53 protein-coding genes (1 of these 53 running past the window's edge) are annotated in these 57,671 nt (G+C 47.6%); 26 read left to right on the plus strand and 27 right to left on the minus strand.

The window, feature by feature from the left end:
• The first annotated feature begins 280 nt into the window (after positions 1–280).
• Together VJ249_10520 and VJ249_10525 are read left to right on the plus strand one after the other, a co-directional pair.
• Positions 281–616: a hypothetical protein gene (locus VJ249_10520; GenBank protein ID HKZ94992.1), complete on the plus strand. Its 336-nt coding sequence runs from the start codon at positions 281–283 to the stop codon at positions 614–616.
• 16 nt (positions 617–632) lie between these two features.
• A complete protein-coding gene (locus VJ249_10525; protein ID HKZ94993.1) occupies positions 633–1,160 on the plus strand; it encodes a hypothetical protein in 528 nt (175 codons plus the stop codon).
• Positions 1,161–1,546: 386 nt separating this feature from the next.
• Here the strand turns inward: VJ249_10525 and VJ249_10530 are convergent, their stop codons facing one another.
• The 6 genes from VJ249_10530 to VJ249_10555 form a co-directional block, all read right to left on the minus strand.
• The gene (locus VJ249_10530; GenBank protein ID HKZ94994.1) at positions 1,547–2,182 is read right to left on the minus strand and encodes a hypothetical protein; all 636 of its coding nucleotides are present in this window, start codon (positions 2,180–2,182) and stop codon (positions 1,547–1,549) included.
• Positions 2,183–3,060: 878 nt separating this feature from the next.
• On the minus strand, positions 3,061–3,564 hold the full coding sequence (locus tag VJ249_10535; protein HKZ94995.1) for a hypothetical protein: 504 nt from the start codon (positions 3,562–3,564) through the stop codon (positions 3,061–3,063).
• Positions 3,565–3,757: 193 nt separating this feature from the next.
• Positions 3,758–4,003 carry a GYD domain-containing protein gene (locus tag VJ249_10540; protein ID HKZ94996.1) on the minus strand — a complete coding sequence of 82 codons (246 nt, stop codon included), beginning with the start codon at positions 4,001–4,003 and terminating at the stop codon, positions 3,758–3,760.
• Positions 4,004–4,049: 46 nt separating this feature from the next.
• The gene (locus tag VJ249_10545; protein HKZ94997.1) at positions 4,050–4,949 is read right to left on the minus strand and encodes a DNA glycosylase; all 900 of its coding nucleotides are present in this window, start codon (positions 4,947–4,949) and stop codon (positions 4,050–4,052) included.
• Positions 4,950–4,963: 14 nt separating this feature from the next.
• Entirely contained in the window at positions 4,964–5,614 is a 651-nt protein-coding gene (locus VJ249_10550; protein HKZ94998.1) for an MBL fold metallo-hydrolase, read from the minus strand.
• 26 nt (positions 5,615–5,640) lie between these two features.
• Entirely contained in the window at positions 5,641–6,387 is a 747-nt protein-coding gene (locus tag VJ249_10555; protein ID HKZ94999.1) for an HAD family hydrolase, read from the minus strand.
• 47 nt (positions 6,388–6,434) lie between these two features.
• Here VJ249_10555 and VJ249_10560 point away from each other — a divergent pair, with 47 nt between their 5' ends.
• Positions 6,435–6,668, plus strand: coding sequence for a hypothetical protein (locus VJ249_10560; protein HKZ95000.1), 234 nt, complete (start codon positions 6,435–6,437; stop codon positions 6,666–6,668).
• A 98-nt stretch (positions 6,669–6,766) separates the two neighbouring features.
• Positions 6,767–8,491, plus strand: coding sequence for a C25 family cysteine peptidase (locus VJ249_10565; GenBank protein ID HKZ95001.1), 1,725 nt, complete (start codon positions 6,767–6,769; stop codon positions 8,489–8,491).
• 73 nt (positions 8,492–8,564) lie between these two features.
• On the opposite strand, the gene VJ249_10570 is transcribed toward VJ249_10565, so the two are convergent.
• On the minus strand, positions 8,565–9,893 hold the full coding sequence (locus VJ249_10570; protein ID HKZ95002.1) for a hypothetical protein: 1,329 nt from the start codon (positions 9,891–9,893) through the stop codon (positions 8,565–8,567).
• A gap of 465 nt (positions 9,894–10,358) precedes the next feature.
• Here VJ249_10570 and VJ249_10575 point away from each other — a divergent pair, with 465 nt between their 5' ends.
• Complete coding sequence (locus VJ249_10575; GenBank protein ID HKZ95003.1) at positions 10,359–11,129, plus strand: hypothetical protein; 771 nt, start codon at positions 10,359–10,361, stop codon at positions 11,127–11,129.
• Between the two features lie 476 nt (positions 11,130–11,605).
• Here VJ249_10575 and VJ249_10580 read toward each other — a convergent pair whose 3' ends face one another.
• From VJ249_10580 to VJ249_10605, 6 genes are all read right to left on the minus strand, one after another.
• A complete protein-coding gene (locus tag VJ249_10580; GenBank protein HKZ95004.1) occupies positions 11,606–14,026 on the minus strand; it encodes an Ig-like domain repeat protein in 2,421 nt (806 codons plus the stop codon).
• Between the two features lie 119 nt (positions 14,027–14,145).
• Entirely contained in the window at positions 14,146–16,779 is a 2,634-nt protein-coding gene (locus VJ249_10585; GenBank protein HKZ95005.1) for a PKD domain-containing protein, read from the minus strand.
• 131 nt (positions 16,780–16,910) lie between these two features.
• Positions 16,911–18,299, minus strand: coding sequence for a cohesin domain-containing protein (locus VJ249_10590; GenBank protein ID HKZ95006.1), 1,389 nt, complete (start codon positions 18,297–18,299; stop codon positions 16,911–16,913).
• A gap of 157 nt (positions 18,300–18,456) precedes the next feature.
• Positions 18,457–19,749, minus strand: coding sequence for an exo-alpha-sialidase (locus VJ249_10595; GenBank protein HKZ95007.1), 1,293 nt, complete (start codon positions 19,747–19,749; stop codon positions 18,457–18,459).
• An 87-nt stretch (positions 19,750–19,836) separates the two neighbouring features.
• Entirely contained in the window at positions 19,837–21,324 is a 1,488-nt protein-coding gene (locus tag VJ249_10600; GenBank protein ID HKZ95008.1) for a cohesin domain-containing protein, read from the minus strand.
• Positions 21,325–21,339: 15 nt separating this feature from the next.
• Positions 21,340–23,589 carry an ABC transporter substrate-binding protein gene (locus VJ249_10605; protein ID HKZ95009.1) on the minus strand — a complete coding sequence of 750 codons (2,250 nt, stop codon included), beginning with the start codon at positions 23,587–23,589 and terminating at the stop codon, positions 21,340–21,342.
• Between the two features lie 211 nt (positions 23,590–23,800).
• Between VJ249_10605 and VJ249_10610 the strand changes: the two genes are divergently transcribed.
• Together VJ249_10610 and VJ249_10615 are read left to right on the plus strand one after the other, a co-directional pair.
• Positions 23,801–24,847 (plus strand): ABC transporter permease, encoded by a 1,047-nt coding sequence (locus tag VJ249_10610; protein HKZ95010.1) that lies wholly within the window; start codon positions 23,801–23,803, stop codon positions 24,845–24,847.
• Positions 24,848–24,851: 4 nt separating this feature from the next.
• A complete protein-coding gene (locus VJ249_10615) occupies positions 24,852–26,450 on the plus strand; it encodes an ABC transporter permease (GenBank protein ID HKZ95011.1) in 1,599 nt (532 codons plus the stop codon).
• On the opposite strand, the gene VJ249_10620 is transcribed toward VJ249_10615, so the two are convergent.
• Positions 26,447–26,827: a hypothetical protein gene (locus VJ249_10620; GenBank protein ID HKZ95012.1), complete on the minus strand. Its 381-nt coding sequence runs from the start codon at positions 26,825–26,827 to the stop codon at positions 26,447–26,449. The two genes, VJ249_10615 and VJ249_10620, sit on opposite strands and share 4 nt — an antisense overlap.
• 81 nt (positions 26,828–26,908) lie before the next feature.
• Here VJ249_10620 and VJ249_10625 point away from each other — a divergent pair, with 81 nt between their 5' ends.
• The 5 genes from VJ249_10625 (at position 26,909) to VJ249_10645 (ending at position 30,796) form a co-directional block, all read left to right on the plus strand.
• A complete protein-coding gene (locus VJ249_10625; GenBank protein ID HKZ95013.1) occupies positions 26,909–27,475 on the plus strand; it encodes a hypothetical protein in 567 nt (188 codons plus the stop codon).
• Between the two features lie 157 nt (positions 27,476–27,632).
• Positions 27,633–28,598: an ABC transporter ATP-binding protein gene (locus tag VJ249_10630; GenBank protein ID HKZ95014.1), complete on the plus strand. Its 966-nt coding sequence runs from the start codon at positions 27,633–27,635 to the stop codon at positions 28,596–28,598.
• Positions 28,599–28,611: 13 nt separating this feature from the next.
• Positions 28,612–29,640 (plus strand): ABC transporter ATP-binding protein, encoded by a 1,029-nt coding sequence (locus VJ249_10635; GenBank protein HKZ95015.1) that lies wholly within the window; start codon positions 28,612–28,614, stop codon positions 29,638–29,640.
• Positions 29,641–29,771: 131 nt separating this feature from the next.
• Positions 29,772–30,305: a hypothetical protein gene (locus tag VJ249_10640; GenBank protein HKZ95016.1), complete on the plus strand. Its 534-nt coding sequence runs from the start codon at positions 29,772–29,774 to the stop codon at positions 30,303–30,305.
• A gap of 65 nt (positions 30,306–30,370) precedes the next feature.
• Positions 30,371–30,796, plus strand: a complete 426-nt coding sequence (locus VJ249_10645) for a hypothetical protein (GenBank protein ID HKZ95017.1) — start codon at positions 30,371–30,373, stop codon at positions 30,794–30,796.
• 279 nt (positions 30,797–31,075) lie between these two features.
• Here VJ249_10645 and VJ249_10650 read toward each other — a convergent pair whose 3' ends face one another.
• The 3 genes from VJ249_10650 to VJ249_10660 all read right to left on the minus strand — a co-directional run bounded on the left by VJ249_10650 (position 31,076) and on the right by VJ249_10660 (position 34,498).
• Entirely contained in the window at positions 31,076–31,768 is a 693-nt protein-coding gene (locus tag VJ249_10650) for a hypothetical protein (GenBank protein HKZ95018.1), read from the minus strand.
• 134 nt (positions 31,769–31,902) lie between these two features.
• Positions 31,903–33,687, minus strand: coding sequence for a S8 family serine peptidase (locus VJ249_10655; GenBank protein HKZ95019.1), 1,785 nt, complete (start codon positions 33,685–33,687; stop codon positions 31,903–31,905).
• A 22-nt stretch (positions 33,688–33,709) separates the two neighbouring features.
• Positions 33,710–34,498 carry a hypothetical protein gene (locus tag VJ249_10660; GenBank protein HKZ95020.1) on the minus strand — a complete coding sequence of 263 codons (789 nt, stop codon included), beginning with the start codon at positions 34,496–34,498 and terminating at the stop codon, positions 33,710–33,712.
• 238 nt (positions 34,499–34,736) lie between these two features.
• On the opposite strand from VJ249_10660, the gene VJ249_10665 reads away from it, so the two are divergent.
• From VJ249_10665 to VJ249_10685, 5 genes are all read left to right on the plus strand, one after another.
• Entirely contained in the window at positions 34,737–34,877 is a 141-nt protein-coding gene (locus tag VJ249_10665) for a hypothetical protein (GenBank protein ID HKZ95021.1), read from the plus strand.
• 5 nt (positions 34,878–34,882) lie between these two features.
• Positions 34,883–35,122, plus strand: a complete 240-nt coding sequence (locus VJ249_10670; GenBank protein ID HKZ95022.1) for a hypothetical protein — start codon at positions 34,883–34,885, stop codon at positions 35,120–35,122.
• A gap of 560 nt (positions 35,123–35,682) precedes the next feature.
• On the plus strand, positions 35,683–37,053 hold the full coding sequence (locus VJ249_10675; protein HKZ95023.1) for a S8 family serine peptidase: 1,371 nt from the start codon (positions 35,683–35,685) through the stop codon (positions 37,051–37,053).
• Positions 37,054–37,221: 168 nt separating this feature from the next.
• Positions 37,222–39,078, plus strand: coding sequence for a carboxypeptidase regulatory-like domain-containing protein (locus tag VJ249_10680; GenBank protein ID HKZ95024.1), 1,857 nt, complete (start codon positions 37,222–37,224; stop codon positions 39,076–39,078).
• Between the two features lie 66 nt (positions 39,079–39,144).
• On the plus strand, positions 39,145–40,785 hold the full coding sequence (locus tag VJ249_10685; protein ID HKZ95025.1) for a DUF885 domain-containing protein: 1,641 nt from the start codon (positions 39,145–39,147) through the stop codon (positions 40,783–40,785).
• Position 40,786: 1 nt separating this feature from the next.
• Here the strand turns inward: VJ249_10685 and VJ249_10690 are convergent, their stop codons facing one another.
• From VJ249_10690 to fhcD, 3 genes are read right to left on the minus strand one after another with little or no spacing between them, the layout of a single operon-like run.
• Entirely contained in the window at positions 40,787–41,680 is an 894-nt protein-coding gene (locus VJ249_10690; GenBank protein HKZ95026.1) for a fumarylacetoacetate hydrolase family protein, read from the minus strand.
• Positions 41,677–42,300: a UbiX family flavin prenyltransferase gene (locus VJ249_10695; GenBank protein HKZ95027.1), complete on the minus strand. Its 624-nt coding sequence runs from the start codon at positions 42,298–42,300 to the stop codon at positions 41,677–41,679. The genes VJ249_10690 and VJ249_10695 overlap by 4 nt, the downstream gene beginning before the upstream one ends.
• Positions 42,278–43,219, minus strand: a complete 942-nt coding sequence (gene fhcD / locus VJ249_10700; protein ID HKZ95028.1) for a formylmethanofuran--tetrahydromethanopterin N-formyltransferase — start codon at positions 43,217–43,219, stop codon at positions 42,278–42,280. The genes VJ249_10695 and fhcD overlap by 23 nt, the downstream gene beginning before the upstream one ends.
• A 201-nt stretch (positions 43,220–43,420) precedes the next feature.
• Between fhcD and VJ249_10705 the strand changes: the two genes are divergently transcribed.
• Positions 43,421–44,581, plus strand: a complete 1,161-nt coding sequence (locus VJ249_10705) for an HAD-IA family hydrolase (protein ID HKZ95029.1) — start codon at positions 43,421–43,423, stop codon at positions 44,579–44,581.
• Between the two features lie 58 nt (positions 44,582–44,639).
• On the opposite strand, the gene VJ249_10710 is transcribed toward VJ249_10705, so the two are convergent.
• Positions 44,640–45,611, minus strand: coding sequence for a methylene-tetrahydromethanopterin dehydrogenase N-terminal domain-containing protein (locus VJ249_10710; protein ID HKZ95030.1), 972 nt, complete (start codon positions 45,609–45,611; stop codon positions 44,640–44,642).
• A 160-nt stretch (positions 45,612–45,771) separates the two neighbouring features.
• Here VJ249_10710 and VJ249_10715 point away from each other — a divergent pair, with 160 nt between their 5' ends.
• From VJ249_10715 to mch, 5 genes are read left to right on the plus strand one after another with little or no spacing between them, the layout of a single operon-like run.
• A complete protein-coding gene (locus tag VJ249_10715) occupies positions 45,772–46,173 on the plus strand; it encodes a molybdopterin dinucleotide binding domain-containing protein (GenBank protein HKZ95031.1) in 402 nt (133 codons plus the stop codon).
• A gap of 8 nt (positions 46,174–46,181) precedes the next feature.
• Positions 46,182–47,654, plus strand: a complete 1,473-nt coding sequence (locus tag VJ249_10720; protein HKZ95032.1) for a formylmethanofuran dehydrogenase subunit B — start codon at positions 46,182–46,184, stop codon at positions 47,652–47,654.
• Positions 47,647–49,344: a formylmethanofuran dehydrogenase subunit A gene (locus tag VJ249_10725; GenBank protein ID HKZ95033.1), complete on the plus strand. Its 1,698-nt coding sequence runs from the start codon at positions 47,647–47,649 to the stop codon at positions 49,342–49,344. Before VJ249_10720 ends, VJ249_10725 begins: the two co-directional genes overlap by 8 nt.
• Before the next feature lie 6 nt (positions 49,345–49,350).
• Complete coding sequence (locus VJ249_10730; GenBank protein HKZ95034.1) at positions 49,351–50,175, plus strand: formylmethanofuran dehydrogenase subunit C; 825 nt, start codon at positions 49,351–49,353, stop codon at positions 50,173–50,175.
• A gap of 23 nt (positions 50,176–50,198) precedes the next feature.
• Positions 50,199–51,173 (plus strand): methenyltetrahydromethanopterin cyclohydrolase, encoded by a 975-nt coding sequence (gene mch, locus VJ249_10735; protein HKZ95035.1) that lies wholly within the window; start codon positions 50,199–50,201, stop codon positions 51,171–51,173.
• Position 51,174: 1 nt separating this feature from the next.
• Here the strand turns inward: mch and VJ249_10740 are convergent, their stop codons facing one another.
• On the minus strand, positions 51,175–51,384 hold the full coding sequence (locus VJ249_10740; GenBank protein ID HKZ95036.1) for a hypothetical protein: 210 nt from the start codon (positions 51,382–51,384) through the stop codon (positions 51,175–51,177).
• Positions 51,385–51,401: 17 nt separating this feature from the next.
• On the opposite strand from VJ249_10740, the gene VJ249_10745 reads away from it, so the two are divergent.
• On the plus strand, positions 51,402–51,947 hold the full coding sequence (locus VJ249_10745; GenBank protein HKZ95037.1) for a nitroreductase family protein: 546 nt from the start codon (positions 51,402–51,404) through the stop codon (positions 51,945–51,947).
• A 143-nt stretch (positions 51,948–52,090) separates the two neighbouring features.
• On the opposite strand, the gene VJ249_10750 is transcribed toward VJ249_10745, so the two are convergent.
• Complete coding sequence (locus VJ249_10750; protein ID HKZ95038.1) at positions 52,091–52,657, minus strand: hypothetical protein; 567 nt, start codon at positions 52,655–52,657, stop codon at positions 52,091–52,093.
• A gap of 139 nt (positions 52,658–52,796) precedes the next feature.
• Between VJ249_10750 and mobB the strand changes: the two genes are divergently transcribed.
• Positions 52,797–53,534 (plus strand): molybdopterin-guanine dinucleotide biosynthesis protein B, encoded by a 738-nt coding sequence (gene mobB, locus VJ249_10755; protein HKZ95039.1) that lies wholly within the window; start codon positions 52,797–52,799, stop codon positions 53,532–53,534.
• Between the two features lie 291 nt (positions 53,535–53,825).
• On the opposite strand, the gene VJ249_10760 is transcribed toward mobB, so the two are convergent.
• The 4 genes from VJ249_10760 to VJ249_10775 are packed head-to-tail and all read right to left on the minus strand — an operon-like array spanning position 53,826 to position 57,346.
• Complete coding sequence (locus VJ249_10760; protein HKZ95040.1) at positions 53,826–55,010, minus strand: AAA family ATPase; 1,185 nt, start codon at positions 55,008–55,010, stop codon at positions 53,826–53,828.
• A 6-nt stretch (positions 55,011–55,016) separates the two neighbouring features.
• A complete protein-coding gene (locus VJ249_10765; protein ID HKZ95041.1) occupies positions 55,017–55,904 on the minus strand; it encodes a hypothetical protein in 888 nt (295 codons plus the stop codon).
• A gap of 32 nt (positions 55,905–55,936) precedes the next feature.
• Positions 55,937–56,647 (minus strand): CdvA-like protein, encoded by a 711-nt coding sequence (locus VJ249_10770; GenBank protein ID HKZ95042.1) that lies wholly within the window; start codon positions 56,645–56,647, stop codon positions 55,937–55,939.
• Positions 56,648–56,677: 30 nt separating this feature from the next.
• Positions 56,678–57,346 (minus strand): Snf7 family protein, encoded by a 669-nt coding sequence (locus VJ249_10775; GenBank protein HKZ95043.1) that lies wholly within the window; start codon positions 57,344–57,346, stop codon positions 56,678–56,680.
• Positions 57,347–57,578: 232 nt separating this feature from the next.
• Between VJ249_10775 and VJ249_10780 the strand changes: the two genes are divergently transcribed.
• On the plus strand, positions 57,579–57,671 hold the 5' end (the start) of the coding sequence (locus VJ249_10780) for a hypothetical protein (GenBank protein HKZ95044.1). Its footprint extends 126 nt past the window's final position; only the first 93 of its 219 coding nucleotides appear in the window; it begins with the start codon at positions 57,579–57,581; its stop codon lies off the right edge, out of view.

Below are 57,671 nucleotides of genomic sequence, written 5' to 3' on the forward strand. Positions count from 1 at the left end.
CCTGAGAACATTAACCAGACGGGCAATTCTCATATCTGATTAGCATCCTGAAAAGCGTGTCAAACAAATCTAAGCTGGCTTGCCAGCCAGCGACATAATGTCTGAACCACTTTCCATCTCTTGATAAAAAAAAAGATAGAATTTCTATCCCCAACCCAAACGACGATAGCGTGGCGTCAAATTCGACAGCGTTCTCTTGCTGAAGATGCATGCTCTTCAGAATGTGGAAATAGGCGCTTGAGGAGAAGACTTATCATTCACAATCTTCAAAACTGATATTTTGGGACAACCTGTGTTCAGAGGCAGAAAAACTCTTCTGTTCTGGTTTGGTTTGAGTGTTCTGGCTTTGGCTTCTACTGGTCTCTTCCTAATGCTTGGATTGATCTTCATCTATTATCCGACTCATTATCAGCAGATGCATTGGGACTACCTCACATATTTCCCTAGTTACTTTTGGCAGTATTACATTTGGCAAATCATCGGGGCTGCAGCTCTCGCAGCTGCTGGCTTTTTCATGATGAAGGCTGGAACAAAGAAAACTCATGCGCAAGGTTCAAGCGCTCACGCTAAGTATAACATATGGGAAAAGGAAAGACATGGAAACAAGCCTTCATAGTGTCCCCGACACACAGATGAGAGACAGAGATGGCAATAGACACTATCGCCTTTCTCTTTCTCATCGTGAGAAAGCTGTTGCTTTAGCAATGATGATTCTAGCGATAGTTGGAGTAGCATATATTATATCCAATATCTCGAATATTTCTAACATCTCTCCGAAAGAACAGAAAGTGACGCTTTCAGGACCATACAAGTTTGAATATAATCAATATACGTTGCTGCCATATGCCACAGTACGCTCGTTTAACGACTATTATTATATTCGAGCAGATTTGAACGTTCCATTACAGCAGACAATAATTGTTGAATTAGAGAAGAAAGAGGGAACATCGTGGAATCCAGTGACATCTAGTCAGGCTGATTCTACTGGAAAAAGTATTACCTTTTTGATATATCCATATATGATAACTTCATCGAATCCAAATACGGGTCAACGGTATGGTGGAACTTACACGTTTCGTGCTTTCGTTCCAAACCCTGAGGTAGGGTCAAGTGGAGCTTTTAGTAATGAACTATCTGTCAAAGTGGTTGTAGCACAATGAAAATCAAAGAGATTGGCATGCGTACCCAACCAAAGAGATGCGAATAGAGCGGACGGACTTACAGCCTATCCGTTTCTCTCCATCTTCATTACGACGACGCAACATGCCTTGACAAATGCCTAAGGCATTCCTTTAGACATGATTCCCAGAAATGAAAGCTGAAGCACACCAGAATTTCCCACCCTTGCGGCGCCAGCCGCAGATACCCAAAGCCCAAACCTGAAAGGCAATTAGCCACCTTGGTTTGGGGGGGGCATAGAAATTCTATCCCCAACCCAACCCTCCTCCCTCATATCAGAGCATCAGACAGAGACAGAGACTCAGAGAGCACACTATATAAAGGCAAATCAAAGCAGTGGTTCACACTCTACACACTGAGAAATGAGTTATCTAGACCATAGAGGAAACTTTCGTCTTTTCTTATGCAAATCCATTAGCCAGTCCTCATTCAGAGTAATCTCCCTCAGGCATGTTGGGCATGCGAAGACAGAACCTTTTGGCATAGAATTGTGAAGATTGAATTGGGCACCACATTTATTATGTGGACACTTGAAACCTCGCTTACCCCAACCTAACGGAAACTTTAACCCATGATTATAACCTTCGAGAACAATTTTGAGGAAACCTATGTATGGCTCATCAGTAGAACCGAAACCGTATAAGACGTAATTGTTTAGGTAAGGAACAGGGAAGTTTATGGGTTGCTCCTCGCACCAAACCCAAACATCTTTTTTTATGGCACAAGCGAGACCTACTTCATAGCTAATCCAATTCTGTGTATATTTCCATTCTTCCGACTTGCTTTCTTGCGATTTGACTAATTCCTTTCCAATAAGTAGGAACAACGCAGAAGATTTGTCTATCTCAGTCTTGATTGTTTTCCAAGCAGGTGGTTCTATTTTCTCAAATTCTGACCTAAATCTTCTTAGTCCAACAGAGGCGGCGGCATTATCGAATCTGTTGCAGAATTCCTTATCATCTTTGGTGTGAGAAAGGAAAATGCTGTATCTTTCAGGTATCACGACCACCTCTGAAGAGGTTCGTATGAATCCAGATAAATTTTGTCGTTCTGATGAGTAAGAACAAGCCTAGACTAGTTGACCTAAAATTGCCTTAATTTTATGTCCTAACTAGCGCGCGAAATGAAAACGACAACGCCCACATAGCTCATCAGTCCGCCCCGGAACACCAACATAGAAGTAGTAGTCAGCAAGCACGCGGCGTGGACTACTACTTCTAAACCTATCTTCAAAGAAGTTATCATTACCTGTTCTAAGCGGAAATTAATAACACGTGAACAAGAAACCATCCTTTGACAAACGCTTCGGTATTATTACGGTTTCTAAGCCAAAGTTAGCGACACATGAAAACAGAAACCCGCCTCCTCCATCCCTACAAGTCAACATTAAAGAAGTTGGTGTGGCAAACCCTTCAACGTCAACAACAACTTCACCTTTCTCTGCACAATGCACTTGTTGATGACACTAGAAGCGACTGGGCATCAACACCCACACAAACAGTCTGCGTTTGCATGTTCAACCTGCAACTGTCCAAGCAGTCCCAGCACAACCATGCTGGATGATGTCGTCACCGGGAACAGTCGTATGACGATGTCCACACAGCTTCAGCTTCACAAGGCGCTTCAACACGGTAGAAGAAGGTATAAGGGGCTTATCTCCTTCTTCTTTTGAAATTTCCCTTCCCGCAGAGCTCTGTCAACATACTCAATCGTCACGCTTACCAACATTAAACGTCACGCATACCAACATTGAAAGCCACGCTAAAACACCAGCCAACAGCGCCAGAAACACCATACAGAAACAGGAACAGCGCTCAAACAGCAAACTGAAAAGCCGCGCTTTCAACGCAAAAAAATTTTTCTGCACTCATACTAACGAGTCTAGCCTATCGCTAAGACGCCTTCAAACACTTTATCCTCAGAAACATTCAATTCGCGAGCAAGCCAAAACTTCAACAACTTCGAATCCCGCGGAAACTCACCATTATACGTAAGCACGCGACCATCCTTCAAAGCGTCAGCCTGAAAACTCTTCTCCGCCTCCTTAAACAAAAACGAAACAGTCTCAGCATCTTTGGCTAGAACCTTGAAGTCATCCCACTGCTTACAACGCACAATAACCGGCGGACCACGATGCCCATACCCACCCATCTCCTTCGGCGAAGACAACTCCTTAATCAAACTCGAAACCTCAGACTGCAACTGCCCCAAACGCTCCTCAACCCGCGTAATCTTACTAGGCACCTCACCGCCCTGACTAAACCTTGCAGTAACCTTGCCCAACTCACTTATGAGGCGATCCAAATCCTTCTCATGCTCACGCAAAACATTAATAATAAAGTCTACTGCTTCCAACGCCTCATTCTTACCCGGTCTCTTCGCCAAGTCCACACACCACAGATATCATCGACACAACGTGGCAATCAAGTACAATACATGCCCACAGCTTAAATAAACATAATGCATTTGCAAACAATATCCACACAGAAGCATCGACATACATACTCACAGTAACATTTGACCATGGATTAGGCTCTTCGCTGTTGTACGCAACAACAAAAAAAGAGGACTAGGGCAGTTAAAGTTCTTCGGCTGGCACCGCAATCAAAGTCTCAAGCGTGTACTGGGTAGCAAACCCTGTCTCCATAATGAACTTCATAGCCGACACTTCATTTGAAGCCTCAAACATCAACACGCCATCATAACGTCCGTACGTGAAATACACGCCCTTGATCACAATGCCCTTAACTGGCTTCAATCCCTTGAGATATTTGATGGCCTCGACGCCTTTACCCTTAGGCTGCATCAAAGTAATGAACAACATTCGAAAACACCAAACATAATGCTGCCAACCACAAACTTAAGCCTTCTCAACCCTGCAACGACAGACAACGCTTATAATGATAGAGATACTCCTGAGCATAACCCACAAACTCGCCAAAGTACTCTCTACCAAACGCATAAACAGCCTGATACTCCCCCCTCGAAAGACCCTCACGAGTCCTCATCTTCTCCACAAACGCAGACTCAAAATACTGCGAATAGTACTCAAGGACTATGCGCTTCATCCAAACATCAATAGGAAACGCTTCAAGCTTGTCAAGCGAAAAAAGCAGAACACAATCAGCCACTTTGCTGCCGACGCCAGGCAAACACATTAGCTTCTTCTTCGCGAACTCGTACGGCAGATCCCTTAGAGACTCGAGGTCAAACTTGCCTCTGTCAATGGCTCTAGCCGTCTCACGAACATACGAAGCCCTGTAACCAAGCCCGCAACGCCTTAGGTCAGGAAGACTGGCCTCCGCTAATGCACGGCACTCAGGAAAACCGTAGAACTCTACACCCTCAAATTGGATGGGCGTGCCAAAACGCTTTGAAAGACTGTAAACCATCTGTTTAATAGCTGGAATATTCTTGAACGTGGCGCAGATATAAGAGATAAGGCACTCCCAAGGCTCCTGCCGAAGCAGTCGAAGACCACGGAACCCTTTAACAGCCTGGCGCACAAATCCATCCTTACTAATCCGCAGGTAGATTTCGGGCAAATTGTCGTCTAAACGGAAATATCGCCTCACGAACCCACTGTCGATATCATCAGCCGATGCCGCAAACTCCAACGCATCGTTGTCGCTTTGCCGCACCTTCAGCACTTCTTGCCGAACAACGCCAACCCAACGATCTCCTTCCTGCTGCCACCTGAAAGTCTGCCCACACGATAAAGTGTGACTCAGGCTGAACGGAGTCTTAGTCAAATCCAGCTGAATGCGCATAATCAAGCTGCCCTCTATCTAAACACTGTCCAGTCAAAACTCTGCAGAAACGGGTTATTCTTCCGCTCTTCACCGATAGTTGAAACTGGGCCGTGACCTGGGTAGACCTTAAAATGGTCTGGCAGCGTCAAAATCTTGCTCTTCAGAGAATTCACCAACTCATCCAGTGAACCGCCTGGAAGATCATATCTGCCAATTGAACCCGCAAACAAGGTGTCACCCGAGAAAACCACATCAGAGCCGAGCAAGATTATGCTTCCCCTGCTATGCCCCGGCGTGTGAACGACCCTCAATTTCACGTTGCCGACTTCTATCAATTCCCCGTCGCGAAGCTTTCTGTCCGCTGGAGGATCACTCAGCAAAGAAGCGTCCTGCTCATGGATAAGAATGGGCGCCTTGTAGCGCTCCTTCAGAATCTGGTTTCCACCATTGTGGTCAGGATGACCATGCGTGTTAAGGATGAACTTAACATTGAACCCATTGCGTTCAATCTCGTCAATGATGGTCTTCGCCTCAGACCCCCTCTCGAATCCCGGATCAATAACGACAGCTTTACCTGTTTCTTTGTCCGCCACTAAGAAACAGTTGGTCGCCAACAACCCAACAGTAAACATTTTGACAAACAACGAAGCCCCACTCATCCTGAAAGTTCGTTCTAGATACACTCGCCTCTCACATAAACCATCCTAAGTTACTCTGCCAACTCGAATCTGCGCAGTACACTAAACAATTCCTCCAACTTACCAATTGTGCCATCCGCCTTGATCCTGCCGACTGTCTCAATCGAAGAGGGTCTTCTCAACCAAACCGCGTACATGCCAACCTTCTTCGCACCCTCCACATCGTGATCCAACTCATCGCCAACAAACACTGTCTCCGAAGCCGACACACCAAGCTCTCGCAAAGCCGCCTGGAAAATTCTCGAACTGGGCTTGCGCCAGCCCACATCCACCGAAACCACAACCACATCAAAAAATGTCAAAACGCCAAACCGCTCAAGAGTTTTCCACACAGCTGAAGAACACGAGAAATTAGACACAACTCCGACCTTGAACCTCTCCTTAAGCCTGCCAAGAACAGATGGAACATCCTCTTCCATAGTTCTAGCTTGAATCCAAGGTTCCATAAAAGCCTCAGTGGCATCCAATATCAGTTTGTCCGTAAACTGAAAGGAATAGCCCAATCTCCCCAAGGCTTCGCATATTATTGAAGCAAAGGCTACCTCTTTAAGAGAATCCTCGCTCCAAATTCTGTCACGAATGCCAACATGAACCTTCCTGTACTCATCAAAAGGAACAACAACTCCGTTCTTCACGAGACTTTGATGAAGCGGAACTAGCAGGTTCTCATAATCGAAATCGGACGGAGTATCCACAAGCGTGCCGCCAAGATCAAACAACACCGCCTTAATTCGCATAGCTAGCTGTTCTCCAATCATAAATCATTTAACACACTTTAGCCAATTAAGTTGTTAGAGGGGAAACAATGAGATTTCCCTTAGATTGGCTCTCATCTGAGAGATGGTACTGGATAACCATTCTTGGCTGCTTTGCGGTGTTAGCCGGTCCGTTAATGATCATCTACATCATAGTCTTCCTGCCCGCCCCCCTCAATGCCGTAGCCGTTTTTGGGCTCATCCTGGGTTGGAGCCTTGCAGGGGGCTACAAAGACTGGGTTAAAGCCGAAAGAGAAGAGGAAAAACCCTCCGTTCAGGGATGAAGCATTTCCCTAGGTTCGCTCGGTATTCTCGCGATGATGCTTGGCAATTCCGAGACAAGGTGAAAGAAAGCATTTATTCCTGTTTTGAAGCCAGTATTATGTCGAAGATGTTTACAAGAGCGGTTTTGTTATCCAGTTTTGTGTTCTTGGCAATCTTGCTGCTCACCTGCCTTAGCCAGCTTCCCGTTGTGTTATCAACAGATTCGCCGTCTAACGAGCCTTTGGTCATCGTCATAGCCGAGTCTGGGATGTACGATGAGATTGCGACTTCTCTGCAGCAGTACAAGGAAGATGTTGAGAAATCTGGGTTCTCACTGAATATTACCACGTCAAATCAGCTCTTGAACGGAACGAAGGAGGGGGTCAGGGAGTATCTTCAGAGGTTTTGGAGATTAAGGAACCAAACCGTCATTGGAGCCTTGTTAGTTGGGGACATCGCTGAGGCGTGGTACGAGGTGGGGTCAAACAAGTTTCCAACAGATGTCTATTTCATGGATTTGAATGGGATATGGGTGGACACGAGTGGCAATGGAATCTACGATAAGCATTTGGACACATCGGGACCAGAAATATGGGTTGGGCGACTCAAGGTATCAACTGTCAATGGTGACCCAATTGATCTGTTGAAAAGATACTTTGACAGAAATAGTCAATACAGAAATCAACTTACATCGATTCCTTGGTGGCGAACTCTATTGTACATGGACGACCAAGGAGTGGCTCAGAATCACGATGCCAGGACACCGCTGGGCTACATCGCTCCTCAAGTAATCTCAGTAACAAATGGCCGAACAACCAACGCCGATGATTATAAACAGAGGCTTCAGGACGAAGTTGGTTTCCAGTGGCTTTATCTAATGTCTCATGGAAACTCAACTTATCACACATTTCAGGTTCCTTCAAAAGAGACTTTTTACGAATGGGACGGCACAGTTTATGCTTCTGACTACCGGACCCTCAACCCTCACGTGTACTTCTACCACTTTTTCGTTTGCTCCGGGGGCAGATACGTTGATGAAGACTATCTGGCTGGAGCATCGGTTTTCGGAAACGACTACGGCCTTCTCGCTGTTGCTTCAACCGATGACACGTACACTTTTCCGTATGATGGCTTTTACAAGGCTCTGTCCGAAGGCCAGATGATCGGTACAGCCTTTCTTCAATGGCTCAAGAACAGCACCGCAGATTACATGCGGCGCACATCGACGGGTTTGTCTCCGTTCAATTTGCTGAGCGACAGCGATTATGACACCCTGCTTCACAGCATGGTCATAATAGGCGACCCAACACTTCGTTTGCGTATTGAAAACCACGGCATTGAAGTCGCGGGTGTGACGGCAGCGATGCAGAATGTTTCAGGCACAGAGACGTTAGTCGTGTCGTTCACGGTTGAGAACACAGGAGACTTCCCCGAAGCGTTCAATGCAACTGTCCACATTGATTCCAATTTGGTCTATGAGAGTAGTCTGATGCTTGAGTCGAAGGGCAATCGGTCGATAACGTTCTTTCCGAAAGATGCATCCAAGTACATATGGAGCGATTTTATCCATCACCAGGTTCGGGTTGAAGTCAGTTCTGGGTCGTGGGAGTTTGATGTTGAAAACAATGTCAGGTACGAGTATTTCGTGAGCAAAATCATCCCTAAGTCGATACTAGCGGATCTTCCTGAAGTGATCTTTGCTTTAGGTGGAGTCTTGTTCTTTGGTTTGATGGGTTGGGGTTTTCTGAGATTGTTAATGTCTGATAGGCCATTGTATTATGCTCACCGTGGTCTTGCGAGAGTGAGCGCGTGGGTCAGGACAGCTTTACTCCGCAGAACCTAGGGTGTTCAGGATTCCTCACGTAACGAACAGGTGACTGTGCGGATTTGAGAGAAAGAAAAGGAGAGTCATCTGATTATGGGTAGTGTCTGCCGTAGTTCTTGCCTATCCCCATTAGGTCTCTGGCGTCTACGATGCCGTCTGGTGGATAGTTTTCGCTTCCCGGTGGATCCTCTGGACCTGTGAAGTCAGCCGCTAAGTCGTCAGTGCCGAGGACCATGCCAAAATAGGCGATGTCAGAAGCGTTCACTCTGCCGTCGCATGGATATAATTCGCTGCCCGGAGGATTCTCGGGTCCTGCTATGTCGCCAACAATCCTGTTGTTGAAGTATGCGTCAATAGCCGTATGTGACATTGGTATTGGTGTATAGGGTGGAACTAAACCTGGTTCAAGTAGTTTTGTGCCCCACAGGTCAAGGTTAGCTGCGCCGTAGTTTACGCGCAGTGTGAAGTTGGCTATCATGCCGCCTCCTAGGACTGGCCAAATGGCGGTCCAGGGTTCGCCTATTAGCGAGTCTGCGACGTAGAGGCTGACGTTGGTTGGGAATCTCATGTATTTGGCAGTCCAGAAAGTCTTACCTACGTTGCGTGGGTCTGAGGTTAGGAACGGACCTTCCGAAACGGAAATTGGAGCCAATGTCAACCCAACGTCATCCCACTTGATTTCTACGTAATTGTTGGTTCCGATGTTTGCGGTGATCAGCTGGCTTCTCAGCTCGAATCTGTAGGTGCCTTTTTGGGTGAACGCGGCTGCGGGAGCGGTCGTGAAGTTGTACGACCAAGGTCTTGCACTTGTGTAAGTTCTCGTGGTGATTAGGGTCGAGATGGTGGAGTCGGGTTTTATTACACGAATGCCTACTGAAACTGAGCCAAAATTGTTGCCGCTAATGGTGTACGCAAAGGACAGGAGTGCGCCTCCGTCGGGTGGAGCTCCTACGGTCCAGTTGAAAGTTTGAGCCAGCAAGTAGGTTATTGAAGCTCCTCCCACTGAAGCTGGGGCGTTTGCTCTCATTCTGTAGCTTCCGGGTCCTGAGCCTGGTGACGGATTACCATCGCTAGAATTATAACCATAAGTTGCGGTTCCACGTGTCACTGTTACCGTTGGTGTCCAGCCGGATGCGTTTGTGGTGAAGTTCCCGTTTGTTATGGGTTCAAACTCGGTGAAGGTTTGTTGGTCGAGTGCTAAATAGAATTCGTGGCCAACCATGCCTGGAAAGGCAATATCGGATACGTTGACTTTCCATTGAGTTAACGAACCGGGTGTGGGGGTTAAATCGCCTGAGACGTAGTCGGGGTCTATGAATATTGTTGGGGTTTGCGCTCGTACTACGGGTGCGGTTGCGAGGATGCCGCTTGTAACGAGCAGAATTACAGTTAGATTTAGCCACAAATACCTCTTAAGCATTGCACGTGCCTCTCTCTCTATCCTCTAGCTATCTATTGAGACTGTATTTTAACTTTCTGATAAAGCTTTATGGAACTGAACACTATTGCCCGTATGCCTAATCTGCATTTGGCATCCTATTTCGAGCGTTATGCCTCTCTTAGTATGCTGGATGCTGGTTCATTGCTACGTTATGCTTTCCTGCGAAAGCGTTGAGGGTTAGTATGGGTGCAGAAATTTTTTTTGCGGTGATAGTTCTATTTTTCTGTTGGTGTTTTGGCGGCTGTTTTGGTTTCTGGTTGGTGGGTTGGGCTCTGTTTACTTTTGGTTTGTGGTGCGGTTCAACATACTTATGCGTGGCTTTTGGCATGTTGACGGCTGCGAGAAAAGTAATCTCAGTCGGGGCATTCTGTGAACCGGTGTGGCTTCTATAGCTTAGCATTGCTTATAGGTTGGAGGTCGGTTATTCACAGATATGAGAAAACCATGAAGTCCACATTTGTTCTACTGGTTATTTTGGGATTGACCGCGGCGCTGTTGATGCCGGTTAATGATGCTTCGGCTGTGACGTATGAGGTTGGGGTTGAGACAGGTCAATGGGCAACGTATTCTGTTTTGGGTGGATGGGATGTTTCGCCCGCAAATGTCAGTGTCTCAATGCCTCAGGCGATTCGAGACGCGAGGAACACTGAGTCCATAAATATGAGTGTGGAAAGCGCGTTCCAGAAGACTGTGATGTTGGCTAGGACAACGCGGTTCAAGAATAACACGAGAACGGTTACGTTGATCTCGGGCAACGTGGAGACAGGTGCGGGAACACTCAACTTAACTGTTGTTTCGCGTGGTTTGGAAGTTGGAGACAGTGTTACCAATGCGCCGACAGCATCTGCAAAAATTAAGCTGTCTGACCGGAAGACGTATGCCAACGCTGAGCGCGTTGTGAACTACTCGAACATTACGGAGTTCACGATTGCGGGTAGCCGTTGGTATGAGTTTCGGTGGGATAAGGCTACGGGAATTTTGGTGGCTATGCGGTTCTTTCAGGAGGATCGGACCACTGATTATGCAGCTGTTTCGTCCATCATAATTTCGATGACGAGCACTAGCATGTGGGAGCCTGAGGGTTCAAACCCGTTTAGTTTTGTCTTACGTTTCGGTTCTGAAATGGTGGTTGTTGGTGTGTTCGTGACCGCTGCGGTTTTGGCTGGTTATGCGGTGTTTCGCAAGCCGAAGAAAGGTAGGGTTAGGAGACGCTAAGGAACGCGTGTGAGTTACGCCTCAACTAGACTATGAACTGGGTGAATTGCGCTGCGTGTTCAAGTGCAAGGGCTTTGTGCCATGGTTCGCTTTTTGGGTTGCGGCTGCGGGAAAAGAAATTTCAAAAGAAGAAGGCGGCTTTTCCCTTTATACCTTCTTCTACTATGTTGAAGTGCGTTGTGCGGCTGAAGCTGTATGGATATCGTCGTCAGAGTGTTCCCGGTGACATCAACGAGTCTGGGCATTGCGCTTTGGGGTGTGTTTGGGTTTTTGTATGGTGCTTTGGGTTCTGCTTGCCCGCTGTTTTGTGTCAGGGCTTCGTCACTGTTAGGCCTGGTTTCGTCAAGGGATGGAACGTAGGCTGGTTTCTGTTTCAGATGTTATTAACTCCTGCTTAGAAACAGTAATAATAACTTCTTGAGTGTTTGTGTGGCTGTGTAGAAGTTATTGTTTGTGTTGGTTGTGTTTTGCCACAACTAGTGCCTTCTTGTCCAAGCGAGGGCTGCGGCTGCGGCGATTAGGATGATGATTGCAGCTGCGTATAATGCGTATGTGGTCAAGTTTGGGGGGTTTTGGACAACAGTCACGGTTGTTGTATTGCTTTCTGATGCGAAGGCTTGGTTGCTACCAGTCCATTTTGCTCTCAGTTCGTAGGTGCCCGTTGAGTCTGGGCGCCAGTCGAACTTGAACCATCCGTTTTCGTCTGTGTGCAACTTAACAAGCAGGTTCCATGACCCGTTGTTTAACTTGTACTCAATTGTCACAACTGCCCCGATAGTGGTTGGGCTTATCGACCCGTTCAGTGTTATTGCCTGACCAAGGGAGACGTATTCTTGATCTGTCGAAAGAGATATGACGCTGTTGAGCTTTGCCACAACCGTTATGGTGCTGCTTATCGATCCGAATGCTTGGTCGTCTCCATTCCACATTGCTCTTAATTCGTGAGTGCCTGTTGAGTTGGGCCGCCATTGAAAGGTATATCTTCCGTTTTCGTCTGAGACCGTGTGTCCAATCGGATTCCATGACCCGTCGCTTGATTTGAGGTCGATTGTGATCGTTGATCCGGAGCTGGTTGCATTGATCGACCCGTTTAGTGTTGCTGTTTGTCCGAGGGCGATGTATGTTTGGTTTGTCGAAAGAGTGACGATGCTGCTGAACTTTGCTGCGACGAGTATGGTGTTGCTTGTTGATCCCTGATATGCGTCGTCGCCGTTCCATTCCGCTTTGAACTCGTTAACTCCGGCAGTGGATGGGGACCAGTCATGTGAAAACAAGCCGTTCTGATCTGTTTTCAAATCGGTGAGGGTGTCCCAAATGCCTTCTCCTTGTGCTCGCTTGAAAATTGTAACGTTGACGGGTGACCTGACGTTGGCGACTTCGCCACTTATTACGGCTGTTGAACCAACCCTTATTGTCGTGATTGGAGATACTGAGACTGATGTTGTTGTTGCGAGTTTTTGAACGGTAATCAACTGGGTTGCGTTTTTGTTGATTGCATCGTCGTCGGTCACCGTTAGAGTCACGGAGAAGTTTCCAGCTTTGTTATAGGCGTGGGTTACTGACGATTCTGTTGTGGTCGTTGAATTGGAGTCTCCGAAATTCCACCTGTAGCGTTCTATGACTCCGTCTGGATCGTAGCTCAGAGAACCGTTGAAGACAACTCTTTCAAATGCGTAAGGATTGACTGGGTTAAAAGTGAAGATCGCGACTGGGGCGTGAAGCACAGATACAATTCTCATTGAGCCCGTTTGGATGTTGTTAGTTGTGTTTTCTTCTCCTTGCACCGGGCTTGCTTCAGCTTTTATTGCGTAGAAGCCTTGGGCATAGCCTGTTGTGTTCCAGATGTAAACGACTGTTCTGTTTTCGAATCCAGCCAGAGCGTTGACTTCGACTGTGTACAGTGTCGTCCATTGGGTTGCTGTTATGTTCTGGAAGTCGAAGTAGGTCGAGTTGTATGAGAGTGTGACAGTCGTGCTTTCGAGTTGGTTCCCGTTGTTGCTGATGTTGACGTTGACTGTGGTAGTGCTGAGGTTGCCGATTAGAACGCTGTGGGGTGAAGCTTCAACAGATAGTACGGCTAACTCGTGGATGGCAATTCCGAAGGTTATGAGGGCTACTAGAATGTTGCTTGTCACATTGCTGCTGTCTGTTACGATCAGTTTGACTGATGCGTTCTCCTGTTTAGGTGGTATTGTTCCTGGGTATAGATGGAACGTTACTGGATTTGTTGTGCTGGTACTTCTATTCGTGTCTCTTGAATCTGGGGGGTCCCAAAACCACAAGTAACTTTGGATCGTGCCGCCTGGCGAATAGCTTGAGGAAGCGTTAAAGGAGACATTGTAGGCTTGCGCAAAGTACGTGTACCTTGCTGTGGGTAATTGGGTTGGCTCCATGTTTCTGAAGTAGCCGTCCTGCGATGTGTGGAGAATTGGGTTAATGTCAACATCATCTAGTTTCGTGGCAAAAAGGTGAAGGATTGTTTCTCCTCTTCTCCTTACGACAAACGTAACGTTTGCTAGGGTTCCGCTTCCGTCAGCCCATGCATAATCAGTGATCATTGAGCCTATTGCAAGGTAGTCTTCCTCAATTCGCGGCGGTGCCCACAGTGTTGATCCGCCACTTTTTAGGAAAGAGCCTTCTCTGATCAAGCTGCTGTTTGTGTAAAGAAGCGCAGGATTATATCTGAGTTTGATTGACCAGCCGTGAAGCCCTTCTATGTTCGAGACGTTAATGTTGATGGTGAAGCGTGTGAGAATGTTTGCTTCGTCTGTGAGGCTTGGCGGATCTATGAAAATTGTGTTGTCTGGAAGAGGTTGTGAATAAACTCCTTCGCCTATGATTATCATGTTCAGGATTAGTATGAAGACAATGGTTGATGCTGTCTTGTTGGTCTTCACGTGCAGACCCTTTCTCTAGCTAAGTATGTGTGAGTTTCTTGTTCTTCAATGTTGTTCTGAGCGTCAGAGGTTTCGATTTCTGCCGCTTGATTAGGAGAAGAGGGTGGCAGTTGGGCTTGTTATTTCCGCCTTCTAATTAGGTAGATGCCTACTCCAATGACGACAATGAGTATGATGGCGCCTATGATGTAGGGTGTCAAATCTAGTGATGGAGGCGGTGGTGGAGGCGGTGATGTGCTTTGAACTTGGATGTTGGCTGTTGGGCTTTCGCTGTTGACGTATTTGTCGTCGCCTGCAAATCGTGCTTTGACTGTGTAGTTTCCAGCAGTATTTATCGTCCAAGTGTGTTGATAGCTTCCAGCTTGGTTTGATGTGACGTTTTGTAGCAGCGTCCAATCGGTGGTTGCTGTTTTGTATAGGATGGAGACTTTTGCTCCGCCACGTGTTGGTGTGACCTGTCCGCTTATTGTGACGTTTTGACCCACCTGAATTGTCTGTGCGTTTAGGCTGACTGTGACGCCGCTGGTGATTTTGGACACTAGAACGAATTTTGTGATTGTGGCGTTGAAATCTTCGCCGTCGAATACTTTCAGTGTGACTGAGAAATTGCCACTTCTTGCATAACTGTGTGTTGTGGTTTCCGTGAGGTTGACGCCTGCGTAAATGACCTTTGTGCCGTCTCCGAAGTCCCACATATAGGTTATGATTTCGTCGCCTGAGACTGTTGCTGTGTCTGGAGCTGATGAGGATGAGTCGAATGTTATTGTTTCATCTACCTTTGGGGTAACGGGTGAGAATGTGAATTGTGCGGCGGGAAGGTAGCCGACGTATATGAGTTGGGAGAGAGAGCTGCCTAATGTGGCGTTGTCTGTCACTGTCAAGGTTATGTTGAATAGTGCCCTGCTGTTGAAGCTATGTTGGATACTAACCATGTCATTGTATGTGGGCTGTATGGTGCCGTTTATTCTCCATGTGTACGTGCTGATCGACCAGCTGGGTGCTGCTTGACTGGCTGAAGCGTCTATATGGACTGCTTCTCCTACGAGAGGTTTAACTGGTGAATAAGCAAATGCGACTACAGGTGCACTAGTTACTAGAACCTCAAGGATTAGTTTGTTGTCGCCGGTTCTGCCGTTTTCAACTTCTCCTGTTATGTTGCTTGCTTGCGCGGTGAGATTGTAGAAACCTCTTGAAAGAGCTGAAGTAGCCCACATGTATTCTAGGGTTGTTGACGTTTTGGACGTTAGGAAGATGTTTGTCCATTCTGTGAGGAGGGTTGAGTCTTGATGAAGAGTCACGTTAAAGGTTGCGTCGAAGCCTCCCGTGTTTTCAACTTTCACTTGTACAGTAACTTGGCTGACTCCGTAGTCGATAATGTTTGGCGGTTTCAGTGTTGGTGTAAGTTTGATTTCGGTTACTGCTACGTTGGGGATTTCTTCGAGTTCGACTTCGCCCCATACGTCAATATTGTTCGCCAGATTTAGGTCCATTTCTCTGAAGTACAGGTCTCTCAGGAATTTCTTGGCGTCGTCATTAACCTGGCTGATATTTGCCCACATGGTGTAGTTGCCTACAGGAAGACCCGCTGTTTGCCAAGTATAGTTCAGGGTTATTGGTGGCGTGCCTGGGATAAACTGCCAAGGTGGACTTCCCCCCACAGGGTCTCTCTCATGAACGTTAGACCATGCCCGTAACCCTCGGCTGACATTGTATGGTATGAGAGTGTCGGTCGCGCCATCATTTTGATAAAGGGTCACGTTGACACGCTCGGTGCTACCAAGGTTTCCATAGTTAGTGATGTTCACTTTGACTGAGACGGTTTCACCTGGACTGACTAGGGTCGGCACAACTTCTATTATGGAAACCGACACGTCACGTATTATTGGCTTCACGGGCGCCAAGTACTCGGTTGATTTTCCTTCGCCGTCTGTCACCGTAAGGTTAACCATATACGTGATACTAGCGCTGAAACTGTGTGTCGTTACTGGGTCACTCCCGGAGATTACGGTTCCATCGCTGAAATCCCACGCATAATTCGTTATCGTCCCAGAAGGGTCGCCTGGCGTCGCCGTGTTTGGATCATAGCTCCCGAAGAAACGACCCTCCAGTATGTGAGCTGTTGCGTTGAACGTGATGATCTCGTCCACAAACGGGTCTCGGCTCAGATGATATGGGGTTGTGTATCCTGAAATGGGTTGAGCAGTGGTCGAAGGCAGATAATAGAAGACGGCTCTAGGAAACGTCGTATAAAACACGCTGTCAACGGGCGCTGGCTGATCAAGTATTGGGATCAAAGCCGCATCATAGAACACAGTGTTAAACAGGTCGAGGTCCACTCTTCCATTGCCAACGGTACGGAATGTGACGTTCGCCATTCTCCCTCCGCCATCAGCCCAAGAATAGACTGTGATCAAACAGCTGAGAGCAATTGTATTGGCTCCCACCGTCTCAATGAAGAGTGTTTGTCCACCAGACTGAAGGAAGGGCCCCTCGTCTATCATGCTCGTGTCAGTAGTTATGATACTTGGATCAAACTTCAGTTCAAGTTGCCAGCTTCTAACTCCCTCAACGTACGTAACATCAATATCTACGGTGAACTCTTGCCCTATCTCATAGACATTCAAAGCAGGGAGGACTTGAACTTCCTCTTGCGCTATTACCTTCGGCACAAGTATAACGCCGAATAGGGTACTTGCCGTATATGATATTAAGAGAACAATCAGAAATACGGATGCAGTACGTCTAATCCGCATCTTTCCTTTCTCCTTAGGCAACAGCTAATCAAGAAACGATGCATATTTGAACCTTTCCTCCAATAGACTTCTAGAAGAAGAATACGATTGCTACAAAAATCAAAAAGATAGAGAAGAGCGTAGACCTCGTCTTACTTTCTTCTTCTAAGGAAGAGAAATCCCACGACGGCAGCAACTACGACGACTGCCACTACTCCACCTATTAATAATAGGTTGAAGTCGATGCCTCCGCCGCCTGAAACAGTGACAGTGCCAATCGTACGAGTGTTATCCGCCTTGTTGACTTCGCCTGGAATCGTCTCCACAATCGTAGCTTTGATCGTGTACGTCCTAGGCTCAACGTTTGAAGTATCCCATTCGTAACTCAAAGTCTGCGTTGCTCCAGGAACAAGATTATTCACCGTAACGCTTCGAACGGACTGGCTGTCATAGTCAACTCTGACTGTGAAAGTCTCATTTTCCACTCCATTGTTCTTGACAACCACAGTAATGTCAACCTTCTGCCCCTTCGACACCGAATTAGAGGAAATCGACGAGTCAATAATCGATGCGTCACGCTGCGTATTAGTGAAAGAACTACTCTCAACCGCAGCCGGCGAAACCAAACCATCCTGCTTGTACAATCTGACATCGAACAGTTCAAGGTCTGTGCTGCCACGCGTCTCCGCGCTGAACGTAATCGTTGCCAAGGTGCCGTTCCCAGAGACACCTTCCGAAGGAGCACCAGTCAACGTTGCATTAACGTAAAGGGTGCCGCCACTCTGATCAACTGAACTCGTGAAACCCGTGATGCCTGCATCGCTGAGGAACGACTCTTCAACAACGCCTGTAGCATTCAACAGACTCGCGGTCCACCTCATTTTCAGAGTCCAATTGTAGACACCGACAACATTAACGGCGTTGATACTGACATTGAAGCTCTCACCCGGCACTATGCCTAACACTTCTGGAGGTTCAGCAACAACTTTCGGCAACGGATAAGCAAAATAACCGACTTCGCGAGAATGAGTGATTTCTCTTGGCGTGAATGGATCAAATTGAACAAGTATACTACTGTAAAGGTCGAGTGTGCCGACTCCTTCAGCTAACGCTTCGAATGTTATTCTAGCTAGGACACCGCTTTCTGAAGCAGACGTGGACAACTGGGGAGCGTAAAGTGCGTCCGCTACATAGACTGTGTCCGTAAAAGGCCAACCCTGGGAACCTGGATATTTAGGTACGAAAAAGCTCTGATACGCCCCGCTTGAATTGAGGAATGGCCCCTCTTTCACGCTAATGAAGTCCAGCAGACTCGTATTCCATTTCAGGTAGAACTCATAACCAACCATGTTCAAAACATCTGCAATCCTTATGTCCACTGTGAAAGCTTGACCAACTGCGGCTGAACTAACGTCTCCTTGCGTCAGCGGGTCATGAACATACAACAATGGGGCTAGAGCCGATTTGCCTATTTCAACGGGTGTTGAAATAAGCACAACCGAAACGGTCAACAACAAAACAAACAAGGCTTCTCTTTTCACAGGTTTCACCTTTCTACAAACTTTTCGGCACGTAAAGTTGGGTGCAGTATAGCGGGCAAAAGGAATTTAAGGCTTCTGCTTCTTCCAAATTCATGTTTGTGGCAACGGAATTCCATCATCAAAGGTACCAGAGCCTTCTCATTTCTGAAACTGGGAATCATGCAGTTCGACCAAAGTTCACCGCAGCAATACTCATGTCCAAAATATTAACTCTGTTGTCAAGATTCAGGTCGCACTCGGGATTCCATTCGTTCCACCCCGTTCCATGCGGCCAATTGTACGGGTCAGTTGCCAAAGCCATGGAAATTTTGCCCAAGTCGGAAATGTCAATAGCGCCGTTGTGATCTATATCACCTAAGACAGTGATGCGCTGATAGAGGTCTTCATTCGGGTTGCCGTTGGGATCGTCTCTAGTCGAAGTCCAAATGACCCATATGCCCTTGTCCTGAGTTTGCGTCGCTGTAGGTTGCCAATCATTCTCTTGATTAGTGGTAAACTGGAAGCTGCTAGACCACGTTGCGCCATTATCTGCAGAAGTCTTGTAATAGAGGTCATATGATGCCTGCGCTTGCTGCGTCTTGGAAGCCCAGAAAACCCAGATCGTTCCATCTCTCTCGACAAAAGCCGTCGGATCTATATTATATCTGTTGTCCGTCGTAAGCTGACCTAGATCCGACCATCCAGTTCCGTTGAATACTCTGTAAAAGATATGGAAGGTCGTTGTCATATTTTGACTCCAGAAAACCCATATCTTGCCATCTGCGGCTTGAACGATTGATGGCAATTGGTTTATGACATTGATGGTTGCAGTCAATTGATTCTCAGCTGACCAACCTGTACCGTTAAAAGTCTTGTAAAGAATTTGCTCTGTTGTGAGGTTCATCTGTCTCGACCAGACAACCCAGACTTTTCCATCACTTGTTTGCGCAGCAGCTGGATTTCCGTCTCTTCTTGTGTCATTTGTCACCTGCATTTCAGAGGTCCATGATGCACCATAGTTAGACGTCGTCCTGTAAAAAACCTCGTTGTTTCCTGTTCTGTCAGAAACCCAGAAAATCCAAACGGTGCCATCAGAAGTCTGAAGCAATGCCGGAGTTCTATTGTTCCTGCTCGGATTGTTAGTGAGCTGAGTTGCGTTAGTCCAGTATCCCTTGTAAACCTTGTAAAACACTTCAAACCGGTCAGGGTTTTCTGGCGGAAACTCGGATTGCCACGCAATCCAGACGTCTTTGTTTTGCGCGGAGATGATAGAAGCAAACTCGTCAAGCGGTGTAAAGTAAATAGTGATGTTTTTCCCGTTGTCATCTTCGTAAGTGAAGGTAGGGTCAACTGTGAGCAAAATCTCACCGGACCAAATAAGCGGAGCAGTAAACGCGTCTACAACTGACATGAACACGACATTTGCCAGAAGTAGGACAAGCATGAAGGATGTAAATTTCTTGTGGCTCATGTGGCTTTTTCGTCTCGTTCACTATTTCTATTTATCTATTTGCGGATAAACAAAAAAAAAGAAGGGAGATGATGTTGTGGATCGATTTTACGGCAGGATTTCGAATGACTTGAACGCAGTTCCTGTGGCACCAAAGCCGAAGGTAACTCCATTAACGCTGAAGTATCCCTTAGCTCTGACCATGTATGTTCCTGCTGGAAGGCCTGACGGAATTGTCCACGTTGCTTTCATTGTATCGACTGGAGTCTCTGTTGCTCCGAGCCATAGGGCGTCAGAGTACACGGTGTCAACAACGTTGCCTGCGGAATCGAGAATGTCAAACTGCACTCTTCCCCAGAAGAATGCGTGAATCATCCTAGCGAGTTCTAAGTATACTGACAGCGCATCGTATGGGAAGAAGTTTGTGCCTCCTCGGTTCTGAATCTTGCCTGCGAAAGTCATCGTGTCGCCATCTTTGGACAATGAATGCTTCGGACCTGGTACGCTGACCATTACGGTTTTGGCAGGTGACATCCTGAAGATTCTGATCCATGTGTGGTACGAAGCTACGTTGCCATCAGAGTCAGTGACCTCAAGAGCCAAGTCGTGCCAGCCAAGATGCGTTGGACCATAAAGCGTGTACATCGATGGAATCCCACCTGGGAACATATAACTCATGACAGGTCCGAACGGAAGTTCAGTGCCGGACTCATATCGTGAGTCATAAGTTGTCCCGCGGTACACGATTGTGTCTTGACCAGCGGCTCTAATGGTCCATCTGAAGGCGCTCGGGTTGAGTGTAGCTGGATTGCCACTTGCGTCTAGGTCGTAGCTTCCAGATCCATCGAAGGTTATCTCGTCGCCGTAGAACATTGTAGCGCCCTGAACATTGGCAACGCTTTCCGGAGTACCGTCAGCGTCATTCAAAGCTAACACTGGCACGAATTTCCAATAGTCTGGTAATGGACGATAGTCCCAGTCACCGTCAGGGTCTACTGCAATGTAATAGCCGTAGCCTGTAACATTCGCAGAACCTTGCGGTGGCAACTCCACAGCTATTGGTACCCGCCAAGTGAAGTCAATGAATGGGAATGGACTCCAGAAGTGTCCGCCGACAGCGTCTGTGAACATTTCATTGAAGTCAACGTCGTACAGTTTCGCTGTGAGGCTAAGATCTGTCTGACCGCCTGCAATGACCACAAAGTTGACTGTGGCGAGAACTCCACTGCCATCAGCCCAACTGTAGATTGTTATCAAGTCGCCAGCCGTTATTGATTCACCTGCTATGCCAATGGATTTGACGAAGAATGTCGGACCACCCATCGGTAAGAACGGACCCTCAACAACCGGCGTCAACGCGTTCAATCTGAGGATTCTCGGGTCCCAACTTAACGTAAACTCAAAAGCTCGCACGCCCTCAGCGTAATCAAGCTCGACGTCCACGCTAAAGCTGTCACCCGGGCTCCCGGGTCCAGACTCCGGAGGTGTAACAGAGACTATGTTGTCAGCGTATGCCTTCGGAACACTCATCATGGAAACCATCAGGGTTGCAATGAAGACCGCAGCAATTGACCAAATTCTAGTTTTTCCTCTCACAATATTCACCCCATCTTATCCTTGCTTTTTGTTATAGTTTGTGGCAGCTGTTGCAAGATCGATGACATTGACTGCATTGTCGCTGTTAACGTCGGCATCTGGGTTAAACTGGTTCTGTCCCGGACCCCATGGCATACCACTGGTAGATGGCATCGACGTGGCAATTTTGAACAAATCGGGTAGGTCAATCTTCTTGTCTGTTGTGTACCAATCCAACTGGTCGCCGTATCCGTTCTTGTAGTTGACGTTGCCAATCTGGTTGAAGGCCTTGTCAATGAATTCCGCGAAAGTGAATTGGGAATGTCCAGGCCATTCTATAGTCGAATACATTTGTGACCACGCTGACAAAGCAACGTTGTTGCCAACAGAGTATGACACAAAGCTGAAGATCCATGAGCCGTCTTCTGATAGGTCGTTCTTAGTGGGATCACCAGCGGCTAGGCTAGTCCATGGGTGATACGCTCTTATTTGGCTTGCATCGGCATATGTGCCAGGCAGGTAGACTCCATTCGTATCGTCTGGAATGAAGCCCGTGTAGCCTGCTGGTGTTCCAACACCGATCGCATCATCCCATAAGTCCTTGTTTATCACCGGCATGAAACCCACCCAGTGAACCGCGAATGCACTTGCGACATTGAAGAAGACTCTGATGGTGTTTCCCTGAATCTCAATCTTGTTGACATCCATCGCGACGGGGAAGTTCCATGCGTTGCCCGCACCAGCAGCCCTAACAGCTAAGACGCTGTACGCGAAATCGGCTGGTTTGACAGGCGATCCATCGTGGAACTTGGCGTCGGTTCGCATCGTGAACTCGACGACGGTGTTGCCCACCCAACCAGGATAGCTGTTCGTTGAACTCCAGCTTGTCGCCAAAGTACCCACTTCGTTAGGCAGGTTGTACGGGTTTCGGGCGATCATGGTGTCGTATATCAGGCTAAGCACGTTCCAATCCCAAAGCCACTCCGAAGTCATCACTTGCAACGCTGAAATGTCACTCTTGAAGCCCCACACAATTGTGTCAGCCGGGCCATTTCTACTGTTTCCTACTCCGTCGGTCCAGTTCATCTGCTGGAACGACCAGCTCTGGTCGGTTCCAAAACCTGCATAGTTGACTGGACCATCCCAGCCAGTTCTGTAACCTTTGACACTTTTTGAAGCCCATAGATCAATGACTGGTATGTATTTGTTTGCAACCCATTGCGCTTGAATCGCAGCATTTCGCAACTCAGCACCTAACGTCAATGGATACTTGACTCTCTCGGCATAGTCGTCGAATTCTGCGTTCTTGAAGCCGGGATAATTGTTCGCCCAACTGTACTGACCCATACTTGAGTGGAGGAAGTCAAAGATGAAGTCTGGATCTGCGGTCATGCTCCACCCGCCTGTGTAGAAGTTATAGTCGTAGAGGACCATAACTTGGTTGAAGGCAGTTGACCTTTCAGCAATACGCTTGTCAAGGCCTATAGCACCCGTTGATGCTGCTTCGGGAATTCCAACAACAACCATTTCATTGTAAAGGTCTTCTCCAGCTTGCCTTCGGTTCGGGTCGTCAAGTCTGATCCAGAATTTCATGTTTGGCAGTTCTTCCCAAGTTGATCCGCCGTCGCCACTCCATTCTCGCTTGGTGTCACCGTCCCAATCACGGAAGCCTCCAGCCTCAAGCTCAGCAATCGCGGCAGCACGATCATACGGGTAAGTGTATCCACCTGCACCCGCATCAGCCACCGCAGTTGCATTAGTCAATGTTGAATAGTCTGTGAAGCCTTCCAGCGCTGGAACAGGCACAATCGTCTGCATGACGTAACCGTAGCCACCCATGAACGTGGTTGTGTACTTGTCTTTGTTTGTCAGATGAGCCAACGCGCGCCTGAAGTGCAAGGCTGCAATGTCACGTTGTCCCGCTGGGTTGAAGAACTGATTCTTTGCGCCAGCGCGGGGTGACGTGATTGGTCCAGTAGGCCATAGCTGGTTGTTTATGTCAAACTCCATCTTGCCGATTTCAGCAACCTCGTTCATCGTGATGGTTGGATCAGTCGCATGAGCAGTTATGAATGTGTTGCTCAGGGGCCAGTCGTTCATGTCGATGTCTCCAGTAGCTAAGGCAAGCTCTTCTTGATCAGGGGCATTGAATATCCTGATCAGCATGTTGCCTGTTACGGGACCTGGGGGACCTCCAGCTGTAGCTTTCGGGATTATACCCAGTGCCATTGTTGCTAACGTAGCAAACGCCAGAAACAAAGCTAATGATTTAATAGTCTGGTTCATGAATTTTTCTTTCTCCTTTCTCCTTTTTCGGCAATACAGACATGGACCTCAGATAAATTTAAGGCTTTTTACTAGTCCAATTATAGAAGAGACTTACAGAAAACAGCAACAGCAGGCGAAAAAAAGGCTACACGAAACTTTAAAATACCTCGCCCACGGACACATCACTCTCCACAGAAAACCGAGTCTCAAGAGTGAAAGGTGAAGAAAGGTGGGACTTCGAGGCTTCATAGTTAAAAGAACTCTGTTCTCTGTTTTCCTCGTCTTCTTCGTCCTCACGCTGAATTTCATAATATTCCAGCTAATGCCAGGAAACCCCATCGAAGTCTTCGCAGGATCAAACAGAATCAGGAACGAAGAGATGCGAAATGAGATTATAGCAAGATTCGGCCTAGACAAAAGTGTCACCGAAAGATTTGGACTGTACATCCTAAATATGCTCACTTTCAGATTTGGCGCCTCCTACCGCACAGGCGACTACATAATAAACGAAGTTGGAGACCGCCTATTCAACACACTTCTCTTAATGGGAACCTCAGAAATCCTAGCAATCGTACTAGGCATTACGCTTGGAGTGATAGCAGCACAAAAACGCGGGGGAATCTTCGACAACGTGTCCGTTCTCGGCTCATTAACGACGTATTCACTTCCCTCCTTCTGGATAGGCATGGTTCTCCTACTAGTGTTTTATTTCAACCTTCGCTGGTTCCCAAACGCCAACACATACCCACCAGCTTGGGCTATAGAATTTCAGTCAACCGGAGGATTTCCTCCAAAAATTATTTTGGGCAGCCTCATGGGCGTTCAAATTGCCTTACCGAGTCTAATAGAGATTCAAGGGCGACTGCTGCACCTTTTCCTTCCAGCTCTTACTCTTACGGTGTTCAGCTACGGCGGATATCTGCTTCTGACAAGGGCTACAATGCTCGAGACACTCTCAGAAGATTACATTCTGACCGCAAAGGCAAAGGGTCTGAAAGAAAGAACCGTCTTGTTCAAACACGCGTTGAAAAACGCCTCACTGCCACTGATCACAAGTGTGGCTCTCACGTTTGGTTTCATATTGAGCGGGGCAATAATAACGGAGCAAGTGTTCACGTATCCTGGAATAGGACAATGGACTTGGCAGGCGATCTCATATAGCGACTATCCAGCCCTTCAAACAATCTTCTATCTAATAGCTTTGTGCGTGATCGCAGCCAACTTTGTAGCAGATGTCCTGTACGGTATCGTTGATCCCCGGATCAAATATGGGTGACAGGATGACCGTCACGAGGCCAACTTACCGATCCAGATTCGTATTCACAGCTAAGAGATTCAGAAACTTTCTCAAAGTCTTCGGCCGAAGCAGACGAGGAATGTTCGGCATAGCAATACTGGTTTTCTTTGCATTTTTGGCGGTGGGCGCGCCACTCTTGACACCCAACGACCCAACATTTGACAACTTCGTGTCCAGCGACTACGCCCAGCCTATATGGTTCAAATATATGCCTAGCGGCCAAAACGTAGCCGAAGACATCTACCCAGTAAAGGACCCACACTTCCTATTAGCTGACTCACTCACCGGCAGCAATCCTGACTGGAACCTCACGGTTGAGACGGCTTATCCTTCTCTGAGCAGCATCACACTAAAACACTCAGACCTGGGAAGGCCCATTGAATTCGGCGGATCAGGCCCAGGATCAGCAGAAATATCATTCCACCGGGCAAGATCAAGAGCACCCGCAGGAACAGTCTATGTAGTCTTGACAAACAACTTCGATTATCGATATGGATCACCACCAGAAAGATTCAGTGCCGACGTGACCGTGCTGGTCAACGGGGCTGAGGAAGTAAACGTCGAAACCAGACTCTTCATCGCCAACGCAAGCGGCAGCCCACTTCGCGTGGGAAACGTAACCTTGGACAGATTCTACCTCTGGACATCGCCAAAAATAACAAACACAACAGGCCACTGGATAACACCCACCAGCAGCGTTGACTCGTATGAATCGCGCATGGTTGAAAGAGTTCAAAAGATCACTGGAATAATAGGACTGAAAGCGGCAAAAGCAGTTTTCCCAATTCCCGGAGAATACCAGTACGGTTTTGAAGTAATATTCACGGACCAAAATTCCGGGACAGTGGACAGAGACATATCGGTGAACGTCGACGACTTAGGCTTCAGGCTCTACGGAAACGCCTACGGTGTTCTCGGCACCGACCAACGTGGAAGAGATCTGTTCTCACAATTAGTCTACGGAGCGCGCATCTCACTTTTTGTCGGAATTTTTTCAGCTGTCTTATCTGTATTCATTGGTTTGTTCGTGGGCTTGATCGCTGGATACCTAGGTAGAGTAATAGACGAAATCTTAATGCGATTCACAGACGCACTCCTTGTTCTCCCCGGGCTGCCACTCCTACTAGTCTTGATCGCCGTGCTGGGACCTTCACTTTGGAACCTAATCATGGTCATAGGCGTCCTAGGATGGATGGGTTTCGCAAGAATGGTTAGGTCTCAGACTCTCAGCTTAAGAGAAAGACCATTCGTGGAGGCAGCTAAAGCAGTAGGAGCCGGCAAATGGCATATAATATCCAGACATGTGCTGCCAAACGTAATGAACCTAGTCTATGTTTCACTTGCCTTAAACGTTCCAAGCGCCATACTGTCAGAGGCAGCCCTAAGCTGGCTGGGACTATTTGATCCGAATCAAGCATCTTGGGGAAGAACACTTTACGACGCGCAGCAATACCAAGGCGGCCAGTATTGGTGGTGGATTGTTCCCCCGGGAGTGTCAATTGCCTTAGTGTCTCTGTCTTTCATACTGATCGGATATGCGCTTGACGAGATACTGAATCCGAAACTGAGACAGAGACGTTAACGAAGGTTCAGCCTTTCTCCTACAAAACTGCCGAGTAGGCCTCCGAAAAGAATAACAACGATGGAGATCGGGAAGATGGCTCGGAAAATCATCACAACCGCCGTGACGCCTAAGGCCTCTCCTGCAACAGCCAAGTTTAGGATGACGGGAAGGTTCAAGCAAACATAAATGATGGCGAGGGACGACGTAATGGCCACAACGCAACTAATAATCAACCTTTCCAAATCCGCCAACACAGCGCCCACAATTGCACTTCCAAAGAACAAAAGAACAAAATCTGACTCGGCTAGCGAGGCCCTCACATACAAAGCAGGCGAGATGATGGATGAGAGCACGACAGCCCAGCCAACTGTCGCGGCTAGGTCTCTGAGTTCCACTCTGAACATCACGATCAAAGCGAAGGATGAGAAAATAGGCTAATATAGCTTGCCTTGACAAATCGGTGAAAGAACTTGAGCATGTCAAAGCGGCAAACGGCGAAGATTCTCCTACTAGCCGTGACAGTCCTTTCATCGATCTCGCTAGCTGACGCCACCACAAAATATCTGGGATTCTTCAACGCTTTAGCCAACCTGAAACTGGAATTAACCGGCCTCAGATTTAGCACAACACAAGACGATTTGGAAGTCATTGTGACATTGAAGGTGAAAAATCCAACAGACTACGGAGACCTGATGCTAAATGGTATGACTGGAACAGTCTACTTTGAAGGAGAAAACCACACTATCGTGATTTCACCAGGAGGACCACGCTCCGGAACACCTTACCAAGAAATCGTGACAAATCTCTGGCAACTACCCGACGGCTACGTCTCCCCGATCCAACCATTACGAGTGTCACCATACTCAACCAATCGCTTTTCAATGAACATCGTTGCCCATGACGAAACAGCGCGGAGCTTCAATGAATATTACGAAAAGCCAAGCACGCAAGGAAACATGCGGTGGCACCTCAACTTTCGAGTCTCGCTTACAACCCCAACCTTTCTGAAAACAATGGAGCTACAATACCAGTTCACTCGCTAAGGAAACGTGGCCAAAATATCAGAAGACTCGACAAGAATTCAGCGCAAAAATGCAAGATTAGATGAGCTTCTTCATTCAAAAAAGCCTTATATTATCCATCCAGCTTATCACTCAACCTCTCCTAGGAACACCCGGAGAGATTGGAAGGCATTGGAAGATGCCGCTGTTAGATGTGCAGGATTTAAAAACATATTACACAACGCTCAGAGGCCCAGTGAAAGCCGTTGAGGGCATCAGCTTCCAAGTGGAAAAGGGAGAAGCTTTAGGCCTCGCAGGCGAGTCAGGGTGCGGCAAAACCACAGTTGCACTGTCCCTTCTAAGGTTGCTTCCAGGCGCTGGCAGAATAATTGAAGGCAAAGTACTCTTTGACAACACCGACATCGTGACGCTCCCTGAAGACGATATGAGAAAGAACGTGAGATGGAAGAGGATGGCAATCGTTTTTCAAGGCGCAATGAACGCCTTGAACCCAGTCTTCAAAGTTGGAGAACAAATAATCGAAGCCATTGTAACACATGAACCCGAAGTTTCCAGAAAAGAGGCTGAGGAAAGAACTCGAAAACTCCTAGAAATGGTTGGCATAGGGCCTGCAAGAGGAAGCAACTATCCCCACGAGTTCAGCGGCGGAATGAGACAGCGGGCACTGATTGCCATGTCGATTGCGTGCAACCCCGACCTCTTAATAGGAGACGAGCCGGGAACCGCGTTGGACGTTATCGTGCAGGCGCAGGTTCTTAGACTATTACGAGAGCTCAAGACGAAACTCAACCTCGCTATGATATTAATCACCCATGATTTGTCCATTATTGCTGAAACATGTGAAAAAGCAGCGATCATGTATGCCGGTGGGATTGCAGAATACGGAAACGTTGTCGGCATTTTCAAAGAGCCCTTGCACCCGTACACGCAGGGTTTGATGGCAGCTTTCCCAAGCATTAAGGCTGCAAGGACAAAGATGAAATCGATTCCTGGACAGCCGCCAGACCTGTTGAATCCTCCGTCGGGTTGTAGATTCCATCCAAGATGCCCATACGCCATGGAAGTATGCAGGATGAAGATGCCAGAATTGGAGAAGATAAGTGAAGGTCACTATGCGGCTTGTTATCTCGTGACAAAGACTTAGGAAAAGAACTGCTATGGCGCAAGATGTCGTTGTGAAAGTAGAAAATCTGGTGAAGTGGTTCCCGGTCAAAATGGGACTCTTCTCATCCATCTTTTCGAGGAGTCAGCTCCATGTTCGTGCGGTAGATGACATAAGCTTCGATGTTAGAAGAGGCGAGATCTTTGGTTTGGCAGGTGAGAGCGGCAGCGGAAAGACAACCACAGGGAGACTTATGCTGCGACTGATTGATCCAACAAGCGGAAAAATAGTGTTCCATGGAAAAAATATAACGACTCTGTCAGACTCTGAGTTGAAGCCTCTTCGCCAAAAAATGCAGATCGTTTTTCAGGATCCTTATGAATCCTTGAACCCGAGAATGACAATCAACGACATTTTATCTGAACCACTCCAAGTCCAAGGACTAGGTCATGATGAGAAACAGGTGGAAGAGAAAGTCTACAAAACCCTCGAAGACGTTGATCTAATTCCTCCTGAAGAATTCGTTTTCAGGTATCCACACGAATTAAGTGGTGGACAACGCCAGAGAGTTGCAACTGGAAGAGCATTCGTTCTGAATCCCGAGTTTATTGTCGCAGACGAACCCGTGTCAATGCTTGACGTTTCCATCCGAGCAGACATCTTGAACCTGATGTCCACATTGGTCGAGAAAACAGGCGCCTCTTTCGTATACATTACCCATGACTTGGCTTTGGCTAGACACATGTGTGACAGAATTGCAGTGATGTATCTGGGGAAGATAATGGAAAAGGGACCGACGGACAAACTGGTTTATGAACCCATGCATCCCTACACCCGAGCACTAATCTCAGCTGTACCTGTTCCAGATCCCCTTGTCAAGCGCAGCGACATAGTGATAAAAGGCGAGATTCCCAGCCCGGTGAATCCACCCTCAGGCTGCAGATTCCACACAAGATGTCCAATCGCCGAGTTTCCGATCTGCAAAGAAAAAGAGCCTGCTCTCAATGATTATGGGGATGGACACTATGCCGCGTGCAACTTGATCGGAACAGCAAAATGGAAAGAGTTCGCCCCCACTGCGTAAGGGAGACTCTAGAAATCATGGTCCATTTCTTGACCTTCCGAACTAAAACAAATCAGCACGTCTGATTGGAGATCCTGAAAGAATAATCCCTTTAAGGTCGAGTATGAAATATTTTCGATGGAGGCTAGATCATGAGGATTAAGCTGCTTGGCATAGGCTTGATCCTATTGTTTTTTGGACTTGCCCTTTCTGCGATTTCTAGGAATGCAGTTACTAGGGAGGATGAAAATCTTGAGAAAATCGCGGAAGGATATAGAGATGTGCCTGAGGTGTCGAATGTTAGCTTGACTCAAGGTGAGAAGTTTGTCGCAAAATACTATGGGGGAGGTTCCTATGTCGATCCAAACGAAGTAATAGTCAATGTTTTCGATCCTTACCACAATCTGACTGCAGGCATATCATATGGTACACAGTTCCAAAATGGAATCTCGGCAAACTATACAGGGCTGTACACGGTTCAAGTAGGTGCCCCGGGGCTACTTGACCCAAGGTCTCCTCTCCAGATAGTGATATTCAGAATGGTGGTAACGTCTCGAATTGAGTATCCCAATTTGAACCTGCTTCCGTACGCATTCGCGTCGATTTTGGTCGGAGTAAGCGTATGCACTTTTAGCATAGTTTCCCGGCGCAAACCCACACGAAGCACTAGAAGAACGGCAAAGTAGGTCGACCATCCAAAAAGATATTTAAACACTGTTCGTCTTCCTTTCGCTTTAGGATCGCAGCAATATTGTCACAGCACGAAGAAGATCTTGAGGCGCTTTATTCAAGAATGCAACTTCGATATCGTGTACTGGTAAGGCTGCTGATGTGGCTTCCCGTTCCAAGGATACCCTTTATCATTGTCAGAAAGCTTCCTCTTATTGAAGGAATCTTGCACGGGATAGTGGTGCCCGTTTTTGTGTTCCTTGTGGGCCTCTTCATTTATTGGCTGATTCCCACAATGACGCTTGTCTTTGGATTCCCTCTCAACATTATTATAACATTGACGGTTCTAGGACTATTTCTTGCCCTCTTTGCCAGAATTGAACTTGAAAGATCAATACGATGGTGGAGAGGCGCATTTGGCTCACCGACTCAAGGTGACCCCTCGAAGGCTTTGGAAGAACTGGTGGAGCTGTTCAAAAAACAGCAAAATAGAAAGGCGCCTCGTTAATTTGAGTCTTAATTAACTGTTTATTAGCGAGGTAAGTCATTTCATTTCTTGGTGGAGTGTCAACGTCTTTTGGCTCAACGCCCTCTGAGATCACGAAGGCCTCGACCTAGACCTTTCAATAATGCTGAGTGCAGAAGTTGTACAATGAAGGGCAGTTTTTACTGCTGGCGTCAATGCCCATACAACACTTGGCGAAGGCAACGCTATGAATGAGATTGATGGCAGGAAGCGGTCGTCGGCATCTCTTATGGTTATTGAATGAGCCACAGCTAGCTGAAATCAATCCAGTTTGTCGGACATCTGTCCAGTAGGCGCTTTTTTCTTGAATGGACGTTTCTTCCATATGACGATGATAATCAGGGCTAGTGGGATAGCGATTACCACAATTGGTAGCCAGGGGTAGCTCTTGAGGAAATCGAACGGTGGGGGGCTCCATAAAGGTATATCTACGTTTGTCTTCGAGATGTTATGTTCTCTTTCAGCGCCTAAGACATCTGAGTCGGCATCATACCATTGGATAAGTTGTCTGATAACAATGCCGGTTGATTTGCTGACGAGAAGAGTTGTTTCTTCTCTCAAAGAGAAATCAATGAGTCTTGTATGCTTAAGTTCAAAGGCTTCTATGAATCCTAAGGTTGTGTTCAAGACAGGTTGACCTGAAACTTGGAACGTGGTTCTCCCGAGTTTGATGCTCTTGACTGTGCCTAAAACTGTTGCGTTGACTATGATATGTTGGTTGTAGAGTCTATAACTTCCATTAGAAGAACCGACTGTCATCAAGAAGTTTAGAGGCGGCTCCCCAACCGGCGACCCAACCTCGGGGTCGCCTCTCGAGCCAGAGTATGCTCCCTCCACCGAAGTCTGATAGGCTGTAACGTTTAGGACTATGCTGGTGTCTTCGAAAGCTTCTATCCTCCAATTAATCTTTGAATGAACCCCGCCGATGCTGTACAAGTATGATTCGTGCCTCATGTCGAACTCCACAAACGCACCAACGCTCATCCAGCCAGAGCCTACAAGAGAAGGTGAACAAAGTAGTAGAGTCAACAAAACGGAAGCAGATATCAGTACGGACCCCATGTATTTGATGGGCTTGACTCTATTGCTTATCCGGATATCCATATCCATGGGCCTACAGCCCACTGGTAGTTAGGCTCAATTCTCGGATAGTCGGCCTTGTAGTACAATGATATGTCAGTATCATAGACAGTTTCGCTGTTCAACTCGCTATCAGGATCATGCGTAAACGGGTTACCTCGGAGAATCCATTCCCACGGGTGATCGTTGTAGGTAGGGTCCAGGTAGAGTTGTGGTGAACTAACCATTGTATTCTTAACAATTAGCCCCATGTAGTAGACTTTTGTTTCGCTGTAAATTGTGGCTCCATTCCAAGAGTACGTTACATAATTGTTTGTTGATGTTATCAGTTTGGCGTCTAGAAACTGAAGTAGCGCAAACTGATGGCGTCTGCTCCCAGTGTTCTTAACGAACCAGATTGGTTCAATCGTTAGACTCCAGCTCTTAACCGAATGCATTATTTTCAATTCCATGTCCTCTATTCTCATTTCGCCAATTATTAGCCAATAGTCTCGATCGCCATCATTGATGTACAACGGCCTTGGTCCTCGCTCAAAGTACCTTTTTTCCAGAAAATATCTCTTGTGATCAACCCAAACATATGAAGAACTTATCTGACCGAACAACATGTCCGGAACATATTGCACCTGACCGGTCTGGTTGTTCACTATTGTCTTATTGAACAACACGGAAAATAACGAAAAGCCGCCAATGGAATTAACGCCGAAAACAACGGTTTTCACCGTGTAGCCCCAAGAATAATGTTCGATTTTCTCCAAAGACCTCCACGCAAAGGGATCCCAGCTCAAGTTCATGTCGATTGAGTTTGGAGCCTGAGCCTGCAAAGTTGCTGCGTAGGCATCGACGATTCCCCACCCCCGGGCATTAATCGAACGACCTCTCAAATCATTATTCAGATAAGCAGTTTGTCTCAGTGCAGCCTTAACCTGCAGAGGTCTAAGGTTGGGGTTTGCTTCAAGCATCAGCGCAACGGTACCGCTTACATGAGGTGTTACCATGCTGGTCCCATCACCTGATCCCCACGCTGCGTTGGGCAAAGTAGACCAAATGTCAACGCCTGGCGCAACAAGATCAGGCTTCGGCCTTCCGCCTGAAGCAGGACCCCTGCTGCTAAATTGTGGCAGTACTGACTGATCCCTGTCAGCATTACCTTGATCATCAACAGCGCCCACTGTTATAACGTTGAAGGCAACCCCTGGATCCCTGATTTGCTCTGATTCATCAAATTGGCCCTCATTACCCGCTATTGCTACGAATACCACTCCGGCGTCAACGAGTTCGTCAGCGGCCCGACTCCAAAGACTCGTCCCACCAACCTCGTAATTGAACGTGTTATAGGGCTCGCCTGCGGAGAGGCTTGCAACCCTTATGTTAAAGACATCCCTATTCCGGTAAACCCACTGAGTACCTTGGAAATACCAGTCGTAAAACCACCATCCAACCGCATTCAATATCTTGACACTTGAAATATCCGCGGCAGGAGAAACGCCGATGAAAGTAGCGTCCTGGCTCGCAACAATGCCTGTAACGTGTGTTCCATGGCCGTTAAAGTCTCCTACGCCTTCTCCGGTGAAGTCTACTTGCGAGACTATTCTCCCAGTGAGGGCAGGATGGAAAGCATCTACACCAGTATCCAAAACCGCTACCCCTACGCCTCGACCACGAATGTTCAGATCGTTTCTAACCATGTCAGATCTAATCACACTATTGCTGATGTCTAATGCTTTCACCGATGGCGGTAGCACAAAGAACGTGGCGAGGAAAAGCAGCAGAAGAAATTTGGGCGAAGGCAAAACCATTTCACCATTCCTCCGACTAGGCTAAAGCATAGCTCGCCCAATTTGGAAGTAATGCGTTTACCGGAAGCCATGATAGCTCCGAAAGAAGCCCGAGACTTGGCGGGATATCGGCAAATATCACCTGTAGTGATTCCATTTTGATGTCTTTATATGCTAGGCCATGTTTATTCAAAGCAACAATAACACTTTGACTCGAAGCATCAGAAGGTGTGTCAAACAAGACTCTAATCTTCGCCAAAGGCTGTTCAATCGATGCTCTATATGTGAGAGCCCAGAGAACCGGATCAACCCTTCGAATTGCACGCACAGGGTAGTACTTGAGGACTTCTTCCATACTTTTTCTATTACTGCGCAAGTCTCGCACATAGTCACTTTCCGCTTGGGAAAGCGGGTAGAAATCGAATATCTCTTCTGGAATCGTGTATAAATCAACTTTATTCACGCCTGCGATTGACACTGCCTGTTCGATGTCCTTGGACAATAGGTCCACGGCGCACCATATGACTTCCCGCTTTTCGTTAGATGTGGTAAAAGGAGGTTGAACACCTCTTGCACCCAGTATCAAAGCAGGGGGTTTAGTTAGACCCGTGACTTCGTGATACATTGTTGCGTTGAAATCTATCCATACTTTGATCTTCTGATCTGGAGTGGCAGAAGCAAGCATGCTGCGTAATCCGTTTGAGATTATGGGATTTCCCTCAGGAACTGGGTCCGCGGCAGTTCGAAACTGCCAAGCCATGACAGATATAGAGACGAGCAAAATGGCAAACAAGAAAGAAAGAGCCGCTTTTGTTTTAGATTTCATCGCATTACTCAGCAAAGAGAATATTGCACAACATCAATTTAAGATTTGCGCCTCAATAAACAAGCGTAAACACCGACATATGAACGAGGAACAAATCCTTAAATCCAAGAACACTCTGAAACATTCGCCACATTTTCACTTTCACTCTAGTCCCTCACCGACATACCTTGCTTCTTGGTCACAGAATTTATATCATCTTGATGCGGTTGGGGCACTCAATGAGAGGGTGACATCGAAAATGGCCGACTCATGCAAGAGCCCGTGGAACGGCAAATGCAGCAGCACAAATATCGAAGTCTACATTCAGTACAAAGACCAAGTGTTACCTATCTGCCGTCACTGCTGGGGCGAAATAGCTGAAAAAGACATTGAATGGTGAAACACATGCACACAATCGACCTAAACGTGGCGCGTTCACACATTGGACGCAAAGTGAACCTTCACCTAAGAGATGGCTCAGTCATAGTAAACGTGCTCATCACAAAAGCGGCACGCAGCCTTCACAGCTTCGAACCAGATCGAAATGTCTTGCACTTCGCTGCCTCGATCAGAGCAAAAGCCAGCAGAATTCCTTTAACGGAGATCGAGTGGATGGAACCTTTAGGCAATTACCCCTTTTCTTAACTCTCGCTTACTTGATCCTTCTCTTAAGAGCGATTTTCTCCCACGCTTACTCTTTCCGTACGCATCTGATCTTAATAGTTTTCACTCTTTCGACATCCCTTTGGGTTGGACTTTGACTCTAAACAAAATGTGAAAAAAGAACACACAAAGCAAGAAGTCGATAGTGGACCTCCACGTTGCTTCGAACCACATTTGAGTGTTAGCAGGATTTTGCGTAGACTTGGCGGTCGATCTTCGTGCGGAAGTCATGCCTTTGTGGAGGCCCGTCCCCAACATGGTGCGCCTTTTAATAAAAGGCTTGTTAAGAATCTGAAATATATCCGTCTAATATACGAGACCATTATTCCATCTGGCTGTTCACGCCCTCAGCCCGGAATCACTAGGCAACGCAGGCCACTTTGCGCTAGGGTTCACATGAAAGTGAGTAAAAACCTGTGGCGAAAAGCCACTATCAAAACGATATACAGAGGCATAGAAGATTGTTCCACAAATTTTTATAGCGTAGTAAGCATCACTAGTTATCGCTTAAAACTTGTAGGAGAAAGGAGAGACAAACCATCATGAGAGAAAACAAACTGTTTGCCCAAATAACAATAGCACTACTGACAATAGCCATTTTCACTGCGTTGCCATTGGTGAAAGCACCCTCCATAGTTTCAGTTGGAGACGTTGAAGCCATCCCATTGCCTCCAGACCTTACAATGAACCAAGCATACCCTCCAGGTCAGACATTCACTGATTTTGTGGGCGGAATGGTTGCCTTTGATCAAGATATGATTGACATAGACCAGCTTGCTCACCCGAACAGCAAATGGTATGGCAGAGGCGTTGTGGTCGCGGTTTTGGACACAGGCATGTTGCCCATTTGGAACTACTTCTTCCCAAGAAACCGCATAGTCACTGAACTCGGCATAGGATTTGTGCAAGACCTTGACACGGGCGTTATCACAACGGTTCCATGGGACGACGCCGTCAGCGGACACGGAACCCATGTAGCAAGCACTATAATTGGTTACAACTACCGCGGAATGCCAGTCACAGGGGTAGCGCCGTTAGCCAAGATAATACCCGTCAAAGTCCTGTCATTCTACGACTACACTCGCCAGACAGCTTGGGGCACATCTGGGATGGTTGCCGCAGGCATCGACTACGTCACATCATTAGTCACTTCAGGCATGTTTGAGCCCGGAAAAGTCATAATTAACATGAGCCTTGGCGCAAGTGCACCGTCATCTGACATCGAAACCTCCATCAACAATGCAATCGCCGCCGGAGTGATCGTGGTTGCATCTGCAGGCAACCGAGGAGCTTCTGGCATGGGTTGGCCAGGCGGATTCCCCCAAGTGATCTCCGCGGCTTCATCTGCTTGGACCGGACAATGGTGGCCTATAGTAGGCGGCAGAGAAAACCGGGCATTCTGGGTCAACGACGTACCTGAAGATCTAATGACACCCGCACCAGCCTCAATCCTCTATGGCACATGGGCAGGCACCCAAGCATACATGTCCTCATTCAGCAGTCGTGCGCTTGCAGGACAAGATTTGGACGTAGCCGCGTCGGGCGGCTGGGTTGTTGGACCATATTGGACACCCGCATGGGGACCCTTGCCGTCAGACCCGAGCCTAGCATACGCCTACGTAAGCGGAACCAGCATGTCATCACCACACGTTGCAGGCGCAGCAGCACTGCTAGCTGAGAAAAAGGGCGCAAAACTCACACAAAGCCAAATGGAAGCCGTCCTAGAAAGCACAGCTTGGAAAGCTCCAGTAACATTCGCTAACAGCGCCGGATTCCCACCCGCAACAATGCCATACATGGCTATATTCGTCAGCGTCGGACCAACAGGCTACTACTGGACACAATGGGCTAACGACGCAGTTGGCAGCGGACTACTCCAAGTCGACGCTGCCGTCGCAGCAGTCGGTGGATAAGGTCAACAAGCTCGCCATATACTCTCTCCCCTTTTTTTGTTCTTGCTATGTCTTGTGCCATCTGACTGAAGGCGGACCAAGCTGCTGAAAACTGAACACTCCATAGTCAAGTACCGATCATCGTGTTGCTTGTTAATCCTGTTTCTAGTCTGTTCATTCACCGCATCTTTGCCGCTCGCATATGGTCAGTCCACAGGAACAATCAAAGGCAAAGTCAAAAACCTGAAAATTGGCACAGGTATCGAAAACGCCCAAGTGGAATGCAGTGGACCATCGCATGGATCCACAGCCACCGATGCTTATGGTAACTACACCATCACGGGATTGGCTCCAGGACCTTACACAATAGCGATTACCGCATTAGGCTACGTCCAAAAAACACATTCAACATTCATCTATCCAACCATGAATACGCCGCCGGACTTCATGCTCAACATGCTTTCAATAAGAGGCAGAGTGCATGATGCAGCATCGCCCAGCACTGGCATAGCAGAAGCGAACATAACCATCGGAGAAGAAATTCGCCTCACCAACTCAACTGGACACTACGAATGGCTCGATCTGTCAAATGGAACCTACACGCTAATGGTTTCTGCGCCGGGTTACGCGAGCCAAACCCAGCAAGTCACTGTAAGCACAGGAAACACTCAGTTAGCAGATTTCGCGTCAGCCTCTGTTCCTGCAGGACGAATTTCTGGAACAGTCACCGATGACGCCACCAGAGACCCAGTGAATCAAGCAACAGTTAGAGTACGCCGAGGCTCATGGGAAAGAGAAGCAACAACAGATCTAAATGGACAGTATTCCATAGAAAACGTTCCCGCTTGGGCTTCTTGGACTGTTGACGCCTACAAGGTTGGATATGTCGCTCAGTCCACAACAGCTTCTGTCCAGTCTGGAGCAACAACTAGTCTGAATTTCGCGCTTGTGCCCTTTGGGAGAATCACGGGAACGGTGAGAGATCAAACGACAAACCAACCCATTGATCAGGCTCTTGTAAAGGCAGACTCGGAATTTCTCAACACAACCGACGCCAATGGCTACTACACTATTTTTGCGTTAGCTGGAACTTATACTGTCACGGCTTCAGCGCCTGGATACTCCAGTAGCTCCCAAGGCAACATTAGGGTCAGAGCTGGGGGAACAGAAACGGTGAACTTCCTGCTGCAATCTGTCCCGCCAGGCAATATAGTTGGAAATGTCACAGATGCCACCACAGGCAGTCCCATAGTCGGCGCCACGGTCACAGCTGACGTTGGTTATTCCAACATCACCGATTCAGACGGTCGTTATACTCTCTCAAATTTACCTGCCTGGACTTACACTGTTAATGTCTCTGCCACAGGGTTCATAGGCGACACAATATTGAGAAGCGTACCATCCAGTGGTTCGATTACAGCTGATTTCCAGCTCGCTCCTTTCACCAGAATTCGCTTGGAACCATACGTGAACTTCGGAAATCCTGGGCAGTCATTCAATGTTAACCTAGACGTTGCAGACGCAAGATTCGTGCACAGCTGGGATGCATATCTTTGGTGGAACCCAGCTCTCTTTGACGTGTCAACTGCCAGTGAAGGAGACTTTCTTAAGGGCGAGTTTGGAAATCGGACAACACAGTTCAGTTACGAAACTTATCCAAATGAAGGTGTAATCCGCATGCGTGGTTGGTCTTCGTTGGCAACACTTGACAGCGGTGTTAGCGGCAGTGGAACTCTGGCACTTCTGACACTTCAGGTTAAGGCCAAGGGGGCGTGCACCATTGATGTCACAAACGCATTGCTGTATGATCCCGGCGCGATGCCAAGCTTCCCAAATGCAATGGAAGACGCTGTCTTCAGGACGCTGCAAGGCGATGTCAACAACGATGGGACTGTTGACAAGCCTGATCTTGATGTTGTAGTGGGCCTGTACGGTTCTAAATTCGGAGATCCCAGCTGGAACGCAAGCGCTGATGTCAACAGTGATCATGTTATTGATGTTTTTGATGAGCATCGGGTTGGCAGGGACTACGGCCAGTCAATCTAAGCTCAAGTGTGAAAAGACAAATAAGCCAACCCTCGGCATAGCTGTGCAAACTCAAGGTGAAGAAAGATGAGTGAAGATCAGAAATTTGAGAAACTCAACATGGAAATGTTCACGAAGTTCATGGAGGAAAACCCCACCTACGCCACGTTCTTGGGGCTGCATGATCCATACGACTGGCTTATGTCGGATGGAAGCAGCAAGAACATATTCAAGAGCTTAAAGATCGCCGAAGAATGGATCGGCAAAATGAAAAGGACAGTGAACTATGAAAAACTCAGCGCGGACCACAAAATCGACTGGAAAGTCATCGAGCAGATGTATGAAAAGTTCAAGTTTCAAATTTACGAGCAACGCGTTTGGGAGACAAATCCAGACGCTTTCGACGAAGTCGGCGGCGTCTTCTTCATCATGTTAACACGAAACTATGCGCCAATGGAAAAACGAGTTGATGCAATGGTGGCCAGAATGGAAAAACTCCCCAAATTCCTAGAAGAGTTCAGAACACGCTTTGATAAATCAAAACCCGTGAAACTCTGGACTGAAATTGCCATTGAGAGTTGTCAGCAGATTCCTGGCCTTTTTCAGTTTCTTGTGGCAGCAACTAAAGGTGCCATATCCGACGAGCTTCACAGCCGATTAACAAAAGCCGTGGCTGACCTTCAGAAGCCCATCAAAGATCACCAAGAGTGGTTGAACTCTCTACTGCCAAAGACACAGGCTGAATGGGCTTTGGGCAAGGAGAAGTTTGACAAATGGCTAAAACTGCGCGGCTTGGGCATGACAGCTGACGAAATCTACAAGTTGGGCACGAGGTTCCTTGAAGAACTCAAACAGGAGCGGGACAAGCTGGCAAAGCAGATTGCGCCTGGAAAAAGCGTCAAAGAAGTCATGGAAGTAATCGAAGCAAACGCGCCTAAAACCTTTGAAGAAGCTCTGAAGGCCACGAAAGTAACAATGGAGAAATCAAGAGATTTCATAATCAAGAGCGACCTTGCCACCGTTTACCCGGACGACAAGCTTCACGTTGAGGAAACCCCTGCGTTCATGGCTCCAATCATACCCTTTGCAGCGTTGATCCCGCCGGCCAAGTTTGACAAACGCCAAGAGGGAATTTACATCGTGACGCGTCCAAGGGATATCAAGAATTTGGGTAAACACTTGAACTACGCAAGCATTTCGGGCACGGCGGTGCATGAAGGCTTTCCTGGGCATTTCCTTCAAGGCGCTATGTCCAACCGAGGTTCACTGGTGCGCTTGTTTGCAGGAGGAAACGAAGTCATCGAGGGCTGGGCTCACTACTGCGAAGAGATGATGACTGAGCATGGTTTCATTAAGGGTTTGGAAAGCCGTTTCATGATGGTCAATGATGGAATTTGGCGTGCGGTAAGAATAATCGTGGATATCAAGTTGTCGCGCGGAGAGATGGCTTTCGACGAGGCAGTTGACATGCTTATGAAGGAAGCTGGTATGTCGAAGGAGGCGGCTGTGGCTGAGGTCAGACGTTATACCATGACCCCAGGATATCCGCTCTCATATCTGATTGGCAAGCATCTGATTTTGCAGTTGCGCGCGGACATCATGAAGAGAATGGGCAAGAAATTCAGTGAAAGGTTCTTCCACGACACTATGACGGCCAACGGTGAACTTCCCATCGCTTTGCTGCGGGAAGTGTTCGACATAAGGCTGGCTGAGCTGGGGATCGGATAGCTTAGCTAGCTTTCACCACTCTATTTCTTAGGGTTCCGACGTTCTCGATTTCTATCTCAACTAGGTCGCCTGATTTTAGGAACCTTGGCTTTGGCTTCATTGCGAATCCTACGCCAGCGGGCGTGCCTGTTGCTATCATATCGCATGGTTCTAGCGTCATGATGAGGCTCAGTTTGTGCACTATCTGGGTGACGCTGAAGACCATGTTGCGAGTTGATGAGTCTTGTCGCACTTCGCCGTTTACACGAGTTCGGATCCGCAGATTGTCCGGATCGCCTATCTGGTCGGCTGTGGTCACGCACGGTCCGGTTGGCGCAAAAGTGTCGCAGCCTTTTCCGCGTGTCCACTGTTTGTCCTTAAACTGGATGTCTCTCGCTGAGACGTCATTGAAGCATGTGTAGCCGAAGATGTGTTGTTTCGTGTCTTTGAGGCTGATGTTTTTGCCCCTCTTGCCAATGATTATCGCAAGTTCTCCCTCATAGTCCAACTTCTCCACGAAGTTTGGCTTAACTATGGTGTCGTTTGGTCCGATGATTGCAGTTCGAGGTTTCATGAAGATGACCAAGTCGTCAGGGAGAGCTGCATTTTGTTCCGCAATGTGATCTCGATAGTTTAAGCCGAGACAGACTATTTTAGGTGGAGTCACAAAAGGCGCGAGCAGTCTTGCTCTGTCTAAGCCCAGAGTTGCCTTTCTCTTGTTCTGCCCACTGGCTTCACGTATAAGATGCTCAACATCAGCTAGACCTTCTTCGCTGCAAATTGTGAGTTCCTCAAGACTTGATGGCACTGGATGTTTCATTGTCTCCGACAAAACTCGAAGGTCGAGAATTCGGTCTTTGGCAACTTGAACACCGTAGGATTCTGAGTTGATTACAGCAAAACGAGTCAGTTTCAAGTTGGAGCCTTGCCTCGGGTCTTCATGCCAGAATAACGTCTAAACAACTTATGCTCAATGCTAAAGCAGTCCAGAACTCTGCCGACAACAAAGTCAACCATATCACTGATATCTTTGGGATCGTGGTAGAAGGCAGGCATGGCGGGAACGACGAAAACTCCCAACTTCGCAGCTGTTAACATGTTGCGCAGGTGAACCACGTTCAAAGGAGTTTCGCGTGGCACAACGACTAATCGTCTTTTTTCCTTCAATGTCACGTCCGCAGCCCTTAGAATGAGGTTGTCGGCGAATCCGTGTGTGATACCCGCTAGGGTTTTCATTGAGCATGGAATTATGACCATGCCGTCAGTTTTGAATGAGCCACTCATCAACGGTGCGGTCAAGTCATCTACGTCGTATGCGCGGTTTGCTAGCTTCTCAATGTCTTTTCTGCCCACTTCAAGTTCGTGTTCGATTACTTTTTCAGCTGCTTTGCTCACGATCAGATGTGTTTCCACTTTCTTCTCTTTCAGCACCTCGAGCAGACGTTTGCCGTAGACAACGCCGCTGGCACCAGAAATAGCAACAACTAGGCGCAAACTCTCTGTGGCACGCACCTTAAACGGCTGTCTGCAGACCAAGAGCTTCTTTCAAATCCGCCCTGCACTGACCAAGTTTTCCTCCGTAGTTGCCCGCGGAGATTCTTAAGACGCCTGGAACCTTAACTGCCGCCTGAATGCCTACAGCCATTGCTCGCTTAATCGAGTCCAAGCTCAAGCCGTCGATTACAATCTCGTACACGCTGTTGATGTTGTCAGGCACCTGGGAGTCCGGCACGAGCTTTTTCAGTTTGGGGCAGAACTGGTGAAAAGTTGAGGCTTTTAGCTTGTATTTCAGTGAGCCAGCTTTTGAGCCTGAGCGGCAAACGCCGCCGGGGAAAGGCAGGATTACTTTCTCGTTCAATTGGCTTATGGCCTTCACAGCTTCTTCAGCCGCGTGTAGACCTGCTTTTTGGCTTTCAGTCATGACTAGGAAGTTTCCGCCTCCGATAGCATTGATGGCTCCAAAACGGTCTTCGACGATGAACTCGCCTTCCATTACTGGAATGCGCCACACTAGGCGCTCAAACATGGTGTCTCTCTTTTGAAAGCCGTCGCCGAAATATCGGAGGCTACGACCTACTTTCATTCTTCTCTTAGACTCTGGCAACGCGTCAAACGCAGCGGTTGTTGGACACGTCATGACGCATTGACCGATTCGCAGGATCATCTGGGATTTCAGGTCGAGTCTGTTGCGGTGGTAGATTTGTATGATGACTCCGGTTCTTCCGTCTGGCGTTTTGTCTGGAGTCGCTGTGCTCTCGATTCCTGCTTCCGCAGGCGACATGATGATCGAGGTTCCGAAGCCTGTGGCAGTTCGAGCTGCGGTTAAAGCCCATTTTTCGTTTTCAGCCGTGATTAAGACTCGCCCAGCCCACATGGGAAACATTTCGGCAAAAGTATCCACAACCTCGACGAATGTATCGGGTCCTGTTGGATATTTGATGGTTTGTGGCTGCATTTTCCTATATCCTTACTTTAGGTTGTTTCTCGTGGTCCTGGTCAGGGTCCTGAGAGCGTGCCTTCAATAAGGTTTCAGTGTCTTTAAGAGTTTCGCTGCTAGGAAAAACCTGCTCTGCGCATCTGTTGAAATAGAAGGACTTCATATGATAGATTGCGTGGTGCTCAGTGCGTCGACATCAATACAGGAGGCTTGTTGAACATGATCAAAGCAGTCATTTTTGACATGGACGGAGTAATTGTCGACAGCGAGCCCATGCACATCGAAGCTGAAAAGCGAATTCTGCTAAAGCATGGAGCCAGAGTGTCAACGGATGAATTGAGGACATATACTGGAACCACAGCTGAATTCGAGTTCACAGATTTGATACAAAAGTACAGGTTGAACACGACGGTAGATAGGCTATTTCGGGAAAAGGAGGCTATCCTCTTCAAGCTGCTGGAGAAAAAAACCAAGCCTACGAAGGGAGTGATTAGACTAATCAAGAGCCTGAAGAAGTGCGGTCTTAGACTCGCAATTGCATCCAGCGGACACAGAAAGCTGGTACAGTATTTTCTGAGGAAACTGAAAATTGCCAGACTCTTCGACTCTGTAGTCTGTGCAGAGGATATTAGTCGAAGTAAGCCTGACCCGGAGATATTCCTGAAAGCAGCAAGGAGCCTTGGCTTGGGTCCCGCTGAGTGCATAGTCATCGAGGACTCCAAACTGGGAGTGGAGGCAGCAAAAAGTGCTGGAATGAAATGCATAGCTTACAGGAACCCGAATAGTGGCAACCAAGACTTGTCAAAAGCCGACATGGTAATCGATGACTTCTCCAAGCCTGACGTTCAAACGGTTGTTTACCCGTATCCTAAAGAGTATGAAGCCTATTGGAAACTTCGTGATGGACGCACGGTTTTGCTGCGACCAATAAAACCCGAAGACGAGCCTTTGTGGTTAGACATGTTTAAGGAGTTCTCGGAAGAAGCCATCCGCTACAGGTTCTTTGAACTCATAAAAGACACGCCACATGAAGTTCGGGCTCGATACTGCAAAATTGACTATAGCCGAGAGATGGCTATTGTAGCTGAGCTAACAGAAGACGGACGCAGGAAAATCTTGGGCGTCGTCAGACTCAGCATAGAATCAGACAGAAAAACCGGGGAAATCGCTTTCATAGTTGCTGACACGTATCAAGGTTTAGGATTAGGCACAAAATTCGTTGAATATATGGTCAAGATTGGTCGTGGTCTCGGGCTGGAAAGCATTTACGGCATAATGTTGCCGGACAATGTCAAGGCTATCAGACTCGCGAAGAAAATGGGTTTCGTAAGCACGCATCTAAAGGACGGCACATTCAAAGTGACACTTGACCTGAAGTGAAAACCCTTCTCTTTAAGACGAAAGCAACGAGGTTAGCAGAAAGCGAGGCAGGGAGCGGCTAAAAGGGGAGAAGGTTTCGTCCAGTTTCGCTTGGGTTTTGCTTCTCCTTGCTTTTCTGGAGTTTCTCCAGCACTATTGATTTAGCGATTTCGTACGCGGTTTTGTAGTCGAATATTCCTTTAGGCGATTCCACAGCTCGTCTAAACAACTGCGCTTCAATCTTGTTCTTAAACGTGCCAATTGCCAGTGCCCCAATGCCCCAAACACTTGGCTTTATTTCGACATTTTCATCGGTGGGTTTGAGCCCTTCTACACCCAGTGGTGGAATCGCGTTGATGTCGGCTACGACTTTGCACTTTGTTCCAAATTCTTCGAGTGCCACCCTTGGGAGTAATGCAATTCCAGCTGCGCCAGCTGACAGTACCACGTGTGAGTCTTTTATCGCTTCGCCGATTTCGTGCGGAGAGGCTGCTTGTACTCCGCGTGCTTTGTCAGTGCCTATTTCCTCGTTGATTTTGTTTGCAATGGCAGTTGACCTAGTCAGGTCTCTTGAGGTGACGACAACGTTTGCACCTTCAACGGCATAGAGTCTTGAGGCAACTTGGCCAACTGGGCCTGTTCCTGCTAGCACTGTGGTGGTCTTATCGCTGAAGTCTCCTAGATTCTTCTCCATGAGTGTCGACAGCGTCTTGGCTACGGCTGCCGAGGCTGTGGTGTAGGCTCCTCTTGGATCAACTATCACTGCCAACTCAAAAGGGGGAAACATGCTTTTCTTTGCGATTTCGAGAATCTGGATGGCTTTTTCAACGTCGTATCCGCCTATGAATAGCTTGGTCTGTTTTGCTCCGTCTGGTCCACGGGGAAACATTGCATCTTGGATGATGCGTTTTGAGTCCTCAGGCGCGACATTACTATAAGCGAGGATTTGAGCTTCTGGAAATAAGTCGACTGCAGTTAGAATGTCAAATGGGCTAGCGTGCTTGTCTGTGTCAAGGAACATTATGACAGTTTTCTTGACTGGTTTTGACATTTTCTCTCACCTTTGTAACACAATTGGTATAACCCTTACATCGTCAATTTGCTTATAAAATCTGCCGCGCCCTTGTGGTAAGCTTAATAGGTTGCAATCTGGTTAGTAGATTTTTCAACACCCACGCCAAAGCTTCAATATTGATGTTTGGAGAATCACAATGCCCAGTTTGAAAGTGACGCTTCTTACGGGTCGAACATTGCGCCAAGGACAGGGAAAGGAATACGGCAAACTTTCTGAACGATACAGGAAAAGCGTGGCGACCTGTGAAATCGACCCAGAAGACCTGAAGAAACTAAGCATTAAAGACGGGACAACAGTGAAAGTCACGACAAGCTACGGTTCAGTTGCGGTGCGAGCCATAAAATCATTGCGTGGACCGCATCCCGGCAGTGTCTTTGTTCCGTACGGACCGTGGGCAAGCGTTATAGTTGGTTCAAAGACCCATGGTACAGGTATGCCTTCTTTCAAGGGCATTGAAGCAGTTGTCGAACCTGCTGACGACGATTCAAGAGTGCTGACTCTACAGGAATTGCTTCTGACTCATTACGGCAAGAAGTGAAGGTCTCAATGACAGTTATCTCGAACGTCACGTGTCCGGTGTGCGGCTCGCTCTGCGACGATCTGGAAATCGAAGTTGAGAACAACGTTGTAACCAAAGTGAAGAACGCTTGCGGCATGGGCGAATCCAAGTTCCTAGGCTACTCAGGCCATCGACCCTTGAAACCACTCATACGCAGAAATGGCGAACTTGTAGAAGTCTCAATGAAGGAAGCGATCCAAAAAAGTGCTGAAATTCTGGCACAAGCGTTCTATCCGATTCTATACGGCTGGTCCAACACAAGTTGTGAAGCCACGCGAGTTGGAGTGGAACTGGCTGAAGAACTTGGCGGCGTGATTGACAATACCTCAACGGTTTGCCATGGCCCATCAGTTTTGAGTATTCAAGACGTAGGGTTTTCAACTTCCACATTGGGCCAGGTTCGGCATCGGGCAGACTTGGTTCTTTATTGGGGCAGTAATCCGTGGAGTGCGCATCCGAGGCATATTGAGAGATACACCAACTTCACTGAAGGCAGATTTCGTCACAGTGAATGGCACAAATATCTCTCAGGCCTTAGCGCATATCGATCAAAGAAAAGAGTAGAAAGAGCATGCAGATTAGCGGAAGAAATTCATGAAGCAGCCGCTGAAACAAGCGTTGCCAAAGAGAGACCGCGGCAACTGCCTTCATCCTTGCTTGAAAAGGAAAGAAAAATGATCGTTGTCGACGTGCGCAGAACGCGATCTGCCGACATAGCCGATTGTTTCCTGCAAGTTGAGCCAAACACGGACTATGAAGTGTTTCAAGCCTTGCGCGCCCTGCTGAAAGAAGAGGAGTTGCAGGTCGATCAAGTTGGCGGCGTGCCAGTTGAGGTCTTAGAAGACCTAGTCGACGTGCTCGTCAGCTGTGAGTTTGGTGTGCTGTTTTTCGGCGTCGGCTTAACCATGAGTGAGGGCAAACTGCGCAATATTGAAGCAGGCATATCTTTGGTTCGGGATTTGAACCAGTACACTAAGTTCATTATCATGCCTATGCGCGGACATTACAATGTCACTGGAGCCAACATAGTTTCAACTTGGCAGACTGGCTATCCGTTCGCGGTGGACATGTCGCGTGGTTATCCACGGTACAATCCTGGTGAAACGTCGGTTGTCGATATTTTGAGTCGCGGTGAATCAGACGCTGCTGTGATTGTGGCTTCCGATCCCGTGGCGCATTTTCCTAAGGAAGCGGTGAAAAACCTCGTAGAGAAACCGCTTATTGTGATAGACCCAGAAATGAACGCGACCTCTTTGCTCGCGGACATCTTGTTTCCATGCGCCATTGCGGGCATAGAGGCAGAAGGCACTGCTTACAGGATGGACAGAGTACCGTTACCGTTGAAGAAAGTCGTGAAGCCGCCTAGAGCTTTCCTCTCAGATGGGGAGATATTAACCAAGATTCTTCGTGAAGTGCGTCGAATCAAGAAGAGCAAGGAAGAGGTCGTAGCGAATGGCTGAACTGCTAATCAAGAATGGGTTCGTTTACGACCCCATCAATGGGATCAACAGAGAAAAGATGGACGTCTCAGTCAAAGACGGCAAAGTAGTTGACAAACTGAGTGGTAAAAGAAAGAAAATAGTTGATGCTACTGGCATGATTGTGATGCCTGGTGGCGTGGACATCCACTCTCATATAGCTGGACCCAAGGTTAACGCAGGACGCTTGCTTAGACCAGAGGATCATTATAAGGATGTGGAACCCAAAACTGAGAAGACCCGCGCAGGTGTTGGTCGCTCCGTTCCTTCAACGTTTACTACAGGTTATCGATATGCTCGAATGGGCTACACCACAGTCATGGAACCCGCGATGCCACCGCTAATGGCTCGTCACGTGCATGAAGAATTGAACGATACACCCATGATAGACAAAGCTGCCTTTCCGCTTTTGAATGACTGCTGGTTTGTTTTGGAACCTCTTCAGAAAGGCATGATAGAAGACGCTGCTGCCTATGTGGCTTGGACTATGGAAGCCACAAGAGGTTACGCAATAAAACTGGTCAACCCAGGCGGACTTGAAGCATGGGGTTTCGGGAGGAATGTAAGAAACATAGACGACACCGTACCGCATTTTGGCATCACGCCCAAGGAGATCATACAAGGGCTCTGCAAGGTCAACAAGCTACTTCACTTACCCCATACGATTCACGTGCATACAAACAACTTGGGGAAACCAGGCAACTACGAAACTTGCCTAGAAACTATGAAGTGTGTTGAAAACCTAGCCAACAACGATAAACCAGTGATGCACGTGACTCACTGCCAGTTCAGTTCATTCAAGGGAAGCGACTGGCGCACCTTCGAATCAGGAGCCGATGAAATCGCAAAATACGTGAACAACCATAGCCACGTCACCACAGACATAGGGCAAGTTGTTTTCACGGACACGACAACCATGACCGCGGATGGACCGTTCCAATACATTCTCTATCAGCTTAGCCACAACAAATGGATAAACAACGATGTTGAAACAGAGACAAGCGCTGGCATAGTACCGTTCACCTACAAACGTAGCAGTTTTGTTCATGCCACACAGTGGTCAATTGGTCTGGAACTGGCACTGTTGATCAAAGACCCGTGGAAAATCTATATGACAACAGATCATCCAAACGCTGCGCCTTTCATCTTCTACCCCAAAATTATAACTTGGCTCATGAGCAGAACCGCAAGAGAGAAGTTGCTGAATAAAGTCAGCAAGCGGGCTAGACACAAGAGCCTTTTGCCAACCATAGACAGAGAGTACACCTTTTACGAGTTGGCAATCGCTACAAGAGCTGGGCAGGCAAAGTCCCTAGGGCTGAGCAACAAAGGTCATTTAGGCGTAGGAGCAGACGCCGACATAGCTGTTTACAACGTCAACCCAGAGCAAGTAGACCCATCTAAACAATACAAGCTGGTTCGTAAAGCTTTCAAGAAAGCTGCATACACGATCAAAGACGGCCAGATTGTAGTTAGAGACGGCGAGATCGTCAAACCTGTTGACGGCAGAACCTTCTGGGTCAAGCCGGAGTTGTCTAATCCAAAAATGGAGATGTCACCAAGGCTTAAGGAAGCCTTTGAGGACTACTACACAGTGCAATATGAAAACTACATTGTGCCGGAACATCATCTCACCAATTCACATCCAATCCACATTAGGACGGAGGTCTAAACCATAATCGCCGTAGTCAGCTTACGCCCAAAATACGTGTTCAAAGCTCCCGTCGAAGCTGACTATTTATCGCCCGACTCTTTTGCTGGTAAGACCTTGGGTGAAATATCTAAGTTGCCTATGTGGGAAGGAAACAAACAACGCACAATAGGTGAACTGTTCGAGATCGAAGGCGAGCCAACAGCAAAACCTGAAGAACAGAGCATCCATCTCCACGGCGATGTAAGTAGAGTCAGGCGAATTGGCTCAGGCATGTCAGCGGGAGAAATCATGGTCTTCGGAGACGCAGGCTTGCACACAGGCGAAGAGATGAAGGGCGGCAAGATCACAGTTGGCGGCAACGCTGATTCATGGCTAGGCGCCATGATGAAAGATGGAACAATAGAAGTCAAGGGAAATGCAGGCGACTACGTCGGCGCAGCCTACAGAGGCAGCGTCAAAGGCATGCGCGGCGGCACCATCATAATCCATGGAAACGCAGGAAACGAACTTGGCTGCTTCATGAGAAAGGGATTGATCAAAATCTATGGCAGCACGGCTCAGTTTGCTGGCGTACATATGAGAAACGGTACAATATTCATCACGGGCAGCTCAAGCGGCAGAGTAGGCGCGGAAATGACCGGCGGAAAGGTGATTGTCAACGGCAGACTGAACGAGGTTCTGCCGACCTTCTTGATTGACAGTCTCAAGCCAAAGGTCAAGGTGGACGGAGAAGAAATCACTGGTCCGTTCTACATGTTCATTGGCGACACGGTTGAGGAAGGTGAAGGCAAGCTGTACGTCTCAAAGGCAGCAAACCCGCACCTGAAGTTTTATGAGCAGTTTCTATAGACTTCTGTTCCGTGGGTCAACTGGTGTCAACAACAAAGCTCAGCGTGAACAGAAAAGCACTGATGCTTGTAAACAAGCTACGCGCTAATGCAGACGAATACGGCGTCACTGTTAAAGTGCACAGAAGAGGTGCGACGCTCATCGACGCCGGAATCGAGGCGAGAGGCGGATTTCAGGCTGGAAAGATCATAACCGAAATCTGCCTTGGAGGACTAGGAAAAGCCAAGATATGCGTAATGCAGTATGACGATCTGATTTTGCCCTCTGTTTTCGTTCACACAAATCATCCAGCCATATCGACTCTGGGCTCTCAGTTTGCCGATTGGCGGATTAAGCAAGACGAGTTCTCAGCTATCGGTTCTGGACCAGCCCGAGCATTAGCGAGAAAAAACCGACAATTATACGAAGAAATCGCTTATCGCGATAAGCATGACTCAACTGCTATGGTGCTTGAAACAAGCACCGAGCCTCCGGTAACTGTGATAGAGGAAATTGCCAAGAGCTGCAAGGTTTCAGCGAGCAATCTATCTTTGATCCTTGTGCCAACCACGAGTATAGCTGGCTCAACTCAGGTTTCTGGGCGTGTCGTGGAGACTGGTCTGCACAAACTTATGAAGATAGGCGTAGACCCTAAGAAAGTGCTGAATGCTTATGGCTTGGCGCCCATTGCGCCCGTACATCCCAAGTTCATTGTAGCTATGGGTCGAACCAACGACGCCATTCTCTACGCTGGATTTGCTCACTACGACATATCGGGCTATACCGATAAAGAGCTTGAAGGCATTGTTAAGCAAGCACCATCTTCAGCTTCCCAAGGTTACGGACAGCCTTTCCAGCAAGTTTTCAAGAACGCCAACTACGACTTCTATAAAATCGATCCACATTTGTTTGCGCCAGCGGTTGTCTCGGTATGCAATGTTGACACAGGAAGCGTACTCAAAGCTGGCAGGACTAACTCTGAGGTTCTCAAACGATCCATGGGTTTGAAAATTCTGTAGGTTAGCATGCTTTCGAGTCACCGATCTTGACGTAAACAAGGGCTCCGGGAATTATGTTGAGGCGAAAACTCATGGGCAGGCTAAAATTGCGACGGTCTCCGTCTCCATGCACGGAATCTAAGACTAGCCAGAAGCTGCTATAACTTAAGCAGTCGCTGAACAGCAACTTCAACGCTTTTATCGGAAAGATGCTGAGAAGTAGGTTCTGCATTCACGGAGCTGAACGTCATGGACTTGTTCCGAGCAATCAAAGAACGAAGAAGCATACGTAGGTTCAAACAAGAACCGTTACCCACAAAGGACTTGATGAAGATCTTGGAGGCTGCACGCTTGGCTCCCTCTGGAGGCAACCGTCAGCCCTGGTATTTCATAATCGTGAGAGACCTTGAAACAAAGAAAAACCTGTCAAATGCAGCTAGGAATCAGAAATTCATAGCTGACGCTGACACAGTGGTCATAGCCATAGGTGACCCGCTCACGTCCGCAGCCAAGCTGCCCTACACGCTTTCGTCTACTAGAATACCTTTCAGGCAAGAACCAATGATTGCAGTAGAGCACATGGTTCTGGCTGCAACGGCTTTAGGCTACGGAACATGCTGGATAGGTGCATTCAACGAAGACGAAGTCAAAAGAATTCTCAAGATCCCAGAGAACCTTGCGGTTATCGCATTGTTGCCCATCGGCGTCGCTGACGAAGCTCCACAAGCAAGACAAAGAAAAACCTTCACAGAAATATTCTTCAAGGAATCATACGGAACGCCCATGGAAACATAAAACGAGTCCAGAATAACAAGAAAGGATTCCTTACCGCAGATAACTTGTAACTGCCAGTCTGATAACGTCAGGCATCGCGCAGCACATCTAATCCATAGGACCTGCTCACAACGACTGATTACCAGTTGAAACCCTTTTGAGCCTTATTGGGAGAGGTGGGAATCGAAAAAGGCGGATATAAAATCGCGGAATCCGCTGTTGCCTGCAAGTGCCCCGATAAGAACACTCATTACTCCTAGCTCCATCCAAGCCTTGATTGATATGGAGATCACAAGGGGGACACTCAGCCAACCGAAGAAGAAAGGAATCAACGCAAGAAAGAAGAAGACCGTGAACAAGAACTCGGGCACATATCCGAGCAAGACAAACGGTATTGCACGCGTAGATGGATGCGGACTCTTACTGACATGAAAGCCCTTGAAAAGCAACCCCGCGGTCAGCCCCGTGAGGGCCTTACCAATAGGCAAGCCAATCATGCCCAGCCATGAGAGCTGTCCCATCGGCCCGAATAAAACTCCCGCGCTAATGCCTCCCCCGAACCCTGTGATAAAACCCAGCGCAGGACCTCCGTACAAAGCGATTATAAGCGTTGTTACAAGAGAAAAATCGAAGCCGACTTGGCCGACACGAGTGAGCCCTATAGGAAGGAGTGAGAGGACGTTTCCTAGGACCGCCATTGTTATGACAAGAGTTATCATCTTGGAATTCATCGGTGTTCGCCTTCCAGCGAGATAAGCACGTAACCTATTTAAGAGTAGCTACTCAAAAACGGCAAATCAGAAACGCTTAAACGCTTATTTCAAGACAACCAGCCATTCAATAAAAGACCCTTAAAGGAACCAGAGCACCATGCAGGCACCATTAAGTATTCCGGTAATAGCAGTCGTGGGAAGCCGACACTCAGGTAAAACAGCCACAGTTGAAACCGTGGTTAGGGGATTAACCAAGAAAGGCTACCGTGTCGCCACAGCCAAACACATCCACGACATAAATTTCACAATTGACACCGAAGGACGCGACACTTGGAGACACACGAAAGCAGGCGCACACATAACGCTCGCCGTTTCAGCAAGCGAGCTCGCCACAATCAACAAGTTGGACACATCTCAACTCACCCTAAGCGACATAACAAAACACTGCGAAGACAAAACAGAAGTCATTGTTCTCGAAGGCTTCAGAGGACTAATCGACCAAGACCTAACCGTGCCCAAAATCGTCACAGCCAAGAACAAACAAGAGATAGAAGAAGCAACCCAAGTCTTCAAGCCCATCCTAGCTTTCACAACGATGTCACCCAAAGCCGAGTTCAAAGAACTCAAGACTCCCCCAGTCGACATCAAAAAAGAAACAGAAAAACTCATCCAAATAATCGACCAACGCATAAACCCAATAATAACCAAAAGACGAGAGACCACAGTCTCGACAAGCATCGACATCAACGGAAAACCACTGCCACTTAACCCATACGTCCAAAAAATCACACGAAACGTACTCCTTGCCATCCTCTCCACACTAAAAGGAACACAACCCACAGGAAACGAAAACATCCAAATCAAAATCACAACCCCAAACAAACCAACAAGCTAAAACTCGCAAATTCACACAAGTCACCAGAAATCACACAGAATCACACAAAGCAACCCTACGTCACGTTGAATAACGCAAAATCACACTAAACTATCAAATTGACGAACACACAAGAAAGGGTTATTGGGGTTTGGAGAAGGGGTCGAAAGAGAGAAAGGAATCCACTCGAAAAACACGTAAAATTTTACGAGTGATACTTCTCCAAACCTGTCCAACCCGTGAGCCATGCTGGTCAACCACGTTAACATGAATCAACTCGCTCGCCATATGGAACAAACAAAAAATGGGAGTTTAGAGGGCTTTAAACGCATCAAACCACTTGTTATACGAAGCAACCATATCCACCGACACACTCGGCTTCCTCGTCTCCAGAATACCTCGAAAGTCCTCCATCGCAATCGACCTCGGCTGAGCCTGCTTGTCCTTGGCTCTGCCTGACTCAAAGAATTCACCGACTACCTTGAGATGAGCTGACTGAGCCGCATCTCTTATGTCACTGCCTGAGAATCCCTCAGAAATGCGACTCAATTCGTAAAGATCCATGTCGGGTCCAAGCGTCAAATGACTGGTGTACAACTTGTACATGTGCAAGCGGGCATTATAGTCTGGCAGAGGCACCAGAATACGCTTCTGAAAACGTCTGATAAACGCCCAGTCCAAGTCCCAAGGCTTGTTTGTAGCTCCAATCACATAACCATGCAGGTTCTTGCCCTTGTCGATGACGCCGTCCATCTCCTTAAGAAACTGATTGCGCATCCGAACTTCGCCGCCAACCTCGTTTGAATGCTTGCCAATCAACGAATCCAGCTCATCAATGAAGACAACAGCAGGTCGTCCGTCGCCAGCCGTCTTCCTCACAGTGTTAAACAATTTGGCAACATTCTGTTCGGCTTCTCCCAGCCACTTCGACATAATCGAAGCCGCGTCAACTGAGAAGAAAGCCGCGTCGATTTCAGTGGCAACAGCAGCAGCAAGCAAGGTCTTACCGCAGCCAGGCGGGCCAAAGAGTAGGATGCCTCTAGGCCAACCCAGCGGGAACAGGTCGGGTCTTTGAACTGGATAGACTATGGCTTCTTTGATTGCTTTCTTAGCCGGCTCGAGTCCAACAACTTCGTCCCATTTGACCATTGGCTTCTCTTTCAGCACTAACTCCTCAAAAGAAGCCTTCTTTGCATCCGACGCGGGAGCCTCACCGTTCACGCTTTCTTCGGTTGGTGGCTTTTCCTCGCTTGTCTGTGGCTCGAATGAGCCGCCCACGCCTTGTACTGCACGTATTCTTTCTTGATATGACATAGCTCTTTGAATGTACACTTTGTTCAAGCCGTAGTCGGGATATAGCTGAACAAGCTTCAGCAGTGTCTCGATGGCCTTTTGGTACATGGTGATGGCCATGCCTTTAGAGCCTTGCTTATCTAAGCGAACAGCTTCAATAGCGTAGCTGGTTGCAGATTTCTCCAATTCTGAAGAAGCACTCAACTATTCTCACCTTTGAATAACTATTTTCTGTTTTTTGCCCAAGTTATCCAACGCCTTCTCTAGGTCTTCATGGGGTACGCTTAGCTCGTTTGCGCATTGCTCTAGATCGATTTCGCCCTTTTCCTTGGCGTATTTCAGAATGACATCTTCAAGTGGTTGTTGCTCAATTACGTATGAAACCTCGCGAAGCTTGAGATCTTTGTATGTCACGTAAGACTGTGGTTCTCCATCCTCTCTCTCTTCTGAGGGCTGAGTTATTTCAGAGCACGTGGCGGACAGAGCGACCATTTGTTTCTTGACGCTTTCTCGAGGGGACTCAGCCTTCGCTGCTTCAGGAGACATAGGTGGCGCTGGCAATTGTTCAGTCAATTTTTCTTCCAGAAAAGCTGACGCTTCTTTGAGGATTTCCTCGCCAGCTTCAGTCTTGCGGGTTAGCGGCGCTATATCTTCGGCTGAAGTCATTTTCGTTACTGCTAGGGTCTCGTTTATGCTTTCGTTCACTTTTTGAAGTTCAGCCGCGACGTCGGGCATGACGTTGACCATGGTTTCCGTTAACGCGCGTAAGCTTCGCAATGCAGGTTTCAGATCTGCCATTATTTGGCTTACTTCTTTTATTGTTTCAAGTCGCAGGATGATTCGCTCAAGGGCAAGTTGACATTGCGTTATCATGTTCAGAACTTTGCGAACTTCAGACAGCTCGTTGGCTGATATTGCTGCTCGTTCTTGTCTTTTCATTCTTATCTGAGCGACGCAGGCGTTGAAGAGCCCCTTGTCTCTCTCACGCAAACGAACTGTAGCTTGTTCTAACCGCAGTTGTTGAGTTTTCAGTCTTCGAACAGTTTCAGAAATAACTTCGCTGATGGGTTGTGGTGGAGGCTGAAAAATCCTTACCAAGCTTTTTCGCTGCCTCCACTCCTTTGTCGAGTCTAACCTGTTTTGCTGGCACTTTTAACGTGCACTACAACTGGGGGCTCGGGCAGTGCTGGCGTGGATGCTGTTTTTGTTTCAGGTTCTTTCCATGGCAGTGTGGAGTCGCCGAGTAAGAGATTCGAGAGTTGACTTCTAAGTGATTCCAAGTCAGTTTTTTCGTAGTTAACTTTCTTTAGGCCATCTTGAACCATCTGGAGAGCGGTTTGGTAAGCGGTGTCGTCGATTCTGCCGATTTCGCGTTCAATTTCGATGTTGATGAGTGCTGAGTTGAGTTCTCTTATCTGTGAGTTGCACTTTGCAATCTGCTTGTCTATGGCGTCTAGGTTTGTTTGGGCGTCGGTTCTTAGTTGGTTTAGGGCGCCTTCGAAGTTCTTGTGCAGTTCGGTGAACATTTCAGATGGGATTTTCTTTTTGTCGACTAGGTCGTTGAGTGCTTGGTCTTTTCGCCATATTAGTGGGATTTCGTCGCATAAGGCTTTGACTCTGATTTTGATTGAGGGTGTGAGTGTGATTTCTTCGCCTTCCATTTTGAACTGGTCGCTTGGGTAGCTTTGGAATTCTCCGTCGCCGTGTTCTAAGAAGACTCCGTTGACTCTGCCGTTTGGGGTGACTGCGAATGATGCTATTTTGCCGACTTGTCTGCCGTATTCGTCTTTGACGGGTTTGCCTATGTATAGAAAAAGGTTGGATGTAGGTCGTGCTGACATTTTCTTACACCTCATTTATGCTTGTGTGGTTTAGCCTTGGGTTTCCGAGGTCGCTGTTTTCTCTGCTCCTAGGACGGCGGGCATCCCGGCGGGCAGGTCTGGGAATTTCTCTTTGATTCTTTGTTCGGCTACTGATGCTGCTTCGGTTAGGATCTTTTGGGCGTCTTCGTTGGCTGATTCGAAGTTTATGGTTAGTCCTGTGCTTTGTCCTGCGTCGATTATGATGCCGTTGAGTAGGTTGCCTATTTGTCCTAGTTCTCGTTCGGCTTCTGGGAATATGCTTGCCATGCCTGTTCTGACTGTGCGTAGGACGCCGACTGCTGGGGCTAGTGTTGAGACTACGTCGCCGAGTTCGCCTACGGTTCTTAGTCTGAGTACGATTTGTTCTAGTGCTAATCGTGCGTGCATTATCATTTTTTCCATTTTTCGGACTTCGGCTAGTTCGTTGGCGAAGACGTTTGCGCGTGGCATGTCGTGTTTGCTGTAGGCTTCAACTATGCGGACGAATATGGTTTTGTCGCGTTCTGTGAATCTTTCTGCTGCGTTGTCTAAACGTTGGACTTGGAGTTCAATTCGGCGTACGGCGAAGTCTAAGCGCGGCTTGAGCGGGCCTGGTGGTCGTACTGCTTCTTTGAGTCTTGATTGGATGGGTGTGGTTTCTTCTCTTTCTCCCCATTTTTTGGCAAATCTTTCTGACATAAATTTTTTTCCTCCGAAAGAGGATAGCGTGAGATAACTGTATTTTTACGCATCTAACACGTGGAGATTATTGTGGGATATATGTGGGAGTATATGCTCTAAGTGTTTTTGCGTTGTTTGTTGATTTTCACTATGCAATTGCTTGGGGTTTCAGGGGGGTTTTTTACGTTTTTGTGTAAGTAAGTTAGAAAAGGCAGTCTTTGGTTTTATTTGTTTTCAAGGGTGAAAAAGTTTGGGTGACAGAATTAAGATGATTGGGACCTTTGCTTTGCTTGGTTTCTTTGCTGGCATGGTGGCTAATGCGACTTGGAAGTATGTGATTCCT

This window comes from Candidatus Bathyarchaeia archaeon (assembly GCA_035283685.1).
Lineage (GTDB): Archaea > Thermoproteota > Bathyarchaeia > Bathyarchaeales > Bathyarchaeaceae > DATETJ01.

What these genes read in the sequence shown, in the direction of transcription:
- VJ249_10575 (HKZ95003.1), top strand. Translation starts at nt 10,359, where the DNA reads ATGAAGTCCACATTTGTTCTACTGGTTATTTTGGGATTGACCGCGGCG.
- VJ249_10640 (HKZ95016.1), top strand. Translation starts at nt 29,772, where the DNA reads ATGAGGATTAAGCTGCTTGGCATAGGCTTGATCCTATTGTTTTTTGGA.
- VJ249_10650 (HKZ95018.1), bottom strand. Translation starts at nt 31,768, where the DNA reads ATGAGGCACGAATCATACTTGTACAGCATCGGCGGGGTTCATTCAAAG.
- VJ249_10635 (HKZ95015.1), top strand. Translation starts at nt 28,612, where the DNA reads ATGGCGCAAGATGTCGTTGTGAAAGTAGAAAATCTGGTGAAGTGGTTC.
- VJ249_10605 (HKZ95009.1), bottom strand. Translation starts at nt 23,589, where the DNA reads ATGAACCAGACTATTAAATCATTAGCTTTGTTTCTGGCGTTTGCTACG.
- VJ249_10750 (HKZ95038.1), bottom strand. Translation starts at nt 52,657, where the DNA reads ATGAATTCCAAGATGATAACTCTTGTCATAACAATGGCGGTCCTAGGA.
- VJ249_10740 (HKZ95036.1), bottom strand. Translation starts at nt 51,384, where the DNA reads ATGCAGAACCTACTTCTCAGCATCTTTCCGATAAAAGCGTTGAAGTTG.
- VJ249_10625 (HKZ95013.1), top strand. Translation starts at nt 26,909, where the DNA reads ATGTCAAAGCGGCAAACGGCGAAGATTCTCCTACTAGCCGTGACAGTC.
- VJ249_10720 (HKZ95032.1), top strand. Translation starts at nt 46,182, where the DNA reads ATGACAGTTATCTCGAACGTCACGTGTCCGGTGTGCGGCTCGCTCTGC.
- VJ249_10685 (HKZ95025.1), top strand. Translation starts at nt 39,145, where the DNA reads ATGAGTGAAGATCAGAAATTTGAGAAACTCAACATGGAAATGTTCACG.
- VJ249_10675 (HKZ95023.1), top strand. Translation starts at nt 35,683, where the DNA reads ATGAGAGAAAACAAACTGTTTGCCCAAATAACAATAGCACTACTGACA.
- VJ249_10775 (HKZ95043.1), bottom strand. Translation starts at nt 57,346, where the DNA reads ATGTCAGAAAGATTTGCCAAAAAATGGGGAGAAAGAGAAGAAACCACA.
- VJ249_10545 (HKZ94997.1), bottom strand. Translation starts at nt 4,949, where the DNA reads ATGCGCATTCAGCTGGATTTGACTAAGACTCCGTTCAGCCTGAGTCAC.
- VJ249_10630 (HKZ95014.1), top strand. Translation starts at nt 27,633, where the DNA reads ATGCCGCTGTTAGATGTGCAGGATTTAAAAACATATTACACAACGCTC.
- VJ249_10665 (HKZ95021.1), top strand. Translation starts at nt 34,737, where the DNA reads ATGGCCGACTCATGCAAGAGCCCGTGGAACGGCAAATGCAGCAGCACA.
- VJ249_10660 (HKZ95020.1), bottom strand. Translation starts at nt 34,498, where the DNA reads ATGAAATCTAAAACAAAAGCGGCTCTTTCTTTCTTGTTTGCCATTTTG.
- VJ249_10615 (HKZ95011.1), top strand. Translation starts at nt 24,852, where the DNA reads ATGACCGTCACGAGGCCAACTTACCGATCCAGATTCGTATTCACAGCT.
- fhcD (HKZ95028.1), bottom strand. Translation starts at nt 43,219, where the DNA reads ATGCAGCCACAAACCATCAAATATCCAACAGGACCCGATACATTCGTC.
- VJ249_10585 (HKZ95005.1), bottom strand. Translation starts at nt 16,779, where the DNA reads ATGCGGATTAGACGTACTGCATCCGTATTTCTGATTGTTCTCTTAATA.
- VJ249_10770 (HKZ95042.1), bottom strand. Translation starts at nt 56,647, where the DNA reads ATGTCAGCACGACCTACATCCAACCTTTTTCTATACATAGGCAAACCC.
- VJ249_10670 (HKZ95022.1), top strand. Translation starts at nt 34,883, where the DNA reads ATGCACACAATCGACCTAAACGTGGCGCGTTCACACATTGGACGCAAA.
- VJ249_10570 (HKZ95002.1), bottom strand. Translation starts at nt 9,893, where the DNA reads ATGCTTAAGAGGTATTTGTGGCTAAATCTAACTGTAATTCTGCTCGTT.
- VJ249_10560 (HKZ95000.1), top strand. Translation starts at nt 6,435, where the DNA reads ATGAGATTTCCCTTAGATTGGCTCTCATCTGAGAGATGGTACTGGATA.
- VJ249_10595 (HKZ95007.1), bottom strand. Translation starts at nt 19,749, where the DNA reads ATGAGCCACAAGAAATTTACATCCTTCATGCTTGTCCTACTTCTGGCA.
- VJ249_10540 (HKZ94996.1), bottom strand. Translation starts at nt 4,003, where the DNA reads ATGTTGTTCATTACTTTGATGCAGCCTAAGGGTAAAGGCGTCGAGGCC.
- VJ249_10555 (HKZ94999.1), bottom strand. Translation starts at nt 6,387, where the DNA reads ATGATTGGAGAACAGCTAGCTATGCGAATTAAGGCGGTGTTGTTTGAT.
- VJ249_10565 (HKZ95001.1), top strand. Translation starts at nt 6,767, where the DNA reads ATGTCGAAGATGTTTACAAGAGCGGTTTTGTTATCCAGTTTTGTGTTC.
- mobB (HKZ95039.1), top strand. Translation starts at nt 52,797, where the DNA reads ATGCAGGCACCATTAAGTATTCCGGTAATAGCAGTCGTGGGAAGCCGA.
- VJ249_10705 (HKZ95029.1), top strand. Translation starts at nt 43,421, where the DNA reads ATGATCAAAGCAGTCATTTTTGACATGGACGGAGTAATTGTCGACAGC.
- VJ249_10725 (HKZ95033.1), top strand. Translation starts at nt 47,647, where the DNA reads ATGGCTGAACTGCTAATCAAGAATGGGTTCGTTTACGACCCCATCAAT.
- VJ249_10715 (HKZ95031.1), top strand. Translation starts at nt 45,772, where the DNA reads ATGCCCAGTTTGAAAGTGACGCTTCTTACGGGTCGAACATTGCGCCAA.
- VJ249_10710 (HKZ95030.1), bottom strand. Translation starts at nt 45,611, where the DNA reads ATGTCAAAACCAGTCAAGAAAACTGTCATAATGTTCCTTGACACAGAC.
- VJ249_10745 (HKZ95037.1), top strand. Translation starts at nt 51,402, where the DNA reads ATGGACTTGTTCCGAGCAATCAAAGAACGAAGAAGCATACGTAGGTTC.
- VJ249_10525 (HKZ94993.1), top strand. Translation starts at nt 633, where the DNA reads ATGAGAGACAGAGATGGCAATAGACACTATCGCCTTTCTCTTTCTCAT.